Origin of the sequence: Chitinophaga pinensis DSM 2588 (assembly GCF_000024005.1) — a bacterium.
GTDB classification, from domain to species: domain Bacteria; phylum Bacteroidota; class Bacteroidia; order Chitinophagales; family Chitinophagaceae; genus Chitinophaga; species Chitinophaga pinensis.
In genome coordinates this window covers 2,422,057-2,479,727 of sequence record NC_013132.1, presented here as the reverse complement: position 1 = coordinate 2,479,727, position 57,671 = coordinate 2,422,057, and the positions used below count along the sequence as shown (strand labels likewise).

Below are 57,671 nucleotides of genomic sequence, written 5' to 3'. Positions count from 1 at the left end.
TTTCCTTCACTCAGACTGGTCTCGATAAACAGGATATCTCCCCCTACATATGTCCAGGCCAATCCTACGGCTACGCCGGGAGGATTACCCACTTTATAGATCTCATTAGAATAACGGCCTTTACCCAGGATACGCTCCACATGCTCTTCCGTCAAACTATCCGGAATTTCTTCCTCCAGCGCCACATCCTTGGCAATTGCACGCATGATAGAAGCCAGCTGTCTGTCCAGTTCACGTACACCGCTTTCACGGGTGTAATCCTGTACGATCCTTTCCAGTATACCATTGCTGATACGCATTTTAAGGGATTTCAAACCGTGTGCCTCTTTCTGTTTTGGCACCAGGTGACGCTTCGCGATTTCCACCTTTTCTTCAATGGAATAACCACTCAGGTCAATGATTTCCAGCCTGTCGCGTAAAGCGGGACTGATCGCATTGATATTATTCGCAGTAGCAATAAACAACACCTTGCTCAGGTCATATTCCAGCTCCAGGTAGTTGTCATAAAAAGTGCCGTTCTGTTCAGGATCCAGTACTTCCAGCATCGCAGAACTTGGATCGCCACGATGGTCGTTACCTATCTTATCAATCTCATCCAGGATCATTACCGGATTGGATGTTTTCACCTTACGGATGGACTGTAAAAGACGACCCGGCATAGCGCCGATGTACGTCTTACGGTGACCTCTGATCTCACTTTCGTCATGCAGACCGCCAAGGCTGAGTCTTACATACTTACGGCCGATCGCACTGGCTATAGAACGACCCAGGGAGGTTTTACCAATACCCGGAGGACCCACAAAACACAGGATCGGCGACTTCATGTCACCTTTCAGTTTCAGTACGGCCAGGTATTCCAGGATACGCTCCTTGATCTTGTCCATACCATAGTGGTCGTTGTCCAGTATCTTTTTCGCCTTTTTCAGGTCGTAACTGTCTTCTGTATAATGCTTCCATGGCAGGTCCAGCATCAGATCCAGGTGATTGTACACCACGGAGTAATCCGGTGTGCTGGGATGCATACGCTCCAGCTTCTCAATACCCTTGCGGAATAATTCTGCGGCTGCTTCCGTCCATTGTTTCGTTTCTGCCTTACGCTGCAATTCCTTTACCTCACGGTCGTTAGAATCGCCCCCCAGTTCTTCCTTGATGGATTTCAGCTGCTGCTGCAGGAAATATTCACGTTGTTGTTTATCGAGATCTGCCTTGGTTTTATTGGTAATCTTGTTTTTCAGCTCCGCCAATTGCAGTTCCACCTGTAACAGCTTCAGTAATAACTCTGCACGGGTGCGCAGGTTATTGATTTCCAGCAGCTGCTGTTTATCTTTCAGATCACAGTTCAGGTTGGAGGATACAAAGTGCACCAGGAAAGACTCATTTTCAATGTTCTTCAGGATGATGCTGGCTTCAGATGGCAGATTAGGTGATAACTGAATGATCTGACCTGCCAGGTCTTTGATGGAGGAGATATAAGCGTCAAATTCCGGATCGTCTGTCACTATTTCATCCTGCAACAATTCGATACGGGCTTTGAAATAAGGATCTTCCGAAACTACTTCACTGATTTTGAAACGTTTACGACCCTGAATAATGATGGTTGTGCCACCATCCGGCATTTTTATCAGTTTAACAATGCGGGCTACAGTGCCTACATTGGAAAGATCTACAAGGTTGGGATCCTCAACGGTACTATCCTTTTGTGCAACCACACCGATCAGCTTATCTGCCTTATAGGCATCATTCACTGCCTTTATGGATTTGTCTCTGCCAACTGTGATTGGCAGCACTACGCCAGGAAAAAGTACTGTATTTCTAAGTGGCAATAACGCCAGTTCATCAGGTATTTTATCATCTTCCAGCCCATCAGTCTCCTCGTTCAGAGGGATAATCGGCATGAACTCCATCTCTTCTTCCGAGTTTGCAAAATAGAATTTATTCATCTGCGTAATTTAAACAGAAAAGCGGCCAATTTGTCAGCCTGCGACCTCTTTTCCTTTCTTTTTTATAAGCATAGGTATATTGTCAAGATTAATGCCACGAACAGAAAAAGCTAAAATTAAAAAAGTCACCCCGCTTTCAGACGAGGTGACCTGCAATATGATCTGACCGATATCTTATAATGTCACACCTACACCCAGCTGAATCGCCTGGTTTTTCCAGTTACCTCTGTCCGTTACAGTGCTTACACCTTTAACGTCAGTGAAGCCAACGATGTAACGGGCACTGATATTAATGATAGGCAGCTGTAACCACAGACCGGCAACGCCGGATACATCGCCGCCTTTGAAAGCTTCGTCTGCACCTTTAATCACGTTCTTGTCACTTACAAGTGCGCTGAACTGAGGACCAACCTGTAGTTTCACACGCGGGCTACCCAAAGAGATGTTTGCCAGCAATGGGATGCTCAGGTAGTTCAGTTTGATTTTTTTGTCGTTGTTGGTAGGATCATTCAGATTGTCCGGATTGATTACCTCATTAAAATTGTCTGTAGTTTTTACAGTAGAAGAAGAGAAGATCAACTCACCCTGTACACCAAAACCTTTGCTAAGATTTACCTGTGCAAAACCACCCAGGTGGTAACCGAGCTTGAAGCCATCTTTGTAACCCTGACCGTCCAGTTTACCCAGGTTTGCACCACCTTTAAGACCGAATCTTAAGAATTTTGTCTGAGCATTTACAGTAGAAACGGCAGTCACGCTGAGTACTGCGATCGCGAGAAACAGTTTTTTCATATAGTTGTTTTTTTTCGAAGAGGATGAAAATTGTATTGTTATTAAAGGTTTTTCCAGATCTGATTATAGATAACGTTCCTCACAAAGCATACCCCTAAATAACACGTAGCAAATTACGTGCTATTTTTATTAACACATGGCAACGTGTGGATAATAAAATAGGAAATTTAATAACGTGAGAAGTATACAGATTATTTGAAGGTAAGACCCAATCTTGCAGTAAAGTATCCGATCAGGCTTTTATCCTCTCCCTGGAATGGTTTAAAAACGGTATAGGACGGGGATATCGTCACCTTTCCGATCACATAGGAAGCATTGAGGGTCACATCAACTGCCCTCATTTCAAAACCGGTTTTGGTAGAAGAACTCAGGAAGCTCCTGACTGCATCGGCAGTTGGCGGTCTGTCGCCCCCCGGCGGATTCCTGTTCCACTCAGAATGCAGTTTGGGAGAACGGGACATATATTGAAACGCTTTGAGGTTGCTGTAGTAATTAGCAGTTCCCGCAGTCACGCCGATAGATGGCGTCAGCAATACAGCATCGTCATGCTTCAGTACATCCAGGAAAATAAAAGGGTGACGTACGGCGCCGACGATATTAAAGTCTGTTCCGGACAGATTCCTGCTTAAACGGCCACCGGCCAGGGTTTCCTGCGCACTGCCCCATCCGAGATCAAGGCTGATACCAGGTTGTAACCACCAGTCGCGATAATAAAAATAGGCAAACAGCTCATTGTTGATGGGCGTAACCGGAATATCAGAAGAATCAGTGAAAATATAGCGGGTGTATGATATACCGGTCAGGAATTTCCGGTTTTTAGAATAATCATACCCTATTGAAAGGTCCCATTCAAACCAGGGTTTACCTATTGCCTCAAACAGGTAATAGGAACTGGCGCTTGCAAAAAGTCCGGACTTATGATAATAGGAAAGTGTGGGGGATAAAAATGGCTTCATGATAACCGGCGTCTCATAGGTCGTTGTCTTTTTCCCGTACGCCGGACTGTTTCCATAGCCCACCCCTATGATCAACTCACTTTTCTCCCGCTTTCTCAGCAGGGAGTCCAGTTGTTTTTCCAACTCGGCTAGGGACTGACACATAGCAGCCTGACTACATAACAGAAATAAAATGATAAAGCAGCAGCGCATGCATGGAGCATTTTTATACGCCTGCAAGATAACGCAAATAGTCGATAGCCCCTAGCTGATAGTCGATGGAAACCGCCTGCCTGTCGGTGATTATGGTGTCCGGCCCGACCGGACACCGCAATCAATTAAGCCAGTTCGATAACAGTGATCTCCGGAAGGATCCCCACACGACCTGGATACCCCAGAAATCCGAAACCCCTGTTGACATACAGCCGCTGATTACCTTCTTTATAGAGACCTGCCCATTCTTTATAGATAAAACGGGCGGGACTCCATTTAAAACCAGGGATTTCCACACCGAACTGCATACCGTGGGTATGACCGGCCAGCATCAGATCAATATCAGGGTATTCTGTTCTGACCTGCGCATCCCAATGGGTAGGATCGTGCGACATCAGTATTTTAAAGGGCTGGTGAGAGGCGCCCGCATAAGCCTTTTTCATGTCGCCGTATTTAGGGAAGCGACTCATAGCACTCCAGTTCTCAATACCCAGCAACGCAATTTCCTGTCCGCCACGTTCCAGCGTCACATGTTCATTCATCAGTAAGCGCCAGCCCATGTCGGCGTGCACCTGTTTCAGCTGCTCCAGGTTTTGCGTACGCAATGCACTGTAACCATTGGCATCTTTGTCCGGCCAGGCGTAATAATCACCATAATCGTGGTTACCCAGGGTAGAATAAACCCCCATCGGCGCTTTCACCTGGCGAAACACATCCATGAGGTTGTCCATCTCGGAAGCACGGTCATTAACCAGGTCGCCGGTAAAGAGGATGATATCCCCCTTCTGGGCATTGATCATTTCCACGCCTTTGATCACGGCTTCCTTGTCAGTCAGACTACCGGAATGAATATCAGATATCTGCACGATCCGCAGCCCTTTAAAAGCAGGCGGCAGGTTTTTAAAGGAAAGTTTCAGTTTATGTACCCGGTAGTTGTATTTATTGGACAATCCGTACATAAGGGTAGCAAACATACCACCACCCAGCAGCAGGGCTACCTGGGAGAAAAAGCGGGAACGGGAGATACCGCCCGGTAAGGAAGCTGTACGTTGCGATCTCCGGGTAAAATAACTGATGATCCACTGGACACCCCGACGGAGATCGTCCAGCAGCATAAATACCGCCGCCAGTACTTTCGCAAAAACGATCCCGAAGAGCACGGTCAGGATATAAGAGCGCGTATTGGCCGGCCAGTCCTGCCAGTTCAGGTAGGGCAAAAGAGCGATCGTTATGAGTACCAGGGCAGAAACCGCCCAGTAAGTGCCGGTTGCTATATTGCGGACTCTCTTTGAAGAGTGGCTGAAAATGGCCCTAATGGCCATGAAAACGTAAAGATCCAGTAATAACAGTATGAATATCAGTACTATCGAATTCCATCCGGTGCGCATATGATTTATTTGTCCTTGCAAAAATAAACCCTTCGGTACAGCTTACATTTTTTTTGGTACCGAAGGCTGTATCCGGGTATGACGTACAGCCATCCCGGATATTGTAAGGAAAGGCAGAATTTGGATTTACTTTAACAAATTTTATTAAGTGATTCATTTTTAACTAATTAACAAGTTGTTTGTATAAGCGCTGTGAATAAATAAATAGCGGCTTAGACCTTATTATAGGCTATTCGTTGTACTTTTGTACACTTGGTTAGTTATATACTATTGTTCATATAGATACCTGCAGGATGAAGTTTACCTATTACGGCCATTCGAGTTTCGGGATAGAGATTAAAGGAAAGAAGATTGTTTTTGACCCGTTCATTACACACAACGAGTTGGCAAAAACAGTGGATATCAACAAGATAGAAGCAGATTATATCTTTTGCTCCCACGGGCATGACGATCATGTGGCGGACCTGGTAGTACTGGCAAAACGTACCAATGCAACGATTGTCGGAGCATATGAACTGACAAGCTGGGCGGGCAGACAAGGTCTTGAGCGGGTACATCCGATGAACACCGGGGGGAAATGGCAGTTTGACTTTGGAACCGTGAAATGTGTGGTTGCCCATCACTCCAGCGGTATGCCGGATGGATCCTACGGAGGTAATCCGATGGGATTCGTATTTACAACTGACGAAGGAAATTTTTATTTTGCAGGAGATACAGCGCTGACTTTAGATATGCAACTCATACCAAAGTTTGCTAAACTGGATTTTGCAGTTTTACCAATAGGCGATAATTTCACAATGGGAGCTGACGATGCAATTGTGGCGGCAGGGTTTGTTGAGTGCAAGCGTATAATCGGGGTTCATTATGACACCTTTGGATATATCAAGATAGATAAGGAGAAGACGCAGCAGCAATTTGCGGCCGCAGGCCTGGAATTGTTACTGCCGGCAATAGGAAGTAGCATTGATCTTTAGCAAAAGCATATTCTTTCACATGGTGAACGGGTCTTCGGGACATCCTCAGCCATGCCTATTTATTGTCCTATAGAAAACCTAAGAAATACCTAATCAACAATGGCAAGAGTAATTGCAATCGCTAATCAGAAAGGTGGGGTAGGGAAAACTACCAGTGCTATTAACCTGGCAAGCAGCCTGGCTGTACTGGAGTATAAAACATTGCTGGTAGATGCGGATCCGCAGGCTAACAGCACCACCGGTTTAGGTTTTGACCTGCGTAATATACAGCAGAGTTTATATGACTGTATGGTAAATGAAGGGCAGGCCAAAGATGTCATCCTGGAATCGGATACGCCGAACCTGAAAGTGCTGCCTTCCCATATTGATCTGGTAGGTGCAGAACTGGAGCTCATCAACCACCCGAACAGGGAACAGGTGATGAAGCAGGTGATCGATGCTGTAAAAGAGGACTATGATTTCGTAATAGTAGACTGCTCCCCTTCCCTGGGTCTGATCACCGTAAACGCACTCGTGGCGTCCGACTCCGTGATCATCCCTGTACAGTGTGAGTTCTTTGCACTGGAAGGTCTGGGTAAGTTGTTAAATACCATTAAGATCGTCCAGAGCCGTCTGAATACCAACCTGGCTATTGAAGGCATCCTGATGACCATGTACGATGGCCGTCTGCGTCTCAGCAACCAGGTAGTAGACGAAGTAAAACAACACTTCGAAGAAAGCGTATTCAACACCATCATTCACCGTAATACCAAACTGGGTGAAGCACCAAGCTTTGGTAAATCCGTTATCATGTACGATGCGGCCAGTACCGGTGCAATCAACTACCTCAACCTGGCAAAGGAAATTCTGCAAAAGAATAACTTTACACGTATTAACCTGGAAGATAAAATCTTAGCAATTAACAATGAGCAATCAGAGTAAGGGCAATCCTAATAAGAAAGAGGCGTTGGGTAAAGGTATCCGCTCGCTGCTGCAAAACATTGATACTGACCTGAAACAGACCACCAGCGCGCTGGGTGAACAGGTCGTGGCACAGGCTACCGGTATGGAGCGTATCCCGCTCGATCAGGTAGAGATCAATCCGAAACAGCCGCGTAGGGATTTCGACGAGAAAGCTTTACAGGAATTAAGTATGTCCATCTCGCTGCACGATGTGATACAGCCTATTACCGTGTCCAGGATAGGGGCCAAGAAGTATCAGCTGATAGCAGGTGAAAGACGTTTGCGCGCGAGTAAAATGGCGGGTCTGAAAGACATTCCTGCATATATCCGTCAGGCAAATGATCAGGAACTGCTGGAACTGGCCCTGCTGGAAAACTTACAGCGCGAAAATCTGAATGCCATAGAAATCGGCCTTAGCTACAAACGCCTCATGGAAGAGTGTGTACTCACCCAGGAGCAGGTAGCCGACCGTATGGGTAAAGAAAGAAGTACCGTTACCAACTATATACGCCTGCTGAAACTGCCACCTGATATCCAGGTTGCCGTACGCAATGGCCAGATCAGCATGGGACACGCCAGAGCGCTGATCGCCGTGGAAAACGTAGAAAAACAACTCTTCGTTTTCAATGAGATCATGCGGGACGGACTGTCTGTACGCCAGACAGAAGAACTGGTTCGTAAAGCAGCCAGCCTCGACAAGAACAACATTAAAAAGGCTGCCGGCAAAATCACCTTACCGCCTGCTTATCAGAAAATTGAAGACAATCTCGCGACCCATTTTGCAACAAAAGTGAAGCTGGACAGAAGTAAGAATGGAAAAGGCAGCGTGACCATCGAGTTCTACTCCGACGAAGAACTCGACAGCATCTTAGAAAAAATAGACTTATACGGTGGCTAGAACGTCCGGGAATATTTTCTCCTTTCATTTATCACGCATCTGTTTACTGGTAATTCCGGTTGTTATTATCTGTATGCCCGTCTGTCTGTTCGCTCAGGACAGCCTGAAAGCCGCATACCTGCGTAAACAACAACCCGATAGCCGGGTAGACTCTACTGAACTCTATATTAAAAAAGATTCAGTGCCCCCAGCGCCTGTACGCAGTCCGCACAATCCGCGAAAAGCAGCCTTTTACTCCGCTGTACTGCCAGGTCTGGGACAGATCTACAACCGCCAGTACTGGAAATTGCCGCTGGTATACGCTGCACTCGGTATCACTACCGGTACCTTCATCTTCAATATGGATAAATACCGTACCTACCGCGATGCCTACCGCATCCGTATGGACGGCAATGACGATACCAAAGACCAGTTCGAAAACCTGTATCGCAATCCCAACTCCCTCAAATCACTGAGGGACGCCTACCGGGAATACGTCGATTACTCCGTACTCGTATTCGTACTGGCCTACGGCCTCAATATCATAGATGCAACCGTATTCGCCCATCTGAAGGACTTCAATATGTCAGATGACCTCAGTATGAAGATCGTTCCCACTGTTATCAACAACCAGGCACTGGGACTCAGTCTGCGTGTGAATATCGGCAAGAAAAAAACTTACAGCCGGGGTTTAGCCCTCGGCGCAAGATGATCATCTCCCCTTCTACTAATAGAATATCATGAAAATAGCGCTTATCGGTTACGGAAAAATGGGAAAGGCAATTGAGGCAATCGCCGTTGCCAAAGGACACGAAATTGTTCATCGTATTGACCTGAGTAATCTGCACCTGCTTGAGAAAGAAGAACTCAGCAAGGCTGATGTGGCCATCGAATTCACCGGTCCGGAAACTGCCTATAGCAATATCCTGAAATGTTTTGCCGCCAATGTACCTGTCGTTTGCGGCAGCACAGGCTGGCTGGAACATCTCGGCACAGTGAAATCCGCCTGTCTGGAACAACACCAGGCATTCCTCTACGCCAGCAATTTCAGCGTAGGTGTGAATATCTTCTTCGAAATCAATAAACGCCTCGCAGAACTGATGGCTAACCAGCCCCAGTACGGTGTGAAAATGGAAGAAATCCACCACACACAGAAAAGAGATGCACCAAGCGGTACCGCTATCACCCTGGCAGAACAGGTAATGGATAAGGTACAGCGTAAAAAAGAATGGGTAAATACCGAAGAGGCACAGCCTGAACAACTGTCTATCGTCTCCAAACGTATTGACCCGGCTCCTGGTACACACAGCATCACCTATACGTCCAGCATAGACGACATCAGCATCACACATACAGCTCATTCCCGCGAGGGTTTTGCTTCAGGTGCCGTCGTGGCTGCAGAATGGATACTGGGAAAACATGGTGTATTCGGTATGAAAGACGTACTGAGCCTGTAAGAGAGAAAAACCTGTTATCTTTGCAATATTATTCTTAGATCATCTGGGAGAATCGATATGTTGTCTAAAAAAACGCAGTACGCTTTTCACGCGCTCATACACCTGGCAGAGAATGCAGATAAAGGACCCATTCTGATATCTGAAATAGCACAGGAAAAGAGCATTTCCATCAAATTCCTGGAGAATATCCTGCTGGAGCTGAAAAATGCCGGAATTCTCGGTAGTAAAAAAGGTAAAGGCGGTGGCTATTACCTGCTGAAAACACCGAAGGAAATTCCTCTTGCGAAGATCATCCGCCTGCTGGATGGCGCTATTGCGCTACTCCCCTGCGTAAGTCTCAACTATTATGAAAAATGTGAGAATTGCCGGGATGAAGCAGTGTGCGGCCTGAACGACGTAATGGGGAAGGTGAGAGATGCGACGCTAAAAATCCTTGAGACCAAAACACTGAAGGACATATTGACAAGAAATGTGTCCATATTATAATGGAAAGACTCTTTTTGTCAATTAGGAATTAAGAATTAAGAATTAAGAATTAAGAATTAAGAATTATTAATTTATCGCCTTCAGATAACAGAAAGGGCGTCCCATAATGTGGATGCCCTTTCTGTTTATAAACGGTTCGCTCCGCTCTCCGCTGCATTCAATTCTTAATTCTTAATTCTTAATTTTTAATTCTTAATTCTTAATTCTTAATTCCCCCCTCCCCCATAACTCACTAATAACCAATAACTATCACTGCCTCCTCTACACAAAGGAACCTCATTTAAAAAAAGCCTATCTTTTTTATAGAGTTTATGTATTTTTGTATACAACACAGTTGTCAATAATAATTAAAGGAAGTATCACTGGCATTCGCAGGCAACTACGGATGAATGTCAGTGTATTGAGATAAGATCACATGGAGAATATCAGTACAGCACTGGAAGGGCTAGATCCAATTGCTGCCATGCAGTATCTGGCAGCAGCATTTCCCGGAGCGGTGGCCTTTTCCACCTCATTTGGACAGGAAGATCAGGTGATTGCAGACATGATTTGGCGTGCTAACCTGCCTGTCAGAATCTTCACACTGGACACAGGCCGTTTGTTTCAGGAAACCTATGACCTGATGGACCTCACCCGCGCCCGCTACAAAAAGACATTTGAAGTTTATTTCCCGGAAACTGCTTCAGTAGAGAAATTACTACAGGAAAAAGGTCCGAACAGCTTCTACGAATCTGTTGAAAACCGCAAAGAATGCTGTAATATCCGTAAAGTAGTACCGCTGAACCGTGCCCTCCAAGGTGTAAAAGTCTGGATCACCGGCCTGCGTGCAGAACAGTCTGAAAACCGCCAGACGCTACACGCCCTGGAATGGGACGAACAACGCCAGCTGTACAAATACAATCCACTGATCAACTGGAGCTACGACGAAATGATCAATTACCTGCAGACGCAAAATGTTCCTTATAACAAATTGCACGATAAAGGCTTCATTTCTATCGGGTGCGCCCCCTGTACCCGTGCCATCGAACCGGGCGAACATCCCCGCGCCGGCAGATGGTGGTGGGAACTGTCAAAAAAAGAATGCGGCTTACATGGCTGATCTGACATTCCCTTTATAACTTGTAACTGATTTGATTCATCTGGTCCCCGAGGGACATTTAAATAAAAAGACTTATGACCAATAAAATACAGTGGGAGTTTCCGCAGGCACTGGAAGACGAAGCCATCTATATTTTACGTGAAACAGCTGCACAGTTCGAACGCCCTGCTATCCTGTTCTCAGGTGGTAAGGACTCTATCACCATCGTGCGCCTGGCACAAAAGGCATTTTATCCCGGTAAAGTTCCTTTTCCATTATTACACGTAGATACCGGCCACAACTTCCCCGAAACTATTCAGTTCCGCGACTGGCTGGTGGAATCACTGGGTCTTGATCTTAGAGTAAGATATGTGCAGGATAGCATCAACCAGGGTAAAGTACAGGAAGAAACTGGTAAATACGCCAGCAGAAACGCCCTCCAGACAGTCACCCTGCTCGACGCTATCGAAGAACTGAAATTCGATGCCTGCATCGGCGGTGCCCGTCGTGATGAAGAAAAGGCACGTGCGAAAGAAAGAATATTCTCCGTAAGAGACGAATTCGGTCAGTGGAACGCTAAAATGCAACGCCCTGAACTGTTTGATATGCTCAACGGTAAAATACAGATGGGTGAAAACGTACGCGTATTCCCTATCTCCAACTGGACAGAACTCGATGTATGGAACTACATCCGCAGAGAAAAACTGGAAATCCCATCCATCTACTTCTCTCATGAAAGAGATATCATCGAAAGAGATGGTATGTACTGGCCACACTCCCCATTCCTCAATACCACAGAAGAAGAAACGCCTTTCCGCCAGAAAGTACGCTTCCGCACAGTAGGCGATATGACCTGTACCGCCGCTGTTATTTCTGAGGCAGATAAACTGGAAGATATCATCTCCGAAATACTAGAAGCCAAGATATCTGAAAGAGGCGCCCGTATTGACGACAAACGCTCTGAAGCAGCAATGGAAAAGAGAAAACAGGCAGGCTACTTCTAGTCCTTCCTGCCGCATACGCACTTATTAACTTGTATAAAAATTATGGTGGAACACCACAATGCTCCGCCACTCAAAAAATATAACATGGAGGTTTTACGTATAACCACTTCCGGCAGTGTAGATGATGGTAAAAGCACCCTGATAGGCAGGCTGCTCTATGATACTCATTCTATCCCACAGGATAAAATGGAAGCTTTACATGCTGCCAGCAAACGCAAAGGACTTGATTTTACCGACCTGTCGTTGCTGACAGACGGCCTCGTGGCTGAACGTGAACAAGGTATCACCATCGACGTGGCGCATATCTACTTCTCCACTCCTACCCGCAAATACATTATCGCCGATACACCAGGTCACATCGAGTATACCCGTAACATGGTCACCGGTGCTTCCAACGCACAGGTATCCCTGATACTGATCGATGCGCGTAAAGGGATCGTCGAACAAACTTACCGCCACTTCTTCATCGCCTGCCTGCTGCGTATTCCATACCTGGTAGTATGCGTGAATAAAATGGACCTGGTAGAATACAGCGAAGCACGCTTTAATCAGATCGTGGAAGACTTCCAGCAACTGATCGCTAAAGCGCCGTTCAAAGCGCCTTCTATCAAATACATCCCGATCTCTTCTATCTACGGAGAGAACCTGGCTACCCGCTCAGAAAAGATCAGCTGGTACTCCGAAGAGTCCCTGCTTGAATACCTGGAACAGATCACTTTCGACCATGCTGACAGCAGTCACCCTGCACGTTTCAAAGTACAGTCAGTGATCCGTCCGAAAACAGACGCCTATCACGACTTCCGCGGTTTCGCCGGAAAAGTGGTAAGCGGACATTTCAATGTCGGTGATGAAATCATCTCCCTGCCTTCTCAGCAGAAAAGCCGTATCAAAACCATCGAACAGTTCGAAACACAACTCACTACAGCGGAAGCCCGCCAGAGCGTCGTTATCACACTGGAAGATGAAATTGATACCAGTCGTGGCAGTATGCTGTCCAAACCAGAAAATGCACCTTCCCTGCTGAAAGAAATTGACGCACAGGTATGCTGGATGGATCAGACCAAACTGGTGCCTGGTAAAGCCTATCTGCTGCAACATGGTGTAAACCGCGTAAAAGCGAAAGTACAGCAGATCCGGCATGTGATCGACGTTACCTCCAATACCATCCTGGAAGATAAAAAGGAAATGGGATTGAATGATATCGGTAAGATTACACTGAAAACTGCACATCCGATATTTGCAGACAGCTATGACGCTAATCCTGCAAATGGTGCATTCATCCTGATCGATGAAATGAGCAATTCAACAGTGGCTGTCGGATTCGTAGCATAAGCAGCTCAACTACTAAAAATAGAAAAGACGAATGCAGCTTGCATTCGTCTTTTTTTATGCAGATACTTTTAATGGACGGGTCTGAACTTCGGCCGTCCGATCTTATCGTGAATACACGCATCGATCGCTGCTTCCGTCTGCGCCGCACAATCCGGCTGTACGCCCCGCTGCTCCCAGCTGTCCGTCGTACCATGCCATACCGGCGCCATTTCTGACACCGAAATAAAAATGTCTTTATTCACCGGTAACCATACATTCATATTCGCTGCACCGGCAGACGGCTCTCCGATTACCGTCGCTCTTTTCATTTTCTGCAAGACAAACGCAAACGCCTCTGCGGCCGATGCTGTTTTACGATTGATCAGGATAAACACAGGACGCTCATAATGCGGCTCTTTTAGCCACGTTACCGTGCTATCAGTGGTATGTTCGCCTGTACGGCTGGTAAAGGTCAGTAAAGGCGTTTCTGACGGCAGAAAATAGCTTTCAAAGACAGCCCCTGTATCACTTCCTCCTCCACCGTTATTCCGCAGGTCTATGACCAAGGCGCTTGTATGGGCGACAAATGCCATCGCCGCATATAATGTTGAAAGACTCTTACGGGAAATATTGATTTCCGAAAGATGCAGATACCCCACGTTACCGGCAGCAATACGCACACTTTCAAAACCATAGTTATGATCTGCTGCTACCGGACTGTAAAAGAAAGGATCTTCACCCGACGTATTACCAACCGCCGTTGCCGGCAGTGCGGCTTTATCTGCGGCTAATAATTCCTGGCACCTCATGGGGTCATTTCTGACATACAGATGCCCGTCATGACTAAAGTCCTGCAAGCTTGTAGTCGCCAGCTGTGCAAACTCCTGCCAGCTTTTCACATTCGTAAATTTACCTGTCTGCAGCGCTGTTCGTAAGTAAGCGGCAATCGCCAATCCCTTCTCCTCCGAAACATATCTTTCCTTCAAAAGGACCGCCATTTTATCCACCGCATCAGCGATCTCTTTTTTAGCAGGCGCCTGTGCATAGGCAGCGATGCAAAAAACACTATAAATAACTGTTAACCAGCAGCTCCGGGAGTACATATACTTTCTTTTTCTGCAAAGTTCAATGATCCGGTATACTTAAAATTGGATGGATTTAGCGGAGTCTGGGAACGGCTTACAATTTCCTGAATGCTTTGGGTAAAAAGCCGGTCTGTGCTTTAAATGCCCGTATAAAATGACTCTGGTCAAAGAAGCCGCATTGATAGGCAATTTCGGTCAATGAGTAGGCGTGTTGCCTGACCAGCAGGAGGGATTTTTCCACCCTGATCCTGCGCATGTATTCACCTAATGAACAATCAAAATAAGCCGTAAAATGCCGGGATACGGTTACAGGATGTAATGCAGTCACTGTACTCAGATCCTGTAAGGAGATGTTTTCATTCCAACGGTCATGCAGCAATTCAATGACTTTATCCACACGCCCGCCGAATAATTGCCTGCCTGGTTTTGCATTGTCGCCGGCTGCCTGTAAGAGTGACAATAACTGCTGATGCACCGATAACAGACTATGCTGATCTGCTACCTGACAATCATGATAAATGCGGAGTGCCGTAAGTTTTGCCCGGGTCTGGAAAGGACTATTATGAGACGGAGAGAATGACTGATGCAGGCTGTCCAGGGCCTTAAAAGCATTATGAGACCCGGCAGTGAAGCAGGCCTCATAATGTTGTAAAAAATGATCTTCTATTTCAAGATTGATATTCAGCGAAGGATGTTGTGTATGGGTGTTGCGATGCCATTCACCTCCCGGGTAAAACACCATATTCCCTGGCAGCAACACCTGATCCGTTTGTTTACGATATTCACGGTTGCCGCCTTCCAGGATAAAAGAAAGATGGTTGTTCTGATGAAAATGCCATCCCTCAAATACTTTCTCACGATAGCTGGTCTTATTGATGATAAGTCCGTCCACATGAAAAGTACCGCTGTTTTTACCCAGATATTCCCCGTTCTCCAGCTTCATACGCGAAATTTGAAGGTTTGCGTTGAGCCAAATGTAGGAATAAGCGCTTACTTTTTAAGGTTCTTCAGCATATCCACCGTCATATTCTCCAGGTTGAATTCCGGTTTCCATCCCCAGTCCTGACGGGCCAGGTTATCGTCCATGCTCTGTGGCCAGCCATCAGCGATCTGCTGACGGTAATCCGGTTCATAGCTGATGGTGAATTCAGGGATATGTTTTTTAATCTCAGCAGCGATCTCTTTCGGAGAAAAACTCATACCACCGAGGTTATAGGAAGAACGTATTTTGACTTTATCTTTATCAGCTTCCATCAGCTCGATGGTCGCACGGATAGCATCCGGCATGTACATCATTGGCAGGTAAGTGCCTTCTGACAGGAAGCAGGTATATTTCTTTTCTTCAAGCGCTTCATGGAAGATCTCAATCGCGTAGTCGGTAGTACCACCACCTGGCGCTGATTTATAGCTGATCAGACCCGGGTAACGCAGACTACGAACGTCTACGCCATAACGGTGACTGTAATATTCACACCAGCGTTCACCGGCAAATTTACTGATACCGTAAATGGTAGTAGGTTCGATGATGGTATGCTGAGGGGTGTCTTCTTTTGGTGAATTCGGACCGAATACCGCGATGGAACTTGGCCAGTACACTTTATCAATACCTTCTTCTTTCGCAATATCCAGTACGTTCAGCAGGCTCGCCATGTTGATGTGCCATGCCAGCAGCGGGTTCTTTTCACCGGTAGCAGAAAGAATCGCAGCCAGCAGGTAGATCTGCGTGATATTATGACGGATAACCAATACGTGCAGCATCTCTTTGTTCATGACATCGAGGGATACGTAAGGACCGGTCCCCTTCAGCAGGTCGTGTTCTTCGCGAAGATCAGATGCAATTACGTTTGCATCTCCGTACATCTTCCTTAATGCGAGTGTAAGTTCAACACCAATCTGCCCGCAGGCGCCGATTACCAGTATTTTATCTTTCTTCATGCTATCTCGAATGAATGGCTTTTTTAATTAAGACGTAATATTAACAGCTTCTGTAGTAATTCAGAACAGCTCCCTTCAGCGCATGACAATGCGGTAACAATCCGGAAAATTACTTTGTAAGAGATGCACGTCCAGCGAACATTTCACGGTTTCACATTACAATATTATGACAATTACAGAAAATAGACCAGATACTTCAACTGAAAAGTAATCCCTTAGAATAGCGTAACTTTGCGATCTCAAATACAAAAATCATGTCAGCAACAACACATCTGAAATCCCTTTTTAAGGATCAATACAATCCTGACAACTTTTTTCTGATAGCCGGTCCTTGTGTAGTAGAGGATGAAGCGCTGCTGATGCATGTAGCTGAAAAAGTTTCAGGAATCTGCAAAAGACTGAATATCCCATATATCTTCAAAGCGTCTTATCGTAAAGCGAACCGTACCAGTATCAACTCCTTTGCCGGTGTTGGTGATGTGGAAGGACTGGACCTCTTACAAAAGACTAAAGAAACATTCGATCTGCCTGTTACAACAGATATTCACTCCGCTGCGGAAGCTGCTATGGCTGCTGCGTATGTGGATATCCTGCAGATCCCGGCGTTCCTTTGCCGTCAGACTGATATCCTGATCGCAGCTGCGGAAACCGGTAAAGTGGTGAATGTAAAGAAAGGCCAGTTTGTAAGCGGCGAAGCCATGAAATTTGCGGTTGAAAAAGTAAAACAGGCAGGTAATGATAAAGTTTGGCTGACCGAGCGCGGTACCACCTTCGGTTACCAGGACCTCGTGGTAGACTACCGCAATATTCCGATTATGCGTGAACATGGCGTACCTGTTATCATGGATTGTACACACTCCCTGCAACAGCCTAACCAGACCAGCGGCGTTACCGGCGGTAACCCGAAACTGATCGGCACTATCGCCAAAGCAGCTATTGCTACCGGCGCAGATGGTCTGTTCATCGAAACACATCCTGATCCATCCAAAGCGAAGTCCGACGGCGCTAACATGCTGCACCTGGATCTGCTGGAAGGATTACTGGAAGACCTGGTAAGAATCCGTGAAGTAATAAGATAAGGGACCCTTCCCCGTATTATAGTTGATAGTCCATAGACAATAGCTGGCCTGCCTTTTGTATAAAAACAAGACAGGAAAATAGCTATAGTCTATGGACTATTTCTTATCTTAGGATACGACTACGACCAACTCATTTTCAGACTATAACTATAATACTAAACACCCAAAAATTTTACTCACCATGATCAATTTACATGACGTAAAAGCAGGAGATACAGTTTTAGTGGAGTATGAAGGAAATACGGTGGAAGGTCAGGTATTGGAAGTTAACCGCGAAGACAAACAGGTTTGTGTATTAACCGGAGAACAGGAATTCTGGTATGACCTGCAGGACCTTTATTCAATTCCACTAAATGAAGAACAGTTACTGAAACTCAAGTTCAAAAAAGACGAATCGCTCTCAGTCAACGGCGGCGGACAAATTTATGTACGCGGACCATTCTCTGTAAAACTGCACACCCTTGATGACGGTCACCCCGCCACCAGGTTGGATTACCGGGACGAACACAGGGAAATTAAAGGTTCCATCACCGTCAATCAGTTGCAGAACCACTATCACGCAATGACCAATTTCCATCTGGATTAAGATAATCACCAAACAAAAAATCCATCCGCTTTTGGCAGATGGATTTTTTGTTTGCGCTATTAAAAAGATTAGCTGTTAAGACTAACGTATTAAAGTCAGTGTATCTATTTTCGTTACTTTACCTGTTTCTACTACGACACTCTGTTTTACGGCTGGTTTCAGCGTAGAATCAATAGAAATATAGTGCAGTGAATAGCTACCTGCAGCGATCCCTTTCAGGAAATAAGCGCCGCCAATACCGGAATAGGTGCTTGCCACCGTATCCTGTCCGTTCAGCAACAATACAGCAGAAGGCAACACTGCCGGCAGTACGACGCCCTGTATACTACCACCCTGTGCTTCCAGTACAGTTCTGATAACAGGTTTCAGGATATATTTCCCTGAATTGCCCGCTTCGTGTATAGATTTTGCCACATCAAAGTCCAGCAGCAGTTTGTAAAGAATACCACCAGATACCGGCATGTTGATCTTTAACTTTACGCCGGAAGACTGTCCGCTGGGCGTCTGTAACTTAATGGAATCACCATTGTTGGTCACCACCCAGTTATCATCGCCTAATACAAGTCTGATCTCCTTAATAGTACCGGAATTGATTTCCGCATCCGCCAGTACGGTATCCTTGTCATTAACGAGCGTCAGCAGGTTATACCGGCCCTTTTTCATGCCAGGTAATGGCTGCCAGCCATTGTCATCGCTGTCATTGTAATTGACGTTCACTTCCTGAACATCGATGTAAACAGCTTTAAAATCTCCGGGATCATCGGTCAGTGCGACCTGTATACGGGCTTTACCCTGATTGTCGTCTTTCGAACAGGCAGACATCAATAACGCGGTACTTAAAAACAGCATACCACTTGCCAGGTGTTTCAGTGCAGGCATTTTCATCTTTATCGTGTATTTGGTTAAAATTTTACGGCGATTATGAAGGCAAGGTATAGCCCAATTCTAAATATATATTGAATTTGCACCTTCGTTATCTCAGATGTGGTTACAATTGATTGAAAATAAGAGAGAAAAAAATATAAAAATTATATGCTTCTTTGCTATATAGTGTATACAGCAACTATTCACATTTAAAAAAACATCATATACCGCATAAGCAACTGAAAATGTTACACTTACAAGCCTCCTTCGTTCAAAACAACACTAAACAATTAATACACACGCTGTTACCACTTTTGTCTTCGTATTACAACGAAGGTATACCGTTATTACGCCGTTATCTGTCCGTTCAACAACGAAGTGATTACGGTGTAGTAACGGGATAATAAGCCTGTACATCGAAGTAATAAGCAATACCCTCACCAGTAGTTGATATGCTGCGTCAACAGAAAACAGGAGTGAAAGGCGTAATACCTGAAACAGTTATAACAATATATTGTACATATTATCGCATGAGATGCCAATAGCATGTCCGGAAGCGGAATGCATCTATCAATTATTTAAATTGCCCGAGGTTAACTGATAAGCCTAAATGGAAACTATAAGTACCTAAGGGGGTTTCTGCGGGCATTCAGGATATAATTTTTCATATTCACCCAGAATGCCATGATCATATAAACGATAAGTGGGGAACCCATCGTAACAAATGAGGTATAGATAAAAAACAAGCGGATACGTGAGGTAGCTATCCCAAGCTTATTGCCGATAGCTGTGCAGACCCCGAAGGCCTGCCATTCCACGAAATCTTTAAATCGATTCATATATCAAATTTATTACAATCCCAGGTCAAAAACAAGTCCAAATTCAGCCCCGGAGTTGGCTGATAGTGCGTTGGCAGTGAATTAGTGGCATTTCCTTTGTGAACCGGTAGGTAACCGGGCGTTTTGTATGCTGAGCCTTCGTAGACTGTCGCCTACATGTCTTTCATAAACTGGCTTAATTTAATTAATTTTGCGATGCATTTTCTAATAGGTCAAAAATTTTTTTTCCATGGTGTTTGATATCGAAATGATTAAAAAAGTGTATGCGGCACTGCCGGGTAAGGTGGAAGCTACCCGAAAAATGCTGGGACGTCCGCTCACACTGTCTGAAAAGATTTTATATGCGCACTTATATGCTCCGACCACTACGGCGTTTGAGCGTGGAAAGTCTTATGTGGAATTTGCACCCGATCGCGTTGCGATGCAGGATGCTACTGCACAGATGGCCCTTCTGCAATTCATGACCTGTGGCCGTGATAAAGTGGCAGTTCCTTCGACCGTACACTGTGATCACCTTATTCAGGCAAAAACAGGCGCTGCAGAAGACCTGGCAACTGCTGTGGATACGAACAAGGAAGTATACGATTTTCTCTCTTCTATCTCTAACAAATACGGTATCGGTTTCTGGAAACCAGGCGCCGGTATCATTCACCAGGTTGTACTGGAAAACTATGCATTTCCAGGCGGTCTGATGATCGGAACAGACTCTCACACACCAAATGCCGGTGGTCTGGGTATGCTCGCTATCGGTGTCGGTGGCGCTGATGCTGTAGACGTAATGGCTGGTCTCCCATGGGAGCTGAAAATGCCAAAACTGATCGGTGTTAAACTGACCGGTAAACTCAGCGGCTGGACCTCTCCTAAAGACGTAATCCTGAAAGTTGCAGGTGTACTGACTGTAAAAGGCGGTACAGGCTGCATCGTTGAATACTTCGGTGAAGGCGCCGATAGCCTGAGCGCTACCGGTAAAGGTACCATCTGTAACATGGGTGCGGAAATAGGCGCTACCTGTTCCGTATTCGCTTACGATACCAAGATCTCCGCTTACCTGAATGCTACCGAGCGTCAGGATATCGCCACACTGGCCGATGGGGTAAAAGAACACCTGCGTCCGGATGCGGAAGTATACGCAGATCCTACCAAATATTACGATCAGGTCATCGAAATCAACCTGGACGAACTGGAGCCACATGTAAATGGCCCGTTCACACCGGACTTAGCCTGGCCTATCTCCAAATTCGCACAGGCCGTAAAGGAAAACAACTGGCCTGAAAAACTGGAAGTTGCCCTGATCGGTTCCTGCACCAACTCTTCTTACGAAGATATCTCCCGTGCTGCTTCCCTCGCGAAACAAGCGGTAGATAAAAACCTGGACGTTAAAGCCGAATATACCATCACACCGGGTTCTGAACTGGTACGTTATACCATCGAAAGAGACGGTTTGTTAAATACCTTCGACCAGATCGGCGGTGTTGTACTGGCAAATGCCTGCGGTCCTTGTATCGGTCAGTGGGCGCGTCACATCGATGACCCTAACCGTAAGAACTCCATCATCACTTCCTTCAACCGTAACTTCGCGAAGAGAAATGATGGTCTGGCAGCTACCCACGCCTTCGTTGCTTCTCCTGAAATCGTTACTGCTTTCGCCATCGCCGGCGACCTGACGTTCAATCCGCTGACTGACAAGCTGAAAACAAAAGATGGCCAGGAAGTAATGCTGGACGAACCAACCGGTTTCGAACTGCCTACCAAAGGCTTCTCCGTAGATGATCCCGGTTACCAGGCGCCTGCTGCCGATGGTAGCGGTGTACAGGTAATCGTATCTCCGACCAGCGACCGCCTGCAACTGCTGGCGCCATTCGCTGCCTGGGAAGGTACTGATCTGAAAGGACTGAAACTGCTGATCAAAGCAAAAGGTAAATGTACGACCGACCATATCTCTATGGCAGGTCCATGGTTGAAATACCGTGGTCACCTCGACAACATCTCCAACAACATGCTGATCGGTGCGGTAAACGCATACAACGATAAAACGGATACTGTTAAGAACCAGCTGACCGGCGAATACGCAGGCGTACCTGTTGTACAGCGCGCTTACAAAGCTGTTAACATCGGTTCCGTAGTAGTAGGTGATGAAAACTATGGTGAAGGATCCAGCCGCGAACACGCAGCCATGGAACCTCGTCATCTGGGCGTTCGTGCGATCCTGGTGAAATCTTTCGCCCGTATCCACGAAACAAACCTGAAGAAACAGGGTATGCTCGGATTGACTTTTGCCAATAAAGAAGACTACGATAAGATCCTGGAAGACGACACTTTCGATATCCTGGGTCTGACGACCTTCTCACCTGGCAAACCGCTGACTGTAGTGGCTAACCACAAAGACGGCAGCAAGGATGAAATACCGGTAAACCACACTTACAATGAACAACAGATTGAGTGGTTCAAAGCGGGTGGTGCACTGAACGTAATCCGTGCACAGTTTGCTAAAAAAGCACAATAGCCCACGGCTATAAAATAGAAAGAATCCCGTCTGCTTCGGCAGGCGGGATTTTTATTTTTACCTTTACCCCTATGCAGATAGATACTTTAAACAACGTCTGGAATCAACTCCTGGAACCATATACCAAAAGCCAGGCACTGATAGATCAGGGCTTCGAACTGATTACCCGTCATTATTCCGCTACAGACCGTCATTATCACAATTTACATCATCTCTATGCCCTCCTGCAACTGCAACTGGAGCATAGCGACCTCATTGCAGACAATGAAAATTTTCTGCTGGCCATCTTCTTCCATGATCTCATTTATGATGTAAAACAGCCCGATAACGAGGAACAAAGCGCTATGGCAGCTGCTGAGTACCTGTTTCAGACCAGTTACCCCGCTGCCGATATCGAAGGCGTTATGAACTTCATCCGCGCCACCAAAACGCATGTCAATACAGACGCACATCCCGACCTGGACTATTTCCTGGACTTTGACCTGTCCATCCTGGGTACGCCGGCCGACGTCTATGCAGGCTATGCAAAGCAGATACGTGAAGAGTATAGTATATATACCGATGAAGTGTATAATGCAGGCAGAAAGAAGGTATTGCAACATTTCCTGGACCAGCCTTCCATCTTTAAGACAGATGATTTCCGCGCGCAGCGTGAAACCGTTGCCCGTCAGAATCTGCTGACAGAACTGCAATCGCTGTAGTCCGTTTTAAAAAAGCTGTTTTTTCAGGGTAAATCTCCTGGCAAGGCTGATACGGAAGTTACCCGCCCCTACTGTCTGATAGGTATCAGGCACAGGCGACTGACTCCGTGTGGTCAGGTATACGTAGTGAATGCCGGCAAAGTAGCGGCTGGAATTATAACCCAGGGAAATACGGATATTGTTGTTGAGCTGGATACCGGCCTTCTTCAGATCGACCTGGTTAATCCTGTTCATAACAGTATAATTCACCCCCAGACTGCCACTTATAGACAGGGTGGTGAACCAGTGCTGTTTATAAACGAATGTATGTGCATAACCCGCATTGGCAGCACCGCTGAAAATACGGGTTCTGTAAAAGTTCTCTCCGTTAAAGAAACCGGTTTTCTGGATATAGGAAGGGATCAGACCCGAATCGCCTTTCATTCTCACCCCAAAGACCTCTCCACCCACCAGGAAGGAACCGGCGCTCCGTTTCTGGTAATCGTTTTGCAGATAAGCCGCACGATAGGAAAAGCGCTTCGCATTGAAAACATACTGCACATTCAGTCCAAGATTCACATTTTTTGCATCCGGACGGATCATTTCCACATTATTGGACCCGGCATTTGAACCGAAACTGTTAATCAGCCGGCGTGTGTTAGCAATGTAATACCCTTCATAGATCTGCCCGTAGAAATCCACCACCAGTTTACGGGTGTAAATATGTGTCTGGAGGTCCAGCATTTTCGTCTTACCATACTCTCCCGTGTTTTTGTTGATCGCCGGCAGGTTAAAGGCAATATTGACCGCAATAAAGCGATAGTTGACGCCGACGCCTACGTTAAAGGGAGTATTGGGACGATATAAAACTTCTTTTGAATTTTTGGAATTAACGAGGCCATTATCCGTAATACTGCCGTCTACGATGCCGTTATCCACAATATCGTAGTTATTGTATTTACGTGAGCCAAAAATGCGGAAAGTGATATCCTTTGTATGCTCTTCGATATAATTGGAATCATTTTCCGTTTCCAGCCAACGGGTAGCTTTTTTAAACAACGAGGTTTTCTGTTGTGCAGAAACAGCTACACAAAAAAGCAAGCACACCGACAATAAAGTTAGCCATCTCAACATCATTTCCCAGTTCTAAATATGATTACACATTGCATTCAACTACTTTGGCAGCTCAATTACTTCCAGCTGACTGATATTTCCTTCTGACAAATCGAACCGCACCAGGGTTTTGACTTTATGCCATCCCTGTATACCGCAGGCCCCCGGGTTGATATGCACCAGCTGCATAGCGGGGTCGGGCATTACTTTTAGTATATGAGAATGCCCGCAGATAAATAATTTGGGGGTATGCTCCCTCAACAGCTCTTTGACACCGGGCGCATATTTGCCCGGATATCCGCCAATATGTGTCATGAAAACCTTCACCTGTTCCACTTCAAAAGGCAGATGTAGCGGATAACGCACTCTCAGTTCGGCGCCATCAATATTCCCATATACAGCACGGAAGGGCTTAAAAGCCTCCAGTTTATCCGCCAGTTCCAGGTTACCAATGTCTCCGGCGTGCCAGATCTCATCGACTTTTTCGAAATATCTGTATACGTCCGGATGGAGATAACTGTGGGTATCTGACATCAATCCTATCTTCTTCATGCATCAAAATTGGGCTCAAAAGTAAAATAACATTTAGTATTTTACTGAGAATATATATACCTATTTTTATGCAGACCGATATTACCGGCAGGTTGCTCATCTGCTGTCCTGACCGGCCCGGCATCGTTGCCGGTGTGTCACAGTTCCTTTTTAACTGTGGAGCAAACATCCTCGATGCGAGCCAGCACAGTACCGATCCGAAAGAAGGCCTGTTCTTTATGCGCATGGTTTTCCACCTGGAAAATACCCTGGTTACCATGGAAGAACTGGAAAGACAATTCCAGGAAAAAGTGGCCACTCCCCTGAAAATGGAATGGCGTATAGATTACACTTCTCACCGCAAGAAAATGGCAATCATGGTATCCCGCTACGACCATTGCCTGATGGAATTACTCTGGCGCTGGCGCAGTGGGGAATTGCCGGTAGATATCCCACTGGTGATCTCAAACCATGAAGACCTGAGGAAACTGACGGAAGATTTCGGTATTCCTTTCTATTATCTGCCCGTAAATGCCGGAAATAAGGGCGAAAAGGAAAAAGAAGCCATTCAGCTGATACAGGACGCAAAAGCCGATTTTACCGTACTTGCGCGCTATATGCAGATACTTTCACCTTCATTCGTCAGCACATTCCCCGGAAAGATCATCAATATTCATCACTCCTTCCTGCCCGCATTCGCAGGGGCCAATCCGTATAAAAATGCCTATACACGCGGCGTAAAACTGATCGGCGCAACAGCGCATTATGTGACAGACGACCTGGACGAAGGGCCGATTATTGACCAGGACGTAGCCCGTGTAAGTCACCGTCACGCCGTTAATGACCTCGTCATGCTGGGACGCGATATTGAAAGACAGGTGCTGACAAGAGCGGTCGTGGCCCACGTAGAAGACAGGGTGATCGTACATGGTAATAAAACAATCGTATTCTAAGCTGAAAAATTAGGAATTAGGAATTAAGAATTAGGAATTGGTTCCTCTAATTGATTAAATTTATATTAATAAGGGTGCCGTTATTCAGACCTGAATAACGGCACCCTTATTAATATAAAAGACATTCTTAATTCTTAATTCTTAATTCTTAATTCTTAATTCTTAATTCTTAATTCTTAATTCTTAATTCTTAATTCTTAATTCTTAATTCTTAATTCCTAATTCCTAATTCCTAATTTCCTTCCTACTTCCTCACATAACGACCAAACGATCTGCCGGCCATCGCATATGATTCTGTAATACGTGCGCCGGTGTCAAAGTCCATTCCGAAAGCAATCCTGCCAGGCGCTCTATCCACAGATACCTTTGCCACTACTTTACTTTTATCAGCTGTTTCAACCACCCAGATCTCCCCGTTGATATAAGAGTTCTTACGCATTACACCTACGTTAAAACCCGGTTCAATAAAAGTTGTTTTAAAGATCAGCGTATACTTTGCAGCAGGAAAATTACCGGCTTTGATACCATTAGAACCCTCTGTAAACATTTCATTAAATCTGGGGGCAAAACGGGACTCTCTGTCCGCTTTCCAGGCAGTTGCCAAGTTATCTCCCTTACCTGCTTCTTTCTTGTTGTATTCGTCTGTTTTCTTCTGGATATAATCATCCTCATTATCGAAGTCTCCCACTTTCACATGTTCATATGTGAATTCGGTGTTAACCTCTGTTTGTTCTTTTAATACGGCGATATCGCCTTCCTGTACTTTAATTTTCTGGGCATCTGCCAAAAGTGAAGAACATAACATGACCACCGCTATCGCGGCTGTTTTGGGGATTAGTTTCATGGCAATTTTGTTTTAGTATGCCAAATATAAAAAAGCCATGTAAAAAAAGAAGATCCCCCGGAAAGAATTGCGGGAACTACGCAGTACTTTACGAGGGATAACGATAAGATATTGCAGGCAACAACTATATGTTACTACTAATGGTAATGCAGATTGCTGATCATTTCAAATAACAAGGCAGCACCCAGTTTCGCAGTCCGGTTATCCACATCCAGGGAAGGGTTCAGTTCTGCGATATCGATACCCGCCAGTTTACCACTTTGCAGAATATTACGGTAACATTCCAGGAACAAACCATCAGGTCTTATACCGTTATAGGCAGTCGCACTCACCCCAGGGGCAAAAGCAGCCGAAAATACGTCCAGATCGATGGTCAGGTATACATGATCCACATCTCTCAGGAACTGCCCGATAGCGGCATGTAAAAGCGCTTTATCCTGTAAGTGAAAAGCGTCTGCATCCACATACTGCGCATCCAGGTCACCCGCGATACGGAACAGCTGTTGTGTATTACTGTTTGCCTGGATACCCAGTGCGAGATAATAAAATGGTGCGCCTTCCAGTTTACAGTCCTGCGCCAGCTGCCAGAACCCTGTACCGGAAGTACTCCCCTCCTCGCCTTTCATCCGCAGATCAAAATGTGCATCAAAATTCAGCAGCCCCAGTTTCTCTCCACGTTTACGTACTCGCAGGTGCTGATAAATACCATGTGCATGTCCATAAGTGATCTCATGACCACCACCCAGTAATACCGGTAAATAACCCGCCTTACGTATAGTCAGTACTGTATCCGATAATGTCTGTTGTGCTTCCTCCAGTAAGTCATCCTTACATATCACATCACCCACATCTGCCAGTATCAGCTCACCGTCAAAATGAACAGGAAAATTACTACTGGCCGTTCTTAATGCAGCCGGACCTTCAGCCGCACCTACACGGCCTTTATTGCGGCGCACGCCTTCATCACTCGCAAATCCAAGAAACGCCACACCCTGCTGATGCGGCTTTAATGAGGGCAATGATCCGGTCAGCAGGTTCACAGGAGTGACCCGCTGGTGCCAGCGCAGTAATTCTTCGTCTGTCCCATCGATCCTTCCTGTCCACGCTACAGGCTGTCTGTAAAAATCTGGCTTCATCATAGAAGACAAAGTTACTATTACAATTAGGAATTAGGAATTAGGAATTAACAATTAAGAATTATACGCAATTGTGTTTTCACAAAAATTCATGACCACCAATTAACCTATCCTACAAAACCTTTTGAATTAATCAGGAATTAAGAATTGCGTCTCACAGAAACCTGCCAATCAACTTATCATAAAAGACCCTTGTTTATTAAGTAGAAGACAATTCTAATTAATTCCTAATTCGTAATTCCTAATTCCTAATTAATTCCTATATTGCGCAAACGATTGCATAAAGACCTGTAGCGACTGAACAGCCTATAACCTGTAGCGAAGACCTATGTAGTAACCATATCAATATCCTGTTATGTAACCATTACAATATCAACATAGTTTTTATTTTTTATCACCCTCAAAACAACTATCCAAATGAAAAAGAATGGATCTAACCTTTCTTTCCGGCTGGCTGCATTATTACTATGCCTGCTGGGGTTTAGTTCACAAACACACGCACAGACGCCCGTTCAGAAAAACGGTCAGTTGCAGGTGATCGGTACTAAATTATGCAATCAGTATGGCAATCCGATCCAGCTCAGAGGCATGAGCACACATGGTATCCAATGGTATGGCTGGGGAAGCTGTCTGACAGCTGCTTCACTCGATGCGCTGGCATACGACTGGGGCGCCGACATCCTGCGTATCTCACTCTATGTACAGGAAGGCGGTTATGAAACCGATCCTACCGGCTTTACCAATCAGGTGAACCGCCTCATAGAAGAAGCTACCGCACGTGGTATGTATGCACTCGTTGACTGGCATCAGCTCACACCAGGCGATCCTAACGCCAACCTGGCCAGAGCAAAGACTTTCTTCTCTGCCATCGCCAACACACACAAGAACAAAAACAACATCATCTACGACATCTGTAATGAGCCCAACTCAGGCGCAACCTGGGCGAAGATCAAAACTTACGCGGATCAGATGATTCCGTTTATACGCGCTATCGACAATGACGCCGTCATACTCGTAGGTACACACGGATGGTCTACTATGGGCCTCTCCGGTGATGGTTCGCTGCAGGATATTTTCAACAATCCGCTGACACATGGTAACGTGATGTATACATTCCATTTCTATGCAAAAGATCATCGTACCGCATATCTCAATCAGCTGAATACTGCTTCTGACAGACTGCCTGTCTTCGTAACAGAATTCGGTACGCAGGAAGCCAGCGGAGACGGCGCTAATGACTTTGCCATGGCGCAACAGTACATCGATCTGATGGCACGTAAGAAGATCAGCTGGACCAACTGGAACTACTCTGACGACTTCCGTTCCGGCGCTGTATGGATAACAGGTACCTGCTCCAATGGCCCGTGGACAACCGCCAGACTAAAACCTGCCGGCGCATGGATACGTGAGCGTATACTGAATCCTGCGGATGATTTTCCAGGAGGAAATGTATGTGTGCCGGTATCTGCCAGCGCAAACGATGGTAACGTACCAGCCAACGTACAGGATAATGATTATAACACCCGCTGGTCAGCAGAAGGCGACGGTCAGTGGATACAATTCTGCCTGGACAACACCACTACTGTAAGCGGTGTCAATATTGCATTCTATAGTGGTACTGTAAGACGCACCTTCTTCGATATCCTGACCAGCACAGATGGCAGCAACTGGGTATCCGCAGCAAGCGGTCTGCAAAGCAGCGGTACCTCCAATGCATTGGAAGCATTCACCTTCACACCACGTAGTGCAAAACATGTACGGATCGTGGGTCACGGTAACAGTGCAAGTGCCTGGAATAGTCTGACAGAAGTACGTATCATTACCACTTCTTCCACACAACAATCAACACTCGCACCTTTACAGGATGCGTATGTAAGAAACGGCGACTACGCAGCTATTACACATGGTACTACTGATGCAACAGTATTGGCATCTAAAATAAACGCAACGGCTACTACAGGCTACGACAGACAAAGCTTCCTTCGCTTTGATGTAAGTGGTGTTAACAACATCTCTTCTGCCGTGTTAAAAGTATATGGTAAAATTGAAGATAACCGCGTTGCGAATCTGCCAATAGGCGTGTATGCAGTTGCTAACACAAGCTGGACAGAATCCGCACTCACCTGGAATAATAAACCTGCTACAGGTAGCACTGCATTACAGACAGCCGTAGTGACTGACTCAGTTGGCAGATACTATTCATGGGATATCACCAACTATGTACAGACGGAAAAAGCAGCCGGACGTAATGGTATTTCCCTGGCATTACTGAGCAATACCGGCGCTGATCCACGTGTCATCTGGAGATCTAAGGAAGCAGGACTGACAGCTCCTCAGCTGGTGATCGCTTCCACTCCAACAGCCGCTAAACTGGCAGCCAGTGCACCAGAAAAAGCACCTGTAAAACTGATTACTACACTGACCAGTTATCCAAATCCATTCGATGACAACAGCACCGTTAGTTTCTTCCTGGATAAACCAGCAGACGTATTACTGGCGGTATATGACATCAATGGTAAACAAGTGGCAATACTGAAACGCGGCCGTCTGGATGCGGGTCAATACAATACCAGCCTCGCAGCCAGCCATCTGCCAAAAGGTATTTATACACTGAAACTGACCTATGGAGAGAAGGCAATAACAAGGAAGGTAGTGAAACAATAACGATACTTAATTAGGAATTAGGAATTAAGAATTAAGAATTAAGAATTAAGAATTAGGAATTAGGAATTGAGTGATTAGCACCTTCTTATTATCTTAACTTGGTCCTTCATTACAATCGAAATCGCCTGATCTAAAATTAGATCAGGCGATTTCATTTATAGTCAGCCGTAAAGATCAGCTTAATTCTTAATTCTTAATTCCTAATTCCTAATTGACTACCTCTCCTTCCTTCCAGACTTTGATCGGTTTCATCTTCCCCTGATAGTATAAAATGTCCCGGTAATCTGCCGTTGGATATGCCTGCATATCTGCAATAAAACCACTTGCCAGCTGTCCGACATTTGTCAGTTGTAATGCTTTCGCTGCGCGGCTGGTCAATGCTGCGAATACTTCTGCTGCGGATAATTTTTCTGCTGCACTTAACACAGCGGCTTGCATTAACAAATCCCCCATCGGTGCAGAACCAGGATTCCAGTCACTCGCAATAGCCAGGGAAGCTCCTGCATTCAATAATCGTCTTGCAGGGGCATAATGCATACCTAATCCTAGAGAAGCACCGGGTAATACAACCGCCACAATATCAGCTGCGGCCAGTAAAGCAATAGCCGCATCATCGCTTGCTTCCAGGTGATCCGCTGATAAAGCACCTGCAGCTACAGCGACAGCAGCACCGCCACTTGAAAACTGATCAGCATGTACAGTAGCAGCAAAACCCATTTCAGCCGCCTGTTGCAGGAAGTGTTTTGAAGCAGTCGTTGAGAATGCAGTTTCTTCGATGAAGATATCCACACGTTGCGCCAGTTGTTCCGCCTGAATAAGGGGTAACAGCGCTGTCAATACCCATTCAAGATATGCTTCTTCTGTACCTTCGAAATCTTTCGGACGCATATGCGCAGCCAGACAGGTAGGGATAAGCGTTGCCTTGGTATGACCAGCGGCAGATTGAATAGCACGGAGCATATTGAGTTCGCCGTTCATATTCAGGCCATACCCGCTTTTCACTTCAATGGTTGTTACGCCTTCGTGCAGGTGCCTGTTGGCACGTGCGGCAGTATGCATCACCAATGTCTCATGATCCGCCATTCTTGTCTTTGTAACAGAATCCCATATGCCACCACCTGCGCGCGCAATGTCAAGGTATGATTTCCCTCCTATGCGCATCGCATAATCACGGTTGCGGGTACCATCAAAACAGATATGTGTATGACAGTCGATAAAACCGGGCATCAATACAGCGGGTATTGTAATATGTGTAACATCGCAGTCAGGATACTGGTGTTGTAATTCCCTGAAATCGCCTGTTGCGATGATTTTACCACTGTCAGTAACAACACCGCCATGCGGAATGATGCTGAGTTGTTCATCCTGCAATGCACCTTTTACAGGCAATGCAGTCAGTGGTAATATCTGTGAAAAAGGGCCTATCAGTTCCATAGATCAGATATTGAATTTTCTGGCAGTTGCTTTTGCTTCTTCATACCCTGCATCCGCATGTCGGAAGATGCCCAATGCCGGATCATTGAATAATACTCTTTTCAGACAGGCTTCCGCACGTTCAGATCCATCTGCCAGTACGACCATGCCTGCATGTTGTGAATAACCCATACCAACGCCGCCACCATGATGGAAAGATACCCAGGTAGCACCACCGCCGGTATTCGCCATCAGGTTTAATAAAGTCCAGTCAGACACCGCATCCGAACCATCTTTCATCGCTTCTGTTTCCCTGTTGGGAGATGCGACAGAACCACAATCCAGGTGATCGCGACCGATCACAATAGGCGCTTTCACTTTACCTGTTCTCACCAGTTCATTGAAAATAAGACCGGCTTTTTCTCTTTCGCCTAATCCCAGCCAGCAGATACGCGCAGGTAATCCCTGGAAGGCTACCTGTGCCTGTGCTTTCTTCAGCCAGTTGATCAGGGCCGTATTCTCCGGAAAGGCTTCCATCAATGCCTTGTCGGTGGTATAAATATCTTCAGGATCGCCGGATAAAGCCACCCATCTGAAAGGTCCTTTCCCTTCACAGAAAAGGGGACGGATATAGGCAGGCGTAAATCCCGGGAAGTTGAAGGCGTTAGGTTCTCCACCTTCACGTGCAAACTCACGCAGGTTATTACCATAGTCAAAGGTAACAGCGCCCTTTCCCTGTAAAGCCAGCATAAAAGATACGTGACGGGCCATACTCTTTAAAGAGCGGGCTTTGTAGTCTGCCGGGTCTTTTTTACGTAATGCCGTCGCTTCTTCCAGGGAAAGCCCATTCGGCACATATCCGTTAATAGGATCGTGCGCGGAGGTCTGGTCAGTCAGTATATCAGGAATAATATTGTCTTTCAGTAAGCGTTCCAGCATATCTCCCGCATCACTTACCAGCCCGATGGACAGTGCTTCCCCTTTGGCTTTAGCGTCCATTGCCCAGGCAATCGCCTCCTCATAAGAGTGGGTAATACGGTCGATATAACGGGTAGCCAGGCGCTTGCGGATACGTGATTCATCCACATCTGCACCCAGGAATACAGCACCGGCCATGGTAGCAGCCAATGGCTGTGCGCCACCCATACCACCAATACCTGCCGTCACGAGCAGTTTACCTTTCAGGTCGCCATTGAAATGCTGACGGCCACAAGCCACAAAAGTCTCGTAGGTACCCTGTAAGATACCCTGTGTACCGATATAGATCCAGCTACCTGCTGTCATCTGTCCGTACATCATGAGTCCTTTTGCACGCAGTTCGTTGAAATGTTCCCAGGTAGCCCATTTAGGCACCAGGTTACTATTCGCCAGCATAACGCGGGGCGCCTGCGGATGGGTACGAACAACGCCAACGGGTTTACCCGACTGTACCAGCAAAGAATGATCTTCGTCCAGTTCCAGCAGGATCTCAATGATCTTCTGTAAGGATTCTTTGTTACGTGCAGCCTGACCGATACCACCATACACCACCAGTTCATCAGGATTCTCAGCCACTTCGGCATCCAGGTTATTCAGGAGCATACGTAAGGGTGCTTCTGTCTGCCAGGAGCGCGCGTGCAGCTGATTGCCATGGGGCGCTTTATAATGCGGGTGTGCCGCATATGTCTTAATAAAGTCCGAACTGTTCATGATAAATACCGTTTAGAGAAAGGTGATTGTCAAGTGCGGCATTGTTAGCCACGTTCACTAAAGATTGATTGGTGATCAGTCCATGCAGCTGTTTGATATCATAGGCAAAAATCCTGTCTTTGGCTGCGAATGGAACGGTTTCACGTACAAAGGAATGTACAGCTTCCAGGATAGGTCCGGATTGTAAAGGCCGTCTGAAATCCACCGCCTGTGCAGCATACAGCAGTTCGACTGCCAGTATATATTCCAGGTTGTCAATAACCTGGTGCAGTTTACGACCACTGATGGAACCCATGGATACATGGTCTTCCTGACCAAGGGAAGTCGGTACACTATCGGCACTGGCCGGGAAACAAAGGGTCTTATTCTCTGTTACCAGGGCGGCTGTCGTGTATTGTGGTATCATAAAACCGGAATTGAGTCCGGCATCTTCGATTAATAGTTTGGGTAAGCCATAACGGCCTTCGATCATCATATAACAACGGCGATCGGATATATTACCCAGTTCTGCGGCGGCGACAGTCGCATAGTCCAGCGGCATTGCCAGCGGCTGACCATGGAAGTTACCCCCGCTGATCGTATCCTCCGCGCTAAAGATGATAGGGTTATCTGTCACAGCGTTCAATTCAATTACGGTCAGTTCACGCAGGTGATGCCATGCGGTACGGGAAGCGCCATGTACCTGTGGCATACAGCGCAGGGAATAAGGATCCTGTACACGACCGCAATCCACGTGAGCAGCCATGATACCGGAGTTTTCCAGCATAATTTTCAGCCTGTGTGCCACCAGCTGATTACCGGGGAAAGGTCTGATCGCATGTAAACGCGGATCAAAGGGACGAGCGGTACCCATGAGTCCTTCAAGCGATAATGCACCAATGATATCAGCAGCTTCCAGTGCATTATGCATACGCTGTAAAGCGGTGACTGCAAAGGAGAGAATGAACTGGGTACCGTTTATAAGCGCCAGTCCCTCTTTGGGACCTAAGATAACCGGCTCCAGGTTTTCTGCCTGTAAAACAGCTGCTGAGGGCTGTCGCTGTCCTTTGTAATACACCTCGCCAAGACCGATCAGCGGCAGGAAGAGATGTGATAAAGGCGCCAGGTCGCCGGAGGCGCCGACAGAACCTTTTTCAGGTACCACGGGCGTTACGTGATGTTCTATATGCCAGATGATACGTTCAAGCGTAGCCAGGGCTACCCCTGAATATCCCTGTGCCAGGGCCTGTACTTTGGTGACCAGCATCACGCGGGCTACCAGTTCGGGGATCGGGTTACCTACCCCTACACTATGACTTTGAAGAATGTTGTATTGCAGGGCACGGGTATCTTCTTCGGATATCTTGGTATCGCAGAGCGGCCCGAAGCCTGTATTGATACCATATACGGTGCTGTGAGCGGCGACAATAGTCTGCACGTGGGCAGCGCTGGCCCTGATGCGTGCAGTCACTTCCGGTACCAGTATACCGGCGAGCTTTCCTGACGCAATATCCAGCGCCTTCGCCACGGTGAGCTGATCAATACCGTACTTGAATTGGTGTATCATTGTTGATTGGATTGAGTCGTGATCAGTTTTTCATAGACGCCTGTATCCTTGCGGACAGGGACGTTCCCTGTACGGCGCTTTCCACCTGTCTGATGGCTTCCAGCAGCTGTTTACTTTGTTTGTTCTCTTCCGTCAGTTCCTCCATAGCCGTAGTAATGGCTTCCCATATGGGCTGTACCTGCTGTAGCAGCTCCTCTCCCTGCGGTGTGAGCATGACCAGCTGCCGGCGTCCGTCATCGGGACAAGGAGCGGTATGCACTAATCCCTTCTTTTTCAGGTTGGTGATCAGCTGACTGATGGCCGAGTGAGAGACTTCCAGCTGTTCGGCAATGTCGATCAGCGGGATGTTCTGCTGACGGGAAAGGATATAGAAAACCGGGAACCAGCTGGCGTCAAAGGCAATACCAGCTTGTTCATAGACCTTATTTACCTCCATGAGGAAGTATTCACTCAGCCGTCTGAGGCGGCTGCCAAAAACCAGGTATCCCAGTGAAGCGTAGAAGCTCATAGTAAAATTATATAAGCACTTATATATTTTGATACAATAATAAGGAATTTCTCAATTCCTTATTTATTTCTTCAGGAAAGGCGGTTGGGCCTTACTTCCCGGCTATTTCTTTCTTACGTCGAACCATACCGGCGATGAATCGGTCACATCACCATTGTAGTTGATACAGAGTTCCTCTCCTTTTTTAATCTCCCGGCGGGTGATGATACTCATGGTTTCTTCTTCGAAGTCCATTTCGTACACACAGTTAGGATCGTAAGAGTGGTTATAGATGGAACAGAGACCAAGCGCAATGCAGGAACGGGTTTCACGAACACCCCATAAGAAAATGTAATTGTGCAGTTTCGTTTTATCGACAATCTCGGTATCGTCATAGGACAAAACAAGTACAGGCGAGGTTTCTATACGGGTGCCAGCTGCTATTCTTTCTTTTGTAAACACTCCGCGGCCCTTGCCTTTTGTCTTGTCGACGTATAAATATGGCTTGATCATAATGTAATGTAAGGAAGCGTAAAATAAAGGTAAAGCAGGAAGTTATCAAAATCATGTGTAAAATTTTTAGGTTTGCGAAAATGTATACGCTTAAATATGATTGATTACAACCCGAAAGCATGGTTTACTTTTATCTTCCGCTTCCATAAGGGAGATACTGTCCGGAAGCTGTTTCCCATGTTTATAGCCCTGTCTGCCTATTCTGCGCTGGTAGCCTTTCTTGAACTGGAATTACTGAAGCTGTCCCCCAATAGTGACCTGAAACAGATCACTTTAATCCATTCACTATTAGGTTTTGTCATCTCTCTCCTGCTTGTATTCCGCACCAATACGGCCTATGACCGTTGGTGGGAAGGCCGTAAGCTGTGGGGAGCACTGGTGAACAACAGCCGTAACCTGGCGCTTAAACTGAACGCCATGTTACCAGCTTCGAATACCGCTTCCCGTGAGTTCTTCAGGATCATGATCCCCAATTATGCCTTTGGTCTGAAGAACCATCTGCGTAACCTGTATCAGCCCGAAGAATTTCAACAGGCAGATAGTATGCAGCTGCAGCAGGATAAACATGTACCAAATCAGATAGCAGCTAAAATCATAGCGCATGTCCATGAACTTTACCGCCAGGGACAGATCAGCGGAGAACAGCTGCTTAGTCTTAACCCCGAGCTGCTGTCCTTTACGGATATCTGCGGCGCCTGCGAGCGGATCAGGAATACCCCTATTCCTTTTTCCTACAGTGTCTTCATTAAAAAGTTTATCTTTTTCTTTGTCATGACCCTGCCCCTGGGCTACGTATTTACCCTGCACTATCTGATCATACCTGTGGTGGTATTCATTTTCTATGTACTGGCCAGCCTTGAGCTGATCGCTGAAGAGATAGAAGACCCCTTTGGATTTGACGCGAATGACCTGCCTACGGACACGATTTCTACCAATATCCGCAAACATGTAGGAGAGATATTGTAATCTGGACCTCAACTTTCTTTAATTTCGCCTCACTGACAGCATTTGGAATATGGAAAATGAAGTATTACTGGAAAAATTTGAGACGCTGGTCGCTGAGCAGAACTTCCCGGAACTGAAAGTGTACCTGGATGACCAGCTTATCACAGACATCGCCGAGCTCATTCACGAGCTGCCGGAGCATGCTGACGTGATCATGAATCAGTTGTCCATAGGCCGTGCTGCTGCAGCTTTCAGGATCCTGGAATTTCATATACAGGAAGAGGTGATCCGGGAGCTGCCCGCTGCAAAAGTCGCAGAGCTGCTGAATGAACTACCGGCGGATGACCGTACCGCCTTCCTGGGTGAATTACATAGCGACGTGGTGAAAGAGCTGATCAAGCTACTGGACCCCGAAGAACGTAAGATCACCCTTAGTCTGCTGGGGTATCCTGAAACCAGTGTAGGACGTATCATGACGCCCGAGTACATCGCGGTACGTGAGGAATGGACGGTGAAACAGGTACTGCGCTATATCAGGGAGTACGGTAAAGACAGTGAGACCATCGATGTGATATATGTGGTAGACGAAAAGGGGAAACTGATAGATGACTTCCGTATCAGAGAGTTTCTGCTGGTAGCGCCCGACACCGTTGTACATACCCTGATGGATGACCGCTTTGTCGCCTTACATGTCAGCGATGACCAGGAAGAAGCCATCCAGGTATTCCGTATGGAAAACAGGGTCGCGCTGCCGGTAGTAGATGACGCAGGTATCCTGCTGGGTATCATCACCATTGATGACATCCTCTGGATCGCCAATGAAGAACATACAGAAGATATCCAGCGTATCGGTGGTACCGAGGCACTGGATGAACCCTACCTGGATATTCCCCTGCTGAAACTGATGAAAAAGAGGATCGGCTGGCTGGTTGTACTCTTTATCGGAGAAATGCTGACGGCTACCGCCATGAGCTTCTTTGAAGACGAAATAGCCAAGGCAGTAGTACTGGCCCTCTTTGTGCCTCTTATTATCTCCAGTGGGGGTAATAGCGGTTCTCAGGCATCTACCCTGATCATTCAGGCAATGGCGCTGGGTGAGATCAGTATTGCCGACTGGTGGAAAGTGATGCGCAGGGAGATCATCTCCGGCCTGTTACTGGGTAGTGTGTTAGGGTTGATCGGATTTATCCGTATCCTGCTGTGGAATGCCTTCTTTCATACCTATGGCGATCATACCCTATTGATCGGGTTAACGGTAGGCATATCGTTGATAGGGGTCGTCCTCTGGGGAACGCTTTCTGGCTCTATGCTGCCATTGCTCCTGAAAAGGCTGGGGGCAGATCCTGCTACGTCGTCAGCCCCCTTTGTGGCTACACTGGTAGACGTAACCGGTTTGCTGATCTATTTCTCAGTAGCTTATACCCTGCTGAAGGGAGTAATGCTGTGATAAAAAACGGCTGTAGAACGCATCAAGTCCACCTCATGTCCATAACAGCTTCATATACAAAGGCTTGAAACGGTTAGTCATCGCTATAGTAAACGCATAACAACCACTATAACAATACTTTATTAAAGTGTCACATAGTGACCCGACCGGAATAGCAAGAAAGCATTTATCGCTCCTTCCTGTTCCGGTTTTTTATTTCAATAGTTTAGTCTTTTGCAACGTACACTATCCTTATACTTTCTGACGATAAACAGGCTGCTGTAGTCTTTTCCCGCAACAGAATCAATCTTGGGCTTTGCCTTCAGCGAATGCATAATCGGTACCAGCGCGCGGTTATTCCCCACCACCAGCAGCTTCTTTCCCCAATCCTTCTGACGGGTGATCTCATACAACAATCCCTCTCCGGAAGAATCAGCTACATAAGAAACTGTATCAAGACTGAGATATTGGTACATAGAATCTGCCATGTCCAGACTGCCGGGATATCGGGTAAAGTAGATCTTCTGAATACCTGAGTCCTGTAATAAGCGGTAAAGCGCACCCGCCTGCTGATGACCGGTTGCCTCAAGTACAGAATCCACTCCGGCCTGTTCAGCATGACGCACCAGGTAGAAAGTGCCGGTAAGAAAGGTGCTGTCTTCCGCAACCGGGATCGCTTGTTTTTCAGGTGGCGCCTGTTCACATGCCAGGCAGCTTAGTAATAGTATTATTACATATCTCATAGGACCTCATGTTCGGTTAAGGGGGACAAATTACGAATTTTCCAGGCAGGCATACAATTTGATGATAGTGAGTGGCCCCAAAAGTATAAGTAATAGTACCTAAAGAATATTTTAACGACTAAGAGCATGAGCCTCATTTTGTTATTCTGGGCCATAATTCGCAATCTTTTATACGTTTTTCACATTTTTTATACAACTTGCACGCTTTATCCATGTAAACTGAAAAACATTTTATGTGCGGAATAGTCGCTTACATAGGCCAACGAGAAGCCTACCCAATCGTATTAAAAGGGCTGAAAAGATTAGAATATCGCGGATATGACAGTGCTGGTGTAGCACTATTAAATGGAGAACTGAAAGTTTATAAGAAGAAAGGAAAAGTAGCAGAACTGGAAGACTTTCTCAGCGGTAAAGACACACACAGTCATATAGCCATTGGACACACCAGATGGGCCACACATGGCGAGCCCAGTGATCGTAACTCCCACCCCCATACTTCCGGCAATGGCAAACTGGCTATGATACACAATGGTATCATAGAAAACTATGCCCAGCTCAAACAGGAGCTGCTGAAAAAAGGCCATATTTTCAAAAGCGATACAGATACTGAAGTCCTTATCCACTTCATAGAAGAGATACAGGCAAGCAATCAATGCGGTCTGGAGGAAGCGCTGCGTATTGCCCTGAAAAGAGTAGTAGGCGCTTATGTGATCGTACTCGTTGACCAGGATAATCCGGATACCCTCATTGCTGCCCGTAAGGGTAGTCCGCTGGTAATCGGTGTAGGTAAAGGAGAACATTTCCTTGCTTCCGACGCCTCTCCTATCGTGGAGTATACCAAGGAAGTAGTGTATGTGAACGACTACGAAATTGCTATTATCAAAGCAGATGAACTGATCCTGAAAAATATCTCCAATGAACGTCAGACCCCTTATATCCAGAAACTGGATATCGAACTGGCTGCCATTGAGAAAAGCGGATATGATCACTTCATGCTGAAAGAAATATTCGAACAGCCACAAACCATCTTCGACAGCTTACGTGGCCGTCTGGATGCGAAGCGTGGCACACTGACACTGGGTGGTATCCGTGAACACGCAGCCTTACTCAGTCAGGCGAAACGTATCATCATCGTAGCCTGTGGTACCTCCTGGCACGCAGGGCTCGTAGCTGAATACATGATCGAGGAATTATGCCGCATCCCGGTGGAAGTAGAATATGCTTCTGAATTCCGCTATCGCAATCCGGTAGTAGGCGAAGGAGATGTAATTATTGCCGTATCACAATCAGGTGAAACAGCAGATACCCTTGTCGCCATTGAAAGCGCAAAACAGAAAGGCGCAATCATACTCGGCGTTTGTAACGTGGTAGGTTCCTCTATCGCACGTATCTCTGATGCCGGCGCTTATACACATGCCGGTCCTGAAATCGGGGTTGCCAGCACCAAGGCATTCACCGCGCAACTGGCAGTACTGTGTATGATAGGACTGAAAGTAGCACAGGAAAAAGGCAGTATCAGCCAGCAACGCTTGCAGCACCTGATCGATGAACTGGATGGTATCCCTGATAAGGTAGCAACCGTACTCAAACTGAATGAGCAGATCAGACAGGTGGCAGATAAATACAAAGACGCACGCGACTTCCTCTACCTCGGACGTGGTTATAATTTCCCGGTAGCGCTGGAAGGAGCATTAAAACTGAAAGAGATCTCTTACATACATGCAGAAGGTTATCCTGCTGCTGAAATGAAACACGGGCCGATTGCACTGGTTGATGAAAACCTGCCTGTTGTTTTTGTGGCTACACGAGACAGCTATTACGAGAAAGTAGTATCTAACATCCAGGAAATAAAGGCGCGTAAAGGGAAAGTGATCGCAGTCGTAACAGAAGGCGATCAGACGATCCGCGGTCTGGCAGACGATATCATCGAGGTGCCTGCTGCCGATGAACTGGTAGCGCCTATTGTATCCGTTATTCCAATGCAGCTGCTTGCATATCATATCGGTGTACTGAAAGGATTTGATGTGGATAAACCACGAAACCTGGCGAAATCAGTAACCGTAGAATAGTAAAACCTCAACTCTTTTTTGATGAATGTAATACAGAAGAAGCCACTCACCGAGTTAGGCTACAATTTTGTAGCGGCTCCTTATTTGCCTGAAGGCAAAGACGAGTATTACCTGCGGAACAGTCAACTGGGCAAACAGCAAACCAACTACCGTAAACTCACGGCGCTTGAGATTGAAATACTCGTGCGTAATGATAATACCTCAGATGACTGGAATAACATTTTTGTTGCCAACGAATTCAATCCGCAACTGGTAAAACACTGCCACTTCTTTGGAGTCGTACGTATCGGGAAACTGGAACCTTACTATCTTGAATTCCATAACCTGAGACTACCCGTTGGACTGTACAACAGCACGATCTCCTCCTGCGATTTCGGCGATAATGCAGTCATCCATAATGTCAACTACCTCTCTCATTATATTATCGGCAACGAAGTGATCATCTGCAATGTCAATGAAATGACAACCACTGATCACGCCAAATTCGGTAACGGTATCGTGAAAGAAGGCGAGTCAGAATCACTACGTATCTGGCTGGAACTATGTAATGAAAATGGTGGCAGAAGCGTCATGCCTTTCGATGGTATGTTACCGGGAGATGCATGGCTCTGGACACGCAATCGCGACGATGCCGCCCTGCAACAACAGTTCAAGGTATTCACAGAAAATCAGTTTGACAAAAAACGCGGTTACTACGGTATGGTAGGCGACCGCAGCGTGATCAAGAACTGTAAGATCATCAAAGATGTGACCATTGGTACAGACGCTTATCTGAAAGGCGCCAATAAGATCAAAAATGTCACGATCAACAGTTCCGCAGAAGCCACCAGCCAGATCGGAGAAGGCTGCGAACTGGTAAACGGTATCGTAGGTTATGGCTGTCGCGTATTTTATGGTGTAAAAGCCGTACGTTTTGTAATGGCCTCCCATTCACAGCTGAAATATGGTGCACGTCTGATCAACTCCTACCTGGGTAACAATGCAACGATCTCCTGTTGTGAAGTACTGAACTCATTGATATTCCCGGCACATGAGCAACACCATAACAACTCCTTCCTGTGCGCAGCACTGATCATGGGACAAAGTAATATGGCCGCCGGCGCTACCATAGGATCTAACCATAACTCACGCGGCGCGGACGGAGAAGTCATTGCAGGTCGGGGCTTCTGGCCGGGGCTCTGTGTGAGTCTCAAACACAACTCGCGCTTCGCCAGCTTTATGCTGATAGCCAAAGGCACCTACATGTATGAAATGGATGTGCCTTTCCCATTCAGTCTCGTACTGAATGACGAACAGCACAATACCCTCCGGATCATGACGGGCTACTGGTTCATGCACAACATGTATGCACTGGCCCGTAATTCCTGGAAATATATTGACCGCGATAAACGTACAGATAAAACACAGCTGATAGAATACGATTACCTGGCGCCAGACAGCGTAGAAGAAATGATTCATTCAATGGCGCTCATGGAGATCGCAACCGGTCAGGCATGGTACCTGAAATTTGAACATGATAACGCTTCCCTGTCTGTTCACGACTTCCAGGAAAAAGGAAAAGATCTGCTGCTGCACGACCCGGAAGAAGCGGGTAAATTACAGATTTATGCCGCTAATGTGGAAAACAGTTCGCGTAAAGTACAACTGCTGAAAGTACACCGTTCATATCCACTCTTCAAAGAACTGATCAACCTCTATGCTATCAGGAATATATTCAGCTATATCGCACAGGATGAAACACATAATTTCACAACGCTGCGCGGTATTGTTGAAACAGCAGAAAGAGGTCCATGGCATAATGTAGGCGGACAACTGATGAAAGAAGAAACGCTGGCGGATCTGAAAAATCAGATACGTACAGGCACTATCAAAGGTTGGGCTGAACTGCATGAAAACTACAGGATAATCGGCGCTCACTATGCAACAGATAAACTGCAACATGCGATTGCTTCCCTGTTACATATAGAAGAGAAAAAAGCCAGGGATTTCACCCCTGCTTTCCTGAAAGAATGCCTGCTGCAATCCCTGCATATGCAGACCTATTTAACGGAAAATATTTATCGCTCCCGCGCAAAAGATTATCAGAATCCGTTCCGTCAGATGACTTACGAAAATGAAGCTGAAATGGAAGCTGTAGTCGGTAAACTGGATGATAACAGTTTCATTCAGCAGACACTGGCAGATCTGGCGACTTACAAACAACAGGTAAGTACGCTGATAGAGCAATGGAAACTGTAAGACTTAATCGGTGATCAGGATTTCGCTGAAGTCCTGGTTCTTAAGAAATTTTTTGTCGGTCAACGTATTCAGAAACATATACAGCTGACGCTGTTCTTTCGGATTCAGGGGGATACCATTCTTCACAAGAGGATCAATGGTATTCCCCTTTTCCTGCCCGTGATCGTACATATCAAATACCTGGAAAATATCAAAGAAACGCCCGTCGTGCATGTAGGGCGAACTAACCAGTACATTGCGCAGCGAAGGCACCTTAAACTTCAGGTAATCTGCTGTGTTATTGGAGATACGCATACGGCCCACATCATTCATAGAAGGCAGATACGGCAGTCCGTTGTTCCGCAGACTGTAATCAGTGAACAAAGGCGGCTTATGGCAACTGGCACATTTCTGCATGAACGTACGATATCCGCCCTGCTCCTCTGCCGTAAAAGTCACCCCTGGCTCCCGGCGCATAACACTATCATATTTAGACTCAAAAGAAAGCATGGTCGCCATAAATTGTGACAAGGCCTTGAACATCCGTTCACTGGTTACGGTTTCTGAACCATAGGCTGCCTTAAAAAGCCGCTTATAGGTCTGATTTCCCTGCAAACGATCAATTAACGCCTTGAGATCCATCCCCATCTCGTTCTCGTCTGTAATAGGCGTTAAAGGCTGAATATCGAGATGATTGACGCCGCCATCCCACATAAAGTCCTTCTGCCAGATCAGGTTGAACAAGGTCGGTACAGACCGGTTGCCCGTTCTGCCTAACACTCCATGACTAAGGGCATGGTCATAGTGGCCAAAACCAGCAAACTGCTGATGGCAGAAACCACAGGAAATAGAACTGTCTACGGAGAGCTTGGGATCATAAAACAGGTGTCTGCCCAGGGCGATCCCTTCTTTTGTAAGCGGGTTGTTTTTGAAATTGTATACCGGCGGAGGCAGACTGTCCGGTATTTTCAGCTGGTAGTATTCCACTACCGGAGAATGAGCCGTCAACGCATCACGATCTCCTCCCATGAGCCAGTACCACAGGCAGAAAGCACAAAGCAGATATATCACTTTCCGGGTCATGTGCCGTTACTGATTTACTATTTGCTTAACGGAAAACATATGCTGATAATTATCCGCGATCCTGTCCGCCGCTGTACCCGGGGCCATAAATCCGGCTAACTGTCTGAAACTGACTTTATAATCACCTTTAAACCAGGTCGCAGCATCTGCTTCCAATGACAATTGCGGCGTCTTTCCCTGGCGTACAACCAAAGGTTCCGGCAGTGTCAGGGTCACCATCCGCTGTGTAACATGCGGGGCACAGTAGCCACCTATATGGAACTGGATCATATGGTTAGGTAAACGGGAGGAAGGAGAATTACCTTCCAGTTTGGCCATGATATAGCCGCTATTCCAGGTCCAGAACATCCCGTACATCGGATCAAGCGCCCCTGATTGCGGACCGCTGAAATTCAATATACTATCCACGCCTATCATAAAAGTCAGCTGGGTATAACGCCCCTCCGGACATTGCTGCAACAGTAAATGCCTGGAAGGGATGCTATCTTCACTGACAAGAAAATAAGCCTTCTCCGCAGCCACTGTCTTTCCGGTTGCATCAGAGAGAGAGAAATTACTCAGGTAATAGCTGAACAGCGTAATATGGAAGGTATCGCCTGCGACATTATTGTAGGAGCCCGTTTTCAGTTGCATCGGCAGCCCTCCTACCACGTGGTTGATATCCAGCTGCACCTGCTGTGCGGCTGTGCCCGTATAGGTAAACAGGAATATCAGAGATAACAGGCGCTTCATAATACCGAAAGTAAGTGATTTTTTTTACTAACTTGTCGTAGGACCTATTTAATAAACAGCTCATGACACAGGACATACTCCAGCAATACCCTGACCACTATCAGTACATTGTTGACGCAACGAACGCATCCGGATTTACGATGGCCTCTGACCCACTGACATGCTCCCTGCTCCGCAGCCTGGCGGCGGCTAAACCTTATGGCAGCTTTCTCGAATTAGGTACAGGTACCGGACTCTCTACCTCATGGATTCTGGATGGTATGGATAAAGAAAGTACACTGATATCAGTTGATAATGCACAGGAATACCTGGATATCGCCATCCGTTTCCTGAACGATGACAGCAGAATAAAACTCGTCAATGCTGACGGAGGCGAATGGTTAAAAGAAAACAGACGCCGCAAATTTGATTTCATTTTTGCTGATACCTGGCACGGAAAATACCTGATGCTGGATGAAACACTGGCCATGCTGAACAAAGGCGGACTTTATATCATTGACGATATGCTGCCGCAATCCAACTGGCCGGAAGGACACCAGGAAAAAGCCACCCAGCTGATAAAAGACCTGGAAGCAAGGGAAGACCTGGTACTGACAAAACAGGTATGGGCGTCGGGAATTATCATTGGTGTTAAGAAATAAACTACTACACTTCAGATCTGAACCCGCCAATTTCCTGATAGATGAAAATGGCATCATCGTAGCCAAAAATCTACGCGGTGAAGAGTTATTACAAAAACTCGACGAACTGCTCAACAAGTAATAAAAGCAAAGAGGTTGTTTCAATGCACTCCAGATGTACGCTTGAAACAACCTCTTGAATGAATATCACGAAATAGCTAGTGTGCTTTATCGAGTTTGTACCCTTTTGTACCAAACCATACCACCACTGCAAAACAGATCAATGGCAGAATATAGGCCATCTGGATATTGGAATTATCAGAGATCAATCCCATCAGTGGCGGGAAAATAGCGCCACCTACGATAGACATAATGATCAGTGAAGAACCGAATTTCGTATCACCTCCCAGGCCCTTGATACCCAATGAGAATATAGTTGGGAACATGATAGACATGAAGAACGGTACCGCCAGCACAGTCCAGACAGCGATCTGTCCTTTGGTCATCATAGCGATCAGGATCAGCGCCACATTCACCACACCATAGAGTGAAAGTAATGTTTGCGGCTTGATCGTACGCATCAGGAAAGTACCAAAGAAACGACCAATCATAAAGCCAAGTCCTGCTACAGAACCCAGCAACACGGCAGCTTCTTTTTCACCAATACCCGCAGTATACTTCGCAAAACGGATAAAGAAAGCATTTACACCGACTTGTCCGCCGATATAAAAGAACATTGTCACGACCGCAGCAATCAGGTGTCTGTGTCTGAAGATGCTACCTTTTGTACCTGCTGTTTCATCAAACTTTTCATCTTCCGGCTCAACTACTTCCGGCATTTTTGTCACAACAAAAAGTGCCGCGATCATTAATACCACTATGCCGATCACGAGGTAGGGAATCTTTACGGTACTCGCTTCTCCTACAAGATATTGCTGTAAGACGTCCGGAGACATGGCAGCCAGTTGTTCTTTAGAAAGTTCCGTACCGGAAAGAATAAATTTTGCGCCTAATATCGGTGCTATCATCGCACCCACACCATTAAAGGATTGGGCGAGGTTCAGACGGGTAGTAGCTGTCTCAGGACTACCCAATACTGACACATAAGGATTTGCAGCCGTTTCAAGGAAAGTAAGACCGGTAGCGATAATAAACAAAGCGCCCAGGAAGAAGCTGTAATCACGGGTGCTGGCGGCCGGAAGAAAAAGAAATGCACCCAATGCGTACAGGCAGAGGCCCAGAATAATACCCGCCTTATATCCGAACCTTTTCATAACCGCACCTGCCGGCAATGCCATCAGGAAGTAGGCCGCGAAGACAGCAGAATCAATAAATGCAGATTGCATGTCTGTCAGCTGACAAGCCTTCTTCAGGTGTGGAATAAGGATAGGGCTCATATTGTGGATCAGCGCCCATAGAAAAAATAAACTCGTCACCAGTATAAACGGGAACAGGTAACTCTTCTTTGTATCGATGTTTGCCTTAACTGTGGAAGTGGGCATTGCGGCTCCGGCCATAAGTATAATTTATATGATGAAAATTGCTGTTGGCAACTAGCTGATGGATCTGTCCAGATGTGTATAACCACCATCCACGTACACGATCTGGCCGGTGGTATGAGAAGACACACCTGATAACAGGAATACGGTCATATTCGCTATTTCTTCGGATGTAGTCATACGTTTTTCGTAAGGAATTTTGGCAACAATAGCAGCCAGTTTCTCGTCCGGATTAGGTAAAGAATTGATCCAGGTTTCATACAGCGGCGTCCATACTTCCGCAGGGATCACTGTATTAACACGAATACCATAAGGCAGCAGTTCCACCGCCCACTCACGTGTCAGCGCATTGATACCACCTTTGGATGCTGCATAACCGGAAGTATTACCCTGACCGGTATCCGCCACTTTAGATCCGATATTGACAATATTACCTTTTGTTTGTTTCAGGTATGGCAATGCGTAATGCGCCAGGTTGTAGTAATGGGAGATGTTCTTCTGCAATGAAGCCATAAATTTCTCCGGGCTACCACTTTCCAGTCCTACCCCATCATTCACACCGGCATTGTTTACCAGTCCGTCAATACGTCCGAAACGCTGTACAGTGAAATCAATCACACGTTTGCAGGCATCTGCTTCTCCCAGTTCAGCGGTAACTTCTACTGCCTGTCCGCCGGCAGCGATGATCGCTTCAACAGTTTTATTGTTATCCTCCGTGCTTCTGCCGGCAATAACAGTAATACCACCTTCAGCGGCAATCAGTTTGGATATCGCCTCTCCTATTCCTTTTGCACCACCCGTTACTATAAATACTTTGTCTTTTAATCCAAGATCCATGTCAATGGTTTAAATAATTTTAAATAAGCGAAGGCGCTACAGTCCGTAGAACCTCACCGCATTTCCGCCCATAATGCCCGCTCTTTCCGCATCGGAAAGACGGCTGATATAATCGGTAATAATTGCTTTCACTTCTGTATAGCTGGCAGCCAGCTTACATACCGGCCAGTCGGAACCAAACATCAGTCGTTCAGCGCCAAAAGCATCGAGCGCAACATCCAGGAAAGGAGCAAAATGAGAAAGTTCCCATTTCTGCCAGTCCGCTTCTGTTACCAGTCCACTGAGTTTACAGTAAACATTAGGTTGCTGCGCGATTGCCCGCATATGTGTTTCCCAGGCACTGATATCACCTGTTTTGAAGTAAGGCTTTGCCATATGATCTATGACCAGCCGCTGATCAGGGAACTGTTGTACAAACGTTGCAACTGCAGGCAATTGCACAGGATACACCAGTATGTCGTATGTGAAATCATGTGCAGCCAGCGCCCTTATTCCCTTACAGAAATCCTCCCTGAGAATAAAGGAAGGATCAGGTTCTCCCTGCACAATATGACGGAATCCTTTCAGTTTTTCATACTGGCGGTAATGGGCCAGTCTGTCGGAAAGATTTTCCGCCCGAAGGTCCACCCATCCTACTACTCCTCTGATAAAAGCGTGTTGATCTGCAAGTGCCAGCAGAAAGCCGGTTTCAGTTTCTGACTGGTCTGCCTGTACAGCAACACAGCCATCCACACCATTCTCCTGTAATACAGGTAAAAGGTGCTGCGGCAGGAAATCTTCCTGAATCACTTTCATATCGTCTGTGATCCAGGCATCCTTTACAGGGTGATATTGCCAGAAATGCTGGTGTGCGTCTATAATCATTATTTCATAACGTTTATCTTCCTTATCAGTGGCTATAAAGCTATACTTCCTTACTGCAGTCTTGCTACATTACTGTAGCGAAAAAATCCTGTCCATCATCACCCATTTCTCACCGGGTTTAGCTACCGGCAGGGCCTGCTGATATTTCCACATCAGCTTTTCCCATTCCTGCACTTTAGGATTCGCCGCATCCGCCGCTCCTTTTGCATCAAAAGAGAAACTTTCGTTTACTTCCATGATCATAAAAAGACGGTCCATGATGCGATAGATCTCCATATTGGTGATACCGCTGTCAACGATACTCTTTCTTATTTCAGGCCATATCTCACGATGATAGGCTTCGTATTCCGCTATCAGCACAGGATCGTTTACGAGATCCAGCGCGAGGCAATAACGTTTCATAAAACAATTAGGAATTAGCAATTAGGAATTAGGAATGACTATTAAGCCGCTGAAAACAGATATCAGGAATGAAGCTTGCTAAAGATGCAATCAATTGTATCTGATGCACACACTTCACTCACAATTACTAATTCTTAATTCCTAATTCCTAATTTTTCAGTTATTTAAATGCAACCGCTGTCTGCTTTGAAGTACCCAGTCCGTCAATACCCAGTTCAATCACGTCTCCAGCTTTCAGGTATACCTGTGGATTCATACCCAGACCAACGCCTGCTGGCGTACCGGTAGAGATTACATCTCCTGGCAGCAGGGTCATAAACTGGCTCAGATAAGAAACCAGGAAAGGTATTTTGAAGATCAGGTTAGCAGTAGTACCGTCCTGCATCGTCTTACCATTTACGGTCAGCCAGAGGCGCAGGTTATCCACATCTTTTACTTCATCTTTAGTTACCAGCCATGGGCCCAGCGGAGCGAATGTATCACAGCTTTTACCTTTTACCCACTGTCCGCCGCGTTCCAGCTGGAATGCACGTTCGCTGTAATCGTTGTGTAAAGCATAACCGGCGATATAGTCCAATGCGTCTTTTTCTTCAACGTAGCTGGCTTTCTTACCGATCACTACTGCCAGTTCCACTTCCCAGTCGGTTTTCTCACTGTTACGTGGAATGGTCAGATCATCATTAGGACCTACCAGGGAGGAAGTACTCTTGAAGAATACGATTGGCTCCTGTGGGATCTGTGCGTTTGTTTCTTTTGCGTGGTCAGCATAGTTCAGACCAATGCAAATGATCTTGGAAGGACGCTGTAAAGGAGCTCCAAGACGGGTACCTGCCGGTACCTGCGGACAACTGCCACTGTTTTTTTCCCACCATGCAGCCAGACGCTGTAAACCGTCTGTCTCCAGGAACTTCTCACCAAAGTCTTCACCAAATGCACTTACATCGAATGTACCTGCTTCTGTTACGATACCTGGTTTTTCTGCACCTGGTAATCCAAATCTGATCAGTTTCATATAAAAAATTACTGTTTTTACTAAACGTTATGGCCTTTGAAGGCCGTCATACTATCTTGTTAATGTATTGATCCCCAGACGTCCGGCTTCTACTTTTATTTCGTAAGTATTGGTCAGCTTACCATCCTGTTCCAGCACAACAAAACATTTATCTTTTCCGGACGCTACTATACCTACTTTATTACCGGCAGGTACAACTTGTGTCAGCGTTCTGTTAGCACCTGCAAATTCAGCGTATACATGTACTGAATCTTTAGAAGACAATGGCACTATTTTTACGATAAAGTCTGCAATGATAGTTCCGGACTTCAGGTTGCTGGCTGTAATCGTCTGTTCGATCTGTGTTTCGTTGGTAGCGCTTATCTTACCAAGTCCGAGTTTATTTTCTGCATATTGCCATACGCCTGCCGGAGGTGTTCCTACGTGATTGATCTGCAGATACCCTTTATCATCCACGCTGGCATGGTAGTAACGGGTGGTACGGTTTTGTTTCAGTACACCGATATAACAGCTGTTAGGTTTGTCCCATACCAGTCGGTACAGATCCTTCTCCTGCACATCTTTCGCCAATGGCAGTTCGAAATTCTTCTCCTTTGTTTTTCCATCCAGTTCAAATACCATTTTGATCTCAGTAGTATCTGTCACAGGAAAGGAAACAGTTACTTTTCCTGCTGGTGCAACCGGTTGAAATGCTTCACCCGCAGCAGTGGTATCATCTGCGTCAGCGGCAGCGTTTTTCTGGTTGGAATCACAGGCAAAGAATAATGTTGCAATAAGTAATAAAGACCAAGCTTTCATGGAATTATGCGTTGATTTACGAATGAGAATTAAGAAATGTGAGTTACGAATATAACCAATCCATCATTCGTAATCCGCATTTTACGATTCCTTAATTATTCAGCTTGATGAATCCTCCATCCAAAGGATAATCACAACCAGTGATAAATCCAGCTTCGGCAGAACACAGGAATAAAGCCAGTGTACCTACCTCATCAGGTTTAGCCATACGGCCGATCGGTTGTGTTTTTGACAGTTTATCAAACATTTCCTGCTCTTTACCAGGGTAGTTCTTCGTGATGAAACCGTCTACGAATGGTGTGTGTACACGCGCAGGAGACACACAGTTGCAACGGATACCGTCATTAATATAGTCCTTCGCCACAGAAAGGGTCATAGTGAGTACCGCACCCTTACTCATAGAGTATGCAAACCTGTCAGGAATACCCACGCTGGAAGCAATGGAAGCCACATTCAGGATTACGCCGCCTTTCTGTTCTTTCATCTGTTTGATCACCGCAAACATACAGTTGTATGTACCTTTCACATTCACATTATATACCCTGTCCAGATCTTCTTCCGTAGTGGATTCAAGTTTGCCCACGTGTGCAATACCGGCACAGTTAACCAGTATATCAATACGACCTGCCGCAGCGATGATCTTATCCACCGTGCTGACTACAGCCGCCTGCTGTGCTACGTTACAGGCGTGTACCTGTGCAGTACCGCCCGCTGCTGCAATTTCAGCTGCCGTTTGTTTACCGCCTTCCTCGTTCAACTCAATAATATGTACATCAGCGCCCTGCGCCGCAAATACCTTCGCTATTGCCTGCCCTATGCCGCTGCCACCACCGGTGATCACAGCCACTTTGTTGTCTAATCTAAACAGGTTCATATTTTCCTTAATTTAAGGGTTCTAAAATAACCCTTTTACCAAGGCAAAAACTATCCTTTTTTACCAGTAACTTGTACTTTATTACCATATTTCAGAATATTTAAATAAAAAACAGTTGAAAATCAATTACCGGACTGCCTCCAGGTCAGCTATTTTTCTGTTATATGTCATCCTGACAAGCAATATATTTACCGCGTCTGCGCAGCAAATTCCATTGAATAAATATGGGTTAGCTGTCGTGAATACTGTCGCCTTATATAAGCAGCTGGCAGCGGCAGACAGCAACCAGGTATTAGTAGATATCACCACCTTCATTCCCGGTATATTGAAAGACATCCGTTATGCAACCAAAGCCAATTTTACCCATCAGCAACTATATCCCAATGCAGTTGTATACCTGCGTCTACCCGCCGCCAAAGCATTAAGAGCCGTACAGCAGGAGCTTAACAAAAAAGGACTCGGATTATTGATTTATGATGCATACCGCCCATACAGTATCACAGAAAAAATGTGGGAGATCGTACCCGACGATCGTTATGCCGCAGATCCCCGTAATGGTTCAGGGCATAACCGGGGTGCTGCTGTGGACCTTACTATTATTTATTTACGCAGCGGCAGGCCGGTAGCCATGCCTACTGATTTTGACGACTTCACAGAAAAAGCGCATCATGCCTATGCTGTTGCAGACAGTATCGTGGCAGACAACAGAAGACTACTCCGGACAACAATGGAGAAATATGGTTTCACTGCCCTCTCTACAGAATGGTGGCATTATTATCTGAAAGACTACAAACAATTTCCTTTGATGGATATCCCCTTCAGCAATATCAAATAAAAAAGCCCCGTCAGTGACGAGGCTCTTTCATGCTTATAAATGTTGCTTAATAGATCTTGTTCAGCGCATCTACATAGGCATGCATAGAGGCATTTACGATATCAGTAGAGTAACCGTAGCCATAATAAGACTGGCCATTGTGTTTTACACGCATGTTTACTTTACTTACATCTTTACTACCACCACGCATTGACTGGATATTGAATTCATCAATATCAATCTGGTCTTTGATGATCTCGTGAATAGCATTGATAGCTGCATCTACAGGACCATTACCTGCGGAGCTGGCTTCTTTTTCTTCACCATTGATCTTCAGTTTTACAGTTGCCATCGGACGCAGTGGATCACCACATACTACCTGCAGCAAAGTAACTTTGATCGCTTTATCATCATCGAAATTCTTGTCATCACCATTACCCATCAATTCCTGCAGATCAGCATCATTGATGTCTTTCTTCTTGTCTGCCATTTCCAGGAAGCGTTGGTAAACTTCATCCAGGTTGATTTTATCCAGCTTGTAACCCAGACGCTCCAGGTGATGCTTCAACGCATGACGGCCGCTACGTGCAGTCAGGATGATCGCATTGGATTCTATACCTACATCCTCCGGATTCAGGATCTCATAGTTTTCACGATGTTTCAACACGCCATCCTGGTGAATACCGGAACTGTGTGCGAATGCGTTACGACCAATGATCGCTTTGTTAGCCTGTACCGGCATACGCATCATTGTCTCAACCATGTTACTGATACCGTAGATACGTTTTGAATTGATACCGGTATGATAACCCATCGCGTGATGCGTTTTCAGGATCATCGCTACTTCTTCCAGAGAAGTGTTACCGGCACGCTCACCAATACCATTGATGGTACATTCTACCTGACGCGCACCGTTCATAACACCTGCAATGGTATTGGCAGTAGCCAGCCCCAGGTCATTATGGCAATGCACGGAGATGATTGCTTTATCAATGTTGGATACGTTATCCATCAGGTATTTGATCTTCGCACCATACTGGTCAGGCAGACAGTAACCATTCGTATCAGGAATGTTTACGACAGTAGCACCTGCACCGATAACGGCTTCGATCATTCTTGCCAGATACTCGTTGTCAGCACGACCGGCATCTTCTGCATAAAACTCGATATCATCCACGAATTTGCGGGCATACTTCACTGCATCTACTGCACGTTTCAGAATGTCCTCACGGGTGCTATTGAATTTATATTTGATGTGCATATCGGAAGCACCGATACCAGTATGAATACGTTTGCGTTTTGCAAAGCGAAGTGCTTCAGCAGCGGCATCGATATCCATGGTATTAGCACGTGTCAGCGCACAGATCACCGGTTCGCTGACTGCTTTGGATATTTCAACTACGCTCTGGAAATCACCAGGGCTGGAGATCGGGAATCCAGCTTCAATAACATCTACTCCCAGCAGTTCCAGTTCCTTAGCTACCTCGATTTTTTCGACGGTTGTCAGCTGGCAACCAGGAACCTGTTCGCCATCACGGAGGGTAGTATCGAAGACGTATACACGATTTTTATCGCTCATCTTAAATTAATTGTGTTATTGGAGAAATTACTTTACTCAGGTAATTGTGTTGGATATTGATCAGTTCAGATTTTCCAGCACTTTTGCACCCATTGCATCTGTACCCATTACGTAGTGATTTTCCGTATGCTTGTTAGCAATATCCATTGTACGGTAACCTTGTTTCAGGGTAGCTTCAACAGCTTTGATCACGCGCAGGGATTCGTTCTTCAGTCCGAAAGAAATATCCAGCATCAGTGCTGCGGACAGGATAGACGCCAGCGGATTGGCAATGCCTTTACCAGCGATATCGTGCGCAGAACCGTGAATAGGCTCATAGAAACCAACGCTGTCGCCGATGGATGCTGATGCCAGCATACCCATAGAACCTGCGATCTGGGAAGCCTCGTCCGTCAGGATGTCGCCAAACAGGTTAGCTGTCAGCACCACATCAAAACGTTTCGGATCTTTCACCAGCTGCATAGCAGCGTTATCGATGAACATATGTTCTGTTTCCACATCACTGTATTCTTTAGCCAGTTCCTGCACCACTTCACGCCACAGACGGCTTGATTCCAGTACGTTTGCTTTATCTACAGAACACAGTTTTTTACGGCGGGAACGTGCAGCTTCATATGCTTTACGGGCGATACGTTCTACTTCATAACGGTGATAGATCATCAGGTCAGATGCAGTATTGCGGTCTTCTGAACGTTTCTTCTCACCGAAGTATACATCCCCGGTCAGCTCACGGAAGAACAGGATATCTGCTCCACGAAGTATTTCCGGTTTAATGCTGGATGCTTCCAGCAGTTCATCAAACAACTTAATAGGCCGCAGATTTGCGTAGAGACCCAACTCCTTACGGATTTTCAGCAATCCCTGCTCAGGACGCACTTTCAGTGTAGGGTCATTGTCATATTTCGCATGACCGATAGCACCAAATAGGATCGCATCGCTTTTGCGGGCTTTTTCCAGTGTTTCGTCAGGCAGCGGAGTACCGGTAGCTTCGATGGCAACATGCCCCATTATGCCTTCTTCAAAAACAAAATTGTGCTTGTAGTTTACAGCAATTGTTTCCAATACTTTCTGACCCCAGGCTGTCACCTCTTGTCCTATACCATCTCCGGGAATTACCAGTATCTTTTTGTCTACGCCCATTTAGTTTAGAGTTGATTTAAATTGATGTTTACTTCGTCGTACCCCCAGTGGTCCGCTTCTCTTGTGAAAAATAAAGCTAAACCACTGAAGTGAAATGTTAAAAATTAAACTCACGGCTGGCTTCGTATGATTCAATCTCTTTACGAAGGCTCAACAGGTAGTCAATATCGTCATAGCCATTAATGAGGCAGGCTTTCTTATACGGATTGATGTCGAAAGAAATTTCTTCACCGGTAGCTACGATCTTCAGTGACTGTTTTTCCAGGTCAATTTCCAGTTGAGCAGCAGGATCTGTTTCAATCGCTTTGAAGATCTTGTCCAGGAATTCGTCCGTCACAGTGATCGGCAGAATGAAGTTATTCAGCGCATTGTTCTTGAAGATATCAGCAAAGAAACTGCTGATCACAACTTTGAAACCATAGTCGCCGATAGCCCATGCCGCGTGCTCACGGGATGAACCGCAACCAAAGTTTTTACCTGCTACCAGTATCTGACCTTTGTAGATCGGATTGTTCAGGATAAAGTCTTGCTTAGGCTCATTATTAGTGTCAAAGCGCCAGTCACGGAAGAGATTTTCTCCGAAACCATCCCTTGTCGTTGCTTTCAGAAAGCGGGCAGGGATGATCTGGTCTGTATCAATGTTTTCAATCGCAATAGGAACTGCGGTGGATACAAGGTGTTGAAAAGTCTTACTCATTATATTATAGCCTTCCGGAGAAGGTCTTTCATTTTAAAGTTAAAGATCTGTTTTAATTTTTTCTGCTTTTACACGCAAGCGCACGTACTTCGAATACCATTTACCATCGCGGAAGTTAGTCGCCCGCAGCGACTCCTGTACTTCCTGCAGGAGAGGTAATCTATCCTGCTCCGGTACCTGGTCCAGGAAGTGCGATCCAAACATCTGCAGCCATTCCACAATGCCATTCTCAGGGTCTGCCAGTTCGGTCTCACGGTCAAAGTAAAGGACCTGGTTGATTCTGAATCCATACTCTTCCAGCAGCGAGGTATACTCTCCCACTGAAGGGAAATACCAGAATGGTTTATAAGTATATCCTCTGTCGGCCATCGCTTTCTCCAGTGCACCGGTGATGTCGTCCACATTTCCCTTACCGCCCATTTCCAGGACAAAACGACCACCAGGCTTCAGGTGCTGGTGAATACGATCCAGCGCCTTCTCCTGCTGGCGGATCCAGTGCAGGGTAGCGTTGGAAAACACCGCATCAAACTGCTCCGGCAGGGAGAAAGAGGTAGCATCTGCCACCTGGAAAGTAACCTGTGGAAAATGCTCCTTTGCACTGGCGATCATCGCAGGAGAACTATCCAGCCCTGTTACTTTGGCGCCGCTTTCCGCCACCTGAGCGGTCAGTTCGCCGGTACCACAGCCAAGATCCAGTATCTGTTCTCCTGCTGCCGGCTGCAGCCATTCGATCAGGTTATTACCGTAACCGAATACAAAAGAGTGCTTTTCCTTATATAATTCAGCGTTCCAGGACATTTCTCAGTTATATTATACCAGTTCTCTTACATCTGTTACTTTACCAGTGATAGCTGCTGCTGCTGCTGACAACGGGCTGGCCAGGAAGGTACGGGCGTTAGGACCCTGACGACCTTCGAAGTTACGGTTGGAAGTAGAAATACAATACATGCCGGCAGGCACTTTATCTTCGTTCATACCCAGACATGCAGAGCAACCTGGTTGACGCAGATGGAAGCCCGCTGCTTCAAATATTTTATCAATACCTTCTTCCTTCGCCTGCGCTTCTACCTGTTTAGAACCAGGTACGATCCATACCACTACATCTTCCGCCTTTTTCTTACCCTTTACAAAGTCAGCCACCATACGGAGGTCTTCAATACGGGAGTTGGTACAGCTACCGATAAATACATAATCCACTTTCTTACCCAGCAACCCGCTACCAGCTTCCAGTCCCATATACTCCAGGGATTTCCTGAAAGATGGTTTTTCTTTGTCATCCACCTCAGTCAGCGACGGAATGTGCTGGGTTACCCCGATACCCATACCCGGGTTCGTACCATAAGTGATCATTGGTTCGATATCAGCGGCATCAAATGTCAGTACTACATCAAACTCAGCATCAGCATCGGTATACAGTGTTTCCCAGTATGCCAGGGCCTTATCCCACTCAGCACCCTTCGGAG

The 57,671-nt window shown here is 46.2% G+C and carries 54 protein-coding genes (2 of these 54 only partly in view); 21 read left to right on the top strand and 33 right to left on the bottom strand.

The genetic code is table 11. The annotated features are described in order from the left end of the window. The 4 genes from lon to CPIN_RS10205 form a co-directional block, all read right to left on the bottom strand. Positions 1-1,940, bottom strand: partial view of an endopeptidase La gene (gene lon / locus CPIN_RS10220; RefSeq protein WP_012789707.1) — the 5' portion only. Its footprint begins 463 nt before the window's first position; the window shows 1,940 of its 2,403 coding nt (coding positions 1-1,940); its start codon is at positions 1,938-1,940; its stop codon lies off the left edge, out of view. Between the two features lie 174 nt (positions 1,941-2,114). Next, positions 2,115-2,732 carry a porin family protein gene (locus CPIN_RS36485; protein ID WP_012789706.1) on the bottom strand — a complete coding sequence of 206 codons (618 nt, stop codon included), beginning with the start codon at positions 2,730-2,732 and terminating at the stop codon, positions 2,115-2,117. Positions 2,733-2,923: 191 nt separating this feature from the next. Beyond that, positions 2,924-3,832 carry a hypothetical protein gene (locus tag CPIN_RS10210; RefSeq protein ID WP_044218262.1) on the bottom strand — a complete coding sequence of 303 codons (909 nt, stop codon included), beginning with the start codon at positions 3,830-3,832 and terminating at the stop codon, positions 2,924-2,926. 173 nt (positions 3,833-4,005) lie between these two features. Beyond that, positions 4,006-5,268, bottom strand: a complete 1,263-nt coding sequence (locus CPIN_RS10205) for a metallophosphoesterase (protein ID WP_012789704.1) — start codon at positions 5,266-5,268, stop codon at positions 4,006-4,008. Positions 5,269-5,561: 293 nt separating this feature from the next. Here CPIN_RS10205 and CPIN_RS10200 point away from each other — a divergent pair, with 293 nt between their 5' ends. From CPIN_RS10200 to CPIN_RS10160, 9 genes are all read left to right on the top strand, one after another. Beyond that, positions 5,562-6,242, top strand: coding sequence for a metal-dependent hydrolase (locus CPIN_RS10200; protein ID WP_012789703.1), 681 nt, complete (start codon positions 5,562-5,564; stop codon positions 6,240-6,242). Between the two features lie 99 nt (positions 6,243-6,341). Next, positions 6,342-7,163 carry a ParA family protein gene (locus CPIN_RS10195; protein ID WP_012789702.1) on the top strand — a complete coding sequence of 274 codons (822 nt, stop codon included), beginning with the start codon at positions 6,342-6,344 and terminating at the stop codon, positions 7,161-7,163. Further along, the gene (locus tag CPIN_RS10190) at positions 7,147-8,082 is read left to right on the top strand and encodes a ParB/RepB/Spo0J family partition protein (protein ID WP_012789701.1); all 936 of its coding nucleotides are present in this window, start codon (positions 7,147-7,149) and stop codon (positions 8,080-8,082) included. The genes CPIN_RS10195 and CPIN_RS10190 overlap by 17 nt, the downstream gene beginning before the upstream one ends. Beyond that, positions 8,075-8,773 (top strand): DUF5683 domain-containing protein, encoded by a 699-nt coding sequence (locus CPIN_RS10185; protein ID WP_148230536.1) that lies wholly within the window; start codon positions 8,075-8,077, stop codon positions 8,771-8,773. Before CPIN_RS10190 ends, CPIN_RS10185 begins: the two co-directional genes overlap by 8 nt. 28 nt (positions 8,774-8,801) lie before the next feature. Continuing rightward, a complete protein-coding gene (gene dapB, locus CPIN_RS10180) occupies positions 8,802-9,518 on the top strand; it encodes a 4-hydroxy-tetrahydrodipicolinate reductase (RefSeq protein WP_012789699.1) in 717 nt (238 codons plus the stop codon). Positions 9,519-9,575: 57 nt separating this feature from the next. Beyond that, a complete protein-coding gene (locus CPIN_RS10175) occupies positions 9,576-10,004 on the top strand; it encodes an RrF2 family transcriptional regulator (RefSeq protein WP_012789698.1) in 429 nt (142 codons plus the stop codon). A gap of 415 nt (positions 10,005-10,419) precedes the next feature. Next, positions 10,420-11,103: a phosphoadenylyl-sulfate reductase gene (locus CPIN_RS10170; RefSeq protein WP_012789697.1), complete on the top strand. Its 684-nt coding sequence runs from the start codon at positions 10,420-10,422 to the stop codon at positions 11,101-11,103. Between the two features lie 74 nt (positions 11,104-11,177). Next, complete coding sequence (gene cysD / locus CPIN_RS10165) at positions 11,178-12,086, top strand: sulfate adenylyltransferase subunit CysD (RefSeq protein WP_012789696.1); 909 nt, start codon at positions 11,178-11,180, stop codon at positions 12,084-12,086. Positions 12,087-12,170: 84 nt separating this feature from the next. Next, a complete protein-coding gene (locus CPIN_RS10160; protein ID WP_012789695.1) occupies positions 12,171-13,418 on the top strand; it encodes a sulfate adenylyltransferase subunit CysN in 1,248 nt (415 codons plus the stop codon). Positions 13,419-13,486: 68 nt separating this feature from the next. On the opposite strand, the gene CPIN_RS10155 is transcribed toward CPIN_RS10160, so the two are convergent. The 3 genes from CPIN_RS10155 to CPIN_RS10145 all read right to left on the bottom strand — a co-directional run bounded on the left by CPIN_RS10155 (position 13,487) and on the right by CPIN_RS10145 (position 16,417). Next, positions 13,487-14,500 carry a S41 family peptidase gene (locus tag CPIN_RS10155; protein ID WP_012789694.1) on the bottom strand — a complete coding sequence of 338 codons (1,014 nt, stop codon included), beginning with the start codon at positions 14,498-14,500 and terminating at the stop codon, positions 13,487-13,489. A gap of 76 nt (positions 14,501-14,576) precedes the next feature. Beyond that, a complete protein-coding gene (locus CPIN_RS36480; RefSeq protein WP_012789693.1) occupies positions 14,577-15,425 on the bottom strand; it encodes a helix-turn-helix transcriptional regulator in 849 nt (282 codons plus the stop codon). A 47-nt stretch (positions 15,426-15,472) separates the two neighbouring features. After that, entirely contained in the window at positions 15,473-16,417 is a 945-nt protein-coding gene (locus CPIN_RS10145) for an L-threonine 3-dehydrogenase, SDR-type (protein WP_012789692.1), read from the bottom strand. Positions 16,418-16,671: 254 nt separating this feature from the next. Here CPIN_RS10145 and kdsA point away from each other — a divergent pair, with 254 nt between their 5' ends. Then, on the top strand, positions 16,672-17,496 hold the full coding sequence (gene kdsA, locus CPIN_RS10140; RefSeq protein WP_012789691.1) for a 3-deoxy-8-phosphooctulonate synthase: 825 nt from the start codon (positions 16,672-16,674) through the stop codon (positions 17,494-17,496). A gap of 181 nt (positions 17,497-17,677) precedes the next feature. Next, positions 17,678-18,082, top strand: coding sequence for a hypothetical protein (locus tag CPIN_RS10135; protein WP_012789690.1), 405 nt, complete (start codon positions 17,678-17,680; stop codon positions 18,080-18,082). 81 nt (positions 18,083-18,163) lie between these two features. On the opposite strand, the gene CPIN_RS10130 is transcribed toward CPIN_RS10135, so the two are convergent. Then, positions 18,164-18,967, bottom strand: a complete 804-nt coding sequence (locus CPIN_RS10130; RefSeq protein WP_148230535.1) for a DUF4382 domain-containing protein — start codon at positions 18,965-18,967, stop codon at positions 18,164-18,166. A 596-nt stretch (positions 18,968-19,563) separates the two neighbouring features. Next, a complete protein-coding gene (locus CPIN_RS39780) occupies positions 19,564-19,785 on the bottom strand; it encodes a PspC domain-containing protein (protein ID WP_012789688.1) in 222 nt (73 codons plus the stop codon). A gap of 229 nt (positions 19,786-20,014) precedes the next feature. Between CPIN_RS39780 and CPIN_RS10120 the strand changes: the two genes are divergently transcribed. Beyond that, positions 20,015-22,288: an aconitate hydratase gene (locus tag CPIN_RS10120; protein ID WP_012789687.1), complete on the top strand. Its 2,274-nt coding sequence runs from the start codon at positions 20,015-20,017 to the stop codon at positions 22,286-22,288. Positions 22,289-22,359: 71 nt separating this feature from the next. After that, positions 22,360-22,989: an HD domain-containing protein gene (locus CPIN_RS10115; protein WP_012789686.1), complete on the top strand. Its 630-nt coding sequence runs from the start codon at positions 22,360-22,362 to the stop codon at positions 22,987-22,989. A 6-nt stretch (positions 22,990-22,995) separates the two neighbouring features. Here CPIN_RS10115 and CPIN_RS10110 read toward each other — a convergent pair whose 3' ends face one another. Beyond that, the gene (locus tag CPIN_RS10110) at positions 22,996-24,069 is read right to left on the bottom strand and encodes a DUF4421 domain-containing protein (protein WP_187294751.1); all 1,074 of its coding nucleotides are present in this window, start codon (positions 24,067-24,069) and stop codon (positions 22,996-22,998) included. 72 nt (positions 24,070-24,141) lie between these two features. Then, complete coding sequence (locus tag CPIN_RS10105; RefSeq protein WP_012789684.1) at positions 24,142-24,633, bottom strand: metallophosphoesterase family protein; 492 nt, start codon at positions 24,631-24,633, stop codon at positions 24,142-24,144. 68 nt (positions 24,634-24,701) lie between these two features. Between CPIN_RS10105 and purU the strand changes: the two genes are divergently transcribed. Then, on the top strand, positions 24,702-25,565 hold the full coding sequence (gene purU / locus CPIN_RS10100; RefSeq protein ID WP_012789683.1) for a formyltetrahydrofolate deformylase: 864 nt from the start codon (positions 24,702-24,704) through the stop codon (positions 25,563-25,565). Positions 25,566-25,809: 244 nt separating this feature from the next. Here purU and CPIN_RS10095 read toward each other — a convergent pair whose 3' ends face one another. Both CPIN_RS10095 and hutG read right to left on the bottom strand, forming a co-directional pair. Further along, complete coding sequence (locus tag CPIN_RS10095; RefSeq protein ID WP_012789682.1) at positions 25,810-26,409, bottom strand: hypothetical protein; 600 nt, start codon at positions 26,407-26,409, stop codon at positions 25,810-25,812. A gap of 137 nt (positions 26,410-26,546) precedes the next feature. Continuing rightward, positions 26,547-27,548 (bottom strand): formimidoylglutamase, encoded by a 1,002-nt coding sequence (gene hutG / locus CPIN_RS10090; RefSeq protein ID WP_012789681.1) that lies wholly within the window; start codon positions 27,546-27,548, stop codon positions 26,547-26,549. A gap of 414 nt (positions 27,549-27,962) precedes the next feature. On the opposite strand from hutG, the gene CPIN_RS36475 reads away from it, so the two are divergent. Further along, complete coding sequence (locus CPIN_RS36475) at positions 27,963-30,209, top strand: cellulase family glycosylhydrolase (protein WP_012789680.1); 2,247 nt, start codon at positions 27,963-27,965, stop codon at positions 30,207-30,209. A 207-nt stretch (positions 30,210-30,416) separates the two neighbouring features. Here CPIN_RS36475 and hutI read toward each other — a convergent pair whose 3' ends face one another. The 5 genes from hutI to CPIN_RS10060 form a co-directional block, all read right to left on the bottom strand. Then, the gene (hutI, locus tag CPIN_RS10080; RefSeq protein ID WP_012789679.1) at positions 30,417-31,643 is read right to left on the bottom strand and encodes an imidazolonepropionase; all 1,227 of its coding nucleotides are present in this window, start codon (positions 31,641-31,643) and stop codon (positions 30,417-30,419) included. A 3-nt stretch (positions 31,644-31,646) separates the two neighbouring features. Next, positions 31,647-33,311 (bottom strand): urocanate hydratase, encoded by a 1,665-nt coding sequence (gene hutU, locus CPIN_RS10075; RefSeq protein ID WP_012789678.1) that lies wholly within the window; start codon positions 33,309-33,311, stop codon positions 31,647-31,649. Continuing rightward, the gene (gene hutH, locus CPIN_RS10070; RefSeq protein ID WP_012789677.1) at positions 33,289-34,857 is read right to left on the bottom strand and encodes a histidine ammonia-lyase; all 1,569 of its coding nucleotides are present in this window, start codon (positions 34,855-34,857) and stop codon (positions 33,289-33,291) included. Before hutH ends, hutU begins: the two co-directional genes overlap by 23 nt. 22 nt (positions 34,858-34,879) lie before the next feature. Further along, on the bottom strand, positions 34,880-35,365 hold the full coding sequence (locus CPIN_RS10065; RefSeq protein ID WP_012789676.1) for a MarR family winged helix-turn-helix transcriptional regulator: 486 nt from the start codon (positions 35,363-35,365) through the stop codon (positions 34,880-34,882). A 102-nt stretch (positions 35,366-35,467) separates the two neighbouring features. Then, complete coding sequence (locus CPIN_RS10060) at positions 35,468-35,857, bottom strand: SET domain-containing protein (protein WP_012789675.1); 390 nt, start codon at positions 35,855-35,857, stop codon at positions 35,468-35,470. 96 nt (positions 35,858-35,953) lie between these two features. Between CPIN_RS10060 and CPIN_RS10055 the strand changes: the two genes are divergently transcribed. Together CPIN_RS10055 and mgtE are read left to right on the top strand one after the other, a co-directional pair. Next, complete coding sequence (locus tag CPIN_RS10055) at positions 35,954-36,823, top strand: bestrophin family protein (RefSeq protein ID WP_012789674.1); 870 nt, start codon at positions 35,954-35,956, stop codon at positions 36,821-36,823. Positions 36,824-36,872: 49 nt separating this feature from the next. After that, positions 36,873-38,249: a magnesium transporter gene (gene mgtE, locus CPIN_RS10050; RefSeq protein ID WP_012789673.1), complete on the top strand. Its 1,377-nt coding sequence runs from the start codon at positions 36,873-36,875 to the stop codon at positions 38,247-38,249. Positions 38,250-38,446: 197 nt separating this feature from the next. Here the strand turns inward: mgtE and CPIN_RS10045 are convergent, their stop codons facing one another. Continuing rightward, positions 38,447-38,971, bottom strand: coding sequence for a histidine phosphatase family protein (locus CPIN_RS10045; RefSeq protein WP_012789672.1), 525 nt, complete (start codon positions 38,969-38,971; stop codon positions 38,447-38,449). 233 nt (positions 38,972-39,204) lie between these two features. On the opposite strand from CPIN_RS10045, the gene glmS reads away from it, so the two are divergent. Together glmS and CPIN_RS10035 are read left to right on the top strand one after the other, a co-directional pair. Next, a complete protein-coding gene (gene glmS, locus CPIN_RS10040; RefSeq protein WP_012789671.1) occupies positions 39,205-41,040 on the top strand; it encodes a glutamine--fructose-6-phosphate transaminase (isomerizing) in 1,836 nt (611 codons plus the stop codon). Between the two features lie 21 nt (positions 41,041-41,061). Next, complete coding sequence (locus tag CPIN_RS10035; protein WP_012789670.1) at positions 41,062-43,278, top strand: DUF4954 family protein; 2,217 nt, start codon at positions 41,062-41,064, stop codon at positions 43,276-43,278. 3 nt (positions 43,279-43,281) lie between these two features. On the opposite strand, the gene CPIN_RS10030 is transcribed toward CPIN_RS10035, so the two are convergent. Together CPIN_RS10030 and CPIN_RS10025 are read right to left on the bottom strand one after the other, a co-directional pair. Then, positions 43,282-44,340 (bottom strand): cytochrome-c peroxidase, encoded by a 1,059-nt coding sequence (locus CPIN_RS10030; RefSeq protein WP_012789669.1) that lies wholly within the window; start codon positions 44,338-44,340, stop codon positions 43,282-43,284. A gap of 6 nt (positions 44,341-44,346) precedes the next feature. Next, positions 44,347-45,072: an MbnP family protein gene (locus CPIN_RS10025; protein WP_012789668.1), complete on the bottom strand. Its 726-nt coding sequence runs from the start codon at positions 45,070-45,072 to the stop codon at positions 44,347-44,349. 62 nt (positions 45,073-45,134) lie between these two features. Here CPIN_RS10025 and CPIN_RS10020 point away from each other — a divergent pair, with 62 nt between their 5' ends. Continuing rightward, positions 45,135-45,713 (top strand): O-methyltransferase, encoded by a 579-nt coding sequence (locus CPIN_RS10020; protein WP_012789667.1) that lies wholly within the window; start codon positions 45,135-45,137, stop codon positions 45,711-45,713. A gap of 197 nt (positions 45,714-45,910) precedes the next feature. On the opposite strand, the gene fucP is transcribed toward CPIN_RS10020, so the two are convergent. From fucP to CPIN_RS09985, 7 genes are all read right to left on the bottom strand, one after another. Next, positions 45,911-47,209 (bottom strand): L-fucose:H+ symporter permease, encoded by a 1,299-nt coding sequence (gene fucP / locus CPIN_RS10015; RefSeq protein WP_012789666.1) that lies wholly within the window; start codon positions 47,207-47,209, stop codon positions 45,911-45,913. A gap of 36 nt (positions 47,210-47,245) precedes the next feature. Further along, positions 47,246-48,028, bottom strand: coding sequence for an SDR family oxidoreductase (locus CPIN_RS10010; RefSeq protein WP_012789665.1), 783 nt, complete (start codon positions 48,026-48,028; stop codon positions 47,246-47,248). Positions 48,029-48,064: 36 nt separating this feature from the next. Then, entirely contained in the window at positions 48,065-48,892 is an 828-nt protein-coding gene (locus tag CPIN_RS10005) for an amidohydrolase family protein (protein ID WP_012789664.1), read from the bottom strand. A gap of 69 nt (positions 48,893-48,961) precedes the next feature. After that, positions 48,962-49,294, bottom strand: a complete 333-nt coding sequence (locus CPIN_RS10000; RefSeq protein WP_012789663.1) for an L-rhamnose mutarotase — start codon at positions 49,292-49,294, stop codon at positions 48,962-48,964. A gap of 160 nt (positions 49,295-49,454) precedes the next feature. Further along, positions 49,455-50,306: a fumarylacetoacetate hydrolase family protein gene (locus tag CPIN_RS09995; RefSeq protein WP_012789662.1), complete on the bottom strand. Its 852-nt coding sequence runs from the start codon at positions 50,304-50,306 to the stop codon at positions 49,455-49,457. A gap of 51 nt (positions 50,307-50,357) precedes the next feature. Further along, positions 50,358-51,104 carry a hypothetical protein gene (locus CPIN_RS09990; protein WP_012789661.1) on the bottom strand — a complete coding sequence of 249 codons (747 nt, stop codon included), beginning with the start codon at positions 51,102-51,104 and terminating at the stop codon, positions 50,358-50,360. Between the two features lie 91 nt (positions 51,105-51,195). Then, entirely contained in the window at positions 51,196-51,978 is a 783-nt protein-coding gene (locus CPIN_RS09985) for an SDR family NAD(P)-dependent oxidoreductase (RefSeq protein WP_012789660.1), read from the bottom strand. 115 nt (positions 51,979-52,093) lie between these two features. Between CPIN_RS09985 and CPIN_RS09980 the strand changes: the two genes are divergently transcribed. Continuing rightward, positions 52,094-52,813: a M15 family metallopeptidase gene (locus tag CPIN_RS09980; protein WP_012789659.1), complete on the top strand. Its 720-nt coding sequence runs from the start codon at positions 52,094-52,096 to the stop codon at positions 52,811-52,813. A 46-nt stretch (positions 52,814-52,859) separates the two neighbouring features. On the opposite strand, the gene CPIN_RS09975 is transcribed toward CPIN_RS09980, so the two are convergent. The 5 genes from CPIN_RS09975 to leuC form a co-directional block, all read right to left on the bottom strand. Then, positions 52,860-54,371 carry a 2-isopropylmalate synthase gene (locus CPIN_RS09975; RefSeq protein ID WP_012789658.1) on the bottom strand — a complete coding sequence of 504 codons (1,512 nt, stop codon included), beginning with the start codon at positions 54,369-54,371 and terminating at the stop codon, positions 52,860-52,862. A gap of 60 nt (positions 54,372-54,431) precedes the next feature. Next, positions 54,432-55,511 carry a 3-isopropylmalate dehydrogenase gene (leuB, locus tag CPIN_RS09970; protein ID WP_012789657.1) on the bottom strand — a complete coding sequence of 360 codons (1,080 nt, stop codon included), beginning with the start codon at positions 55,509-55,511 and terminating at the stop codon, positions 54,432-54,434. A 97-nt stretch (positions 55,512-55,608) separates the two neighbouring features. Next, a complete protein-coding gene (gene leuD, locus CPIN_RS09965; RefSeq protein ID WP_012789656.1) occupies positions 55,609-56,208 on the bottom strand; it encodes a 3-isopropylmalate dehydratase small subunit in 600 nt (199 codons plus the stop codon). 39 nt (positions 56,209-56,247) lie between these two features. Beyond that, complete coding sequence (locus tag CPIN_RS09960) at positions 56,248-57,006, bottom strand: class I SAM-dependent methyltransferase (RefSeq protein ID WP_012789655.1); 759 nt, start codon at positions 57,004-57,006, stop codon at positions 56,248-56,250. 12 nt (positions 57,007-57,018) lie between these two features. Further along, positions 57,019-57,671: the end of a 3-isopropylmalate dehydratase large subunit gene (leuC, locus tag CPIN_RS09955; RefSeq protein ID WP_012789654.1), read on the bottom strand. It continues 745 nt past the right edge of the window; the window shows 653 of its 1,398 coding nt (coding positions 746-1,398); its start codon lies beyond the right edge, outside the window; it ends in the stop codon at positions 57,019-57,021.

Bases quoted from the DNA above. Each gene is read 5' to 3' on its own strand.
- CPIN_RS36485 (WP_012789706.1), bottom strand. From the start codon at position 2,732: ATGAAAAAACTGTTTCTCGCGATCGCAGTACTCAGCGTGACTGCCGTT.
- CPIN_RS10210 (WP_044218262.1), bottom strand. From the start codon at position 3,832: ATGTGTCAGTCCCTAGCCGAGTTGGAAAAACAACTGGACTCCCTGCTG.
- CPIN_RS10205 (WP_012789704.1), bottom strand. From the start codon at position 5,268: ATGCGCACCGGATGGAATTCGATAGTACTGATATTCATACTGTTATTA.
- CPIN_RS10200 (WP_012789703.1), top strand. From the start codon at position 5,562: ATGAAGTTTACCTATTACGGCCATTCGAGTTTCGGGATAGAGATTAAA.
- CPIN_RS10195 (WP_012789702.1), top strand. From the start codon at position 6,342: ATGGCAAGAGTAATTGCAATCGCTAATCAGAAAGGTGGGGTAGGGAAA.
- CPIN_RS10190 (WP_012789701.1), top strand. From the start codon at position 7,147: ATGAGCAATCAGAGTAAGGGCAATCCTAATAAGAAAGAGGCGTTGGGT.
- dapB (WP_012789699.1), top strand. From the start codon at position 8,802: ATGAAAATAGCGCTTATCGGTTACGGAAAAATGGGAAAGGCAATTGAG.
- CPIN_RS10175 (WP_012789698.1), top strand. From the start codon at position 9,576: ATGTTGTCTAAAAAAACGCAGTACGCTTTTCACGCGCTCATACACCTG.
- CPIN_RS10170 (WP_012789697.1), top strand. From the start codon at position 10,420: ATGGAGAATATCAGTACAGCACTGGAAGGGCTAGATCCAATTGCTGCC.
- cysD (WP_012789696.1), top strand. From the start codon at position 11,178: ATGACCAATAAAATACAGTGGGAGTTTCCGCAGGCACTGGAAGACGAA.
- CPIN_RS10160 (WP_012789695.1), top strand. From the start codon at position 12,171: ATGGAGGTTTTACGTATAACCACTTCCGGCAGTGTAGATGATGGTAAA.
- CPIN_RS10155 (WP_012789694.1), bottom strand. From the start codon at position 14,500: ATGTACTCCCGGAGCTGCTGGTTAACAGTTATTTATAGTGTTTTTTGC.
- CPIN_RS36480 (WP_012789693.1), bottom strand. From the start codon at position 15,425: ATGAAGCTGGAGAACGGGGAATATCTGGGTAAAAACAGCGGTACTTTT.
- CPIN_RS10145 (WP_012789692.1), bottom strand. From the start codon at position 16,417: ATGAAGAAAGATAAAATACTGGTAATCGGCGCCTGCGGGCAGATTGGT.
- kdsA (WP_012789691.1), top strand. From the start codon at position 16,672: ATGTCAGCAACAACACATCTGAAATCCCTTTTTAAGGATCAATACAAT.
- CPIN_RS10135 (WP_012789690.1), top strand. From the start codon at position 17,678: ATGATCAATTTACATGACGTAAAAGCAGGAGATACAGTTTTAGTGGAG.
- CPIN_RS10130 (WP_148230535.1), bottom strand. From the start codon at position 18,967: ATGAAAATGCCTGCACTGAAACACCTGGCAAGTGGTATGCTGTTTTTA.
- CPIN_RS39780 (WP_012789688.1), bottom strand. From the start codon at position 19,785: ATGAATCGATTTAAAGATTTCGTGGAATGGCAGGCCTTCGGGGTCTGC.
- CPIN_RS10120 (WP_012789687.1), top strand. From the start codon at position 20,015: ATGGTGTTTGATATCGAAATGATTAAAAAAGTGTATGCGGCACTGCCG.
- CPIN_RS10115 (WP_012789686.1), top strand. From the start codon at position 22,360: ATGCAGATAGATACTTTAAACAACGTCTGGAATCAACTCCTGGAACCA.
- CPIN_RS10105 (WP_012789684.1), bottom strand. From the start codon at position 24,633: ATGAAGAAGATAGGATTGATGTCAGATACCCACAGTTATCTCCATCCG.
- purU (WP_012789683.1), top strand. From the start codon at position 24,702: ATGCAGACCGATATTACCGGCAGGTTGCTCATCTGCTGTCCTGACCGG.
- CPIN_RS10095 (WP_012789682.1), bottom strand. From the start codon at position 26,409: ATGAAACTAATCCCCAAAACAGCCGCGATAGCGGTGGTCATGTTATGT.
- hutG (WP_012789681.1), bottom strand. From the start codon at position 27,548: ATGATGAAGCCAGATTTTTACAGACAGCCTGTAGCGTGGACAGGAAGG.
- CPIN_RS36475 (WP_012789680.1), top strand. From the start codon at position 27,963: ATGAAAAAGAATGGATCTAACCTTTCTTTCCGGCTGGCTGCATTATTA.
- hutI (WP_012789679.1), bottom strand. From the start codon at position 31,643: ATGGAACTGATAGGCCCTTTTTCACAGATATTACCACTGACTGCATTG.
- hutU (WP_012789678.1), bottom strand. From the start codon at position 33,311: ATGAACAGTTCGGACTTTATTAAGACATATGCGGCACACCCGCATTAT.
- hutH (WP_012789677.1), bottom strand. From the start codon at position 34,857: ATGATACACCAATTCAAGTACGGTATTGATCAGCTCACCGTGGCGAAG.
- CPIN_RS10065 (WP_012789676.1), bottom strand. From the start codon at position 35,365: ATGAGCTTCTACGCTTCACTGGGATACCTGGTTTTTGGCAGCCGCCTC.
- CPIN_RS10060 (WP_012789675.1), bottom strand. From the start codon at position 35,857: ATGATCAAGCCATATTTATACGTCGACAAGACAAAAGGCAAGGGCCGC.
- CPIN_RS10055 (WP_012789674.1), top strand. From the start codon at position 35,954: ATGATTGATTACAACCCGAAAGCATGGTTTACTTTTATCTTCCGCTTC.
- mgtE (WP_012789673.1), top strand. From the start codon at position 36,873: ATGGAAAATGAAGTATTACTGGAAAAATTTGAGACGCTGGTCGCTGAG.
- CPIN_RS10045 (WP_012789672.1), bottom strand. From the start codon at position 38,971: ATGAGATATGTAATAATACTATTACTAAGCTGCCTGGCATGTGAACAG.
- glmS (WP_012789671.1), top strand. From the start codon at position 39,205: ATGTGCGGAATAGTCGCTTACATAGGCCAACGAGAAGCCTACCCAATC.
- CPIN_RS10035 (WP_012789670.1), top strand. From the start codon at position 41,062: ATGAATGTAATACAGAAGAAGCCACTCACCGAGTTAGGCTACAATTTT.
- CPIN_RS10030 (WP_012789669.1), bottom strand. From the start codon at position 44,340: ATGACCCGGAAAGTGATATATCTGCTTTGTGCTTTCTGCCTGTGGTAC.
- CPIN_RS10025 (WP_012789668.1), bottom strand. From the start codon at position 45,072: ATGAAGCGCCTGTTATCTCTGATATTCCTGTTTACCTATACGGGCACA.
- CPIN_RS10020 (WP_012789667.1), top strand. From the start codon at position 45,135: ATGACACAGGACATACTCCAGCAATACCCTGACCACTATCAGTACATT.
- fucP (WP_012789666.1), bottom strand. From the start codon at position 47,209: ATGGCCGGAGCCGCAATGCCCACTTCCACAGTTAAGGCAAACATCGAT.
- CPIN_RS10010 (WP_012789665.1), bottom strand. From the start codon at position 48,028: ATGGATCTTGGATTAAAAGACAAAGTATTTATAGTAACGGGTGGTGCA.
- CPIN_RS10005 (WP_012789664.1), bottom strand. From the start codon at position 48,892: ATGATTATAGACGCACACCAGCATTTCTGGCAATATCACCCTGTAAAG.
- CPIN_RS10000 (WP_012789663.1), bottom strand. From the start codon at position 49,294: ATGAAACGTTATTGCCTCGCGCTGGATCTCGTAAACGATCCTGTGCTG.
- CPIN_RS09995 (WP_012789662.1), bottom strand. From the start codon at position 50,306: ATGAAACTGATCAGATTTGGATTACCAGGTGCAGAAAAACCAGGTATC.
- CPIN_RS09990 (WP_012789661.1), bottom strand. From the start codon at position 51,104: ATGAAAGCTTGGTCTTTATTACTTATTGCAACATTATTCTTTGCCTGT.
- CPIN_RS09985 (WP_012789660.1), bottom strand. From the start codon at position 51,978: ATGAACCTGTTTAGATTAGACAACAAAGTGGCTGTGATCACCGGTGGT.
- CPIN_RS09975 (WP_012789658.1), bottom strand. From the start codon at position 54,371: ATGAGCGATAAAAATCGTGTATACGTCTTCGATACTACCCTCCGTGAT.
- leuB (WP_012789657.1), bottom strand. From the start codon at position 55,511: ATGGGCGTAGACAAAAAGATACTGGTAATTCCCGGAGATGGTATAGGA.
- leuD (WP_012789656.1), bottom strand. From the start codon at position 56,208: ATGAGTAAGACTTTTCAACACCTTGTATCCACCGCAGTTCCTATTGCG.
- CPIN_RS09960 (WP_012789655.1), bottom strand. From the start codon at position 57,006: ATGTCCTGGAACGCTGAATTATATAAGGAAAAGCACTCTTTTGTATTC.